Genomic DNA, 57,671 nt, shown 5'->3' with positions numbered 1-57,671 from the left:
GCAAGGATTACATAGATCAGCTGCATATGTTCTGCGTTATCCATGATCAGACCTCATGCTCAAGCGTCACCGGTTCTTCATGCCGTTTCGACAATGGCAGGCAGGCGGCAAGCAGGATGCCGGCGATGGCGCCGATGCTGACATGCCAGGGCGAGCCGACGAAATGCATCGCGGCAATCGAGGCCAGTGAACTGACCGCCACGACCGGCAGCCAGTTGTCGCGCTTGCGGAAGCCGAGAACCAGCCCCATAAAATAGATCGGCAGGAGGACATCGAGACCGATGGCCTTCGGGTCGCCGATCATCTGCCCGAAAATCGCTCCAAGCAGCGTCATCAGCTGCCATGGCAGATAGATGACCAGCCCGAAGCCGAGATACCACGCAAACGTCACCGGCTCGCCGCGCTCTGCCCGCTTTTCGGTCTCGGCATATTGCGGATCGACCAACAGGAAGAAGGCAAAGAATTTTTGCAGGCCGGAGAAATGGCGGATATGCCGGGCAATCGACGCCGAATACAGAATATGACGGAAATTGACGGCGAAAATCGACAGGATGATCAGCCAGGGCTGGACGTTGTGCCCAAAGAGCTCCAGACCAACCATCTGGCTGGCACCGGCATAGACCGTGGCACTCATGAACACCGCGTCGAAAACGGAAAACCCGTTATCGACCGCCAGCGCACCGAACAGCGCTCCGAAGGGCGCGGCGGACACCATGACGGGAAAACCGCCACGCACGCCCTGCCAGAAATCGTCTTTTGTCATTGAAGGAAACTTTCCGGAGCGACGGCGGCCATAGGCAAGGTCACACGTGCCGAGATGCGTTCGTGATGAAACGCACAGATAGGCCCGGCGGGCCTATCGAACAATTCAATAAGATTGATGCAGTGATCCAAAATTATGATCAGAAGGAAGCGGACAACGTCCGGCCCATTCAGCGGATCAGCGCTTGACCTGAAACGTGTGCTCGATACCCGGAAACGTTCGCGCCTTGACTTCGCTGGCATAGGCTTCGAACGCCGCCGACATCTGCGGTGCGAGCTCGACGAAATGCTTGACGAAACGCGGCTTGAAATCGCTGAAAATGCCGAGCATGTCGTCGGTGACGAGGATCTGGCCATCGCAGGCCGGCGATGCGCCGATGCCGATGGTCGGAGCCCGCAACGTTTCGGTGATCTCGCGTGCCAAAGGCTCGATCGTGCCTTCGACGACGATGGCAAACGCCCCGGCATCGTCGATGGCCTTGGCGTCGCGCCTGATCTTGGCTGCTTCCTTGTCGTTGCGGCCAAGCGAGCGGTAACCGCCCATCGTATTGACCAGTTGCGGCATCAGGCCGACATGGCCGAGCACCGGAATGCCGCGCTGGGTGAGGAAATCGACGGTTTCCGCCATCTCCGCACCGCCTTCGAGCTTGACCGCGCTGCAGCCGGTTTCCTTGAGGATGCGGGCGGCACTGTTGAAGGCCTGTTCCTTGGATTCCTGATAGGAACCGAACGGCAGATCGACGACGACGCAGGCCTTCTCCGAGCCGCGCATGACGGCCTGGCCGTGGGCGATCATCATGTCGAGCGTCACACTGACGGTCGAATCGAGACCGTAGAGCACCATGCCGAGGGAATCGCCGACCAGCATGAAATCCACATGCGGATCGAGCAGCCGGGCGATCGGCGTCGTATAGGCCGTCAGGCTGACGATCGGCCGTTCGCCCTTCAATGCCTCGATGCTGCCGGGGCTCAGGCGCCGCTTAATTGCCTGTACACTCATGCTCATGCCACCTTTGCAAATTTTGCGGTTTTTGGGCTGAAAACCCGGTTATCGAGCAGCTTCGTGCTCCCGAAGCGGATAAAAAGCAACAGAAGAACCGGCTTTTCGCCGATTTCCGTCAATTCATGCAGTGTTTCTGGATCGCGCAACGCGACCACTTCCGGCCTTGCCAAGGGCTCGGATGCGATGAAATCGATGACCGCCTTTTCAAGCGCTGCCACATCCGTCACTCCGCCGGCGATCAGTCTTTCGGCCTCATCAAGCGCCTTCGGCACGATTGCCGCGGCAGCACGCTCGGCCGGCGTCAGATAGACGTTGCGCGACGAACAGGCCAGCCCGTCGGCTTCGCGTACCGTCGCCACGCCGACCACCTCGACTGGTTGCGCCATATCCTCGACCATGCGGCGGATGATCTGCAGCTGCTGGAAATCCTTCTCGCCGAAATAGGCGCGGTCCGGCTGGACGATGTTGAACAGCTTGGTAACGACGGTAGCGACACCGGCGAAATGACCGGGGCGAGCCGAGCCTTCCAGCTCGCTGCCAAGCGTCGGCACATCAACCACGGTTTCCATTGGCCGCGGATACATATCTAAGACGCCTGGTGCAAAGAGGAAATCAGCGCCGCCCTCGACAAGCATTGCCTGATCGCGGGCAAGATCGCGCGGATACTTCGTCAGGTCCTCATTAGCGCCGAACTGCAGGGGATTGACAAACAGACTGACGACGACGATGTCGTTTGCCGCCCGCGCCCGGGCAACCAGTTCCATATGGCCGACATGCAGATACCCCATGGTCGGGACGAGACCAATGGTTTTTCCGGCGCGGCGATGATCGCTCAGGCGCGCGCGCAGTTCGGCAATGGTGGTGATTGTTTCCATCTCGGGACCCTCCAATCCGCAAGCATGCCGCCTTGTTCACGGCGGCTGACCTTGCCAGTTTTCGCTGCGAGCATCCGCACGAAACCCGGCGCGGTTTTCCTAACGTGTGCAGTGCAAAAAGACAATTCAAGAATTGAAGGCAAGAATTGTCAGGCGGAAAAACGGGTTCCGGGGTCCCCGGAACCCGATCCCGTCATTTGTTGCGCGTTTCGACCGTCTGCTCGATAGCGCCGAAGATGGAATGTCCCCTGCGGTCGTTCATCTCGACGCGAACCACGTCGCCCAAGGTCAGGGCCGAGGTGACAAGGCAGGAACCGGTGGCAACGATACTGCCCGCGACCAGCGAACGCTTCCCAGCCGCAGCCCCAACGGCAGCTGCGCACTCTTTGGCACTGCCCTTGCCACCATCGACCGGCTTGCCGTTTTGGCGAACAAGCAAGGAGAGATCCACCCCGTCGTCCAACTCGTCCGGGGTGACTGCAACCGGCGAAAACGACGAGGCGGCGCCCGCGCCATCGGCTGAAACATCGTTGGCGAGCAGAACGAGGAGGATGGCCTGCTTTGCTTCGTCAGCGCCCGCCTGCACGTCAATGTCATCGACGATCACGGCAAGTTGGGCCGTCGCCGACACACTCGAAGTGCCAGCCTTTACCGAGATAGGATCGCGTGGACCGGCAAAACCGCCGGATCCGCCGGCCCAGAAAAATGCGCGTGGCAGCGGCGAAGCGGCATCATGCTCGTGAAACCGCATGGTCGGCTGCGCTCCGGTCTCAAGGCCGATGGCAACCCGAGCCAGCCGGGGACCGGCATGGGCCCAGTCATCGAGTGCAGCCTGAAGGGTGCGGGCAATATGGCCGACTTCCGAGCAGCGGGTCAGATCCTTGGAGACGACGACGAGTTTGCCGTCGCGGGTACTGTCTTTCAGAGTGGCCAGTTTCATCGCTTGCGTGTTCCTCGGGTTCTGGTTGACACCGGCAGTTCTTTGACCGCCTGCCCCCATAGGATACTATTTGACGGCGGGTGTCGCGCCGAATTTACGGGCAGAGCCCGCAAGTATTGGTGCGCCAAAACGGGGCAATTTCCGTCCATCATGCCGGCTGCATACCACGTGAACGAATGCCGGAGCGCTCTGCAGACGGCGTTTACTGACTGCGCCGCATTGCTACCATACAATAATACACGCAAAAGTGATATTTAATACATACCACACTATTTGTTCAGTGGTTGCTAACGGGTTCTGATTACTTTGAAAAAATACCGGCCAGCGACAGTCGATAGCCGGCGGGGATACTGCCACTGCCATTGAGCCAAATCGGGATTTCGAATGGGCACTGAAACGGCTGACGCGGACACGAACGGCGATACCGAACTCCACCGTTTGGAGGCGCTGGCGAACTTGTGGATCGCCGGGACGGCGCCGGAACCGCGGTTCGACACGATCGCACAACTTGCCGCCCAGCTTTTCGAAGCACCGATGGCCTTTATCACGCTGGTTGAAAAGGATATGCAGCGCTTCAAGGCGATGCATGGGATCAATGTCCCCGACATTGCCCGTTCCATATCCGTCTGTACCCATACGATCGAGAGCGGCCAGGTCCTCGTTATTGATGATATGCTGGCAGATCCCCGCTTTGCCGGTAATCCTCTGGTTACGGGAGCGCCCTTCCTTCGTTTCTATGCGGGTACTCCTCTGACAACCGCCGAAGGCTTCCGCATCGGTGCGTTGTGCATTGCAGATACGGTGCCGCGCCTCGATTTCGGAGAACGGCAACGGACGACGCTGGAACTTCTCGGCACGCTGGTCATGGAACAGATGCGGCTGCGCCGGACGGAGATCATCCGCTCGACAGTGATGAATTTTTCCGGGGCAACGGAACTGGCCTTCTTTGCGATCGATGCGACTGGGCGGATCGAATTCGTCAATCGCGCCGCGCTGAACCTCTTCGGTTATCATCAGGACGAGATGATCGGCCAGCTGATCGACATCATCATTCCCGACCGGTTTCGTGGTGCGCATCATGCCGGCCTTGCGCGGGTTCTCGCGGGTGGCACGACGAAACTGATCGGCAAGACCGTTGAGGTAGTGGCCCGCAAGCGCGACCAGACCGAGGTGCCGATCGAAATTTCGCTGTCGCTCTGGAACGACGAACGCGGGGTCGGCATGGGGGCGGTTATCCGTGACATCACCGACCGGCGCGAGCGCGATGCCCGGCTGCTCAGAATGGCCAATCAGGACACGCTGACAGGGCTTAGCAACCGGCACAGCTTTGAAAATCTGCTGCAGGAAGTGCTGTCTGAAAAACGGACTGCAACCGTTGCCCTGCTCGACCTCGACGGCTTCAAGGATGTCAATGACAGTCTCGGCCATGCCGTCGGGGATGCCCTGCTGCAGGCTGTCGCCGTCCGGCTTCCATCGGTTCTTGCCGCAGATGTCACCGTGGCACGTTTCGGCGGTGACGAATTTGCGATCCTGTTGCCCGGTCACAGGCATGCCGATGAAGCGATGGTTGCGATCGAAGCAGCTCTTTCGGCCTTCGAAGCACCGTTTGATGTTGGCGGCAACGTTTTCCAGCTCGCGGCCACCATTGGCATTGCGCTTGCGCCGCAGCATGGCACTGATGCCGAGGAACTGCTTGCCAGCGCCGATTTCGCACTCTACCGGGCAAAGCAGGCCGGTGGTGGTACCATGCTGATGTTTGAGCCTGAGATGCGCAGCGATTCGCTCGCCCGGCGGGCTACCCAGGACGAACTCCTGCGCGCGCTGAAGAATAATGAACTGGTGTTGTACTATCAGCCGCAGGTCTCCCTGGAAGACGGGCATATCCTTGGGGTGGAAGCGCTGATCCGCTGGCAGCACCCCCAGCACGGCCTGCTCTATCCCGGCGATTTTCTGCCGGCAGTGGAATCAAGTTCGCTTGCTTTGCCGGTCGGCTGGTGGGTTCTGCGCGAAGCCTGCCGTCAGGCGGCGGACTGGCGGGCAAGCGGCCTGCCGCCCATCAAGGTCAGCGTCAATCTCTTCGCAGCCCAGTATCGTGCCGCCACCCTCGTCCAGCATGTCACAGACGCGCTTGCTGAACACAAACTTCCGCCGTCCGCCCTTGGCCTTGAGGTAACGGAGACGATCGCGCTCCTCAACGACGACAACGCTTTTGCCGCCGTGCGCCGCCTGCGCGATCTCGGCGTCGGCATCGCCTTTGACGATTTCGGCACCGGCTTTGCATCCCTGAGCTCGCTGCAGCGGTTTCCGCTGACGACACTGAAGATCGACCGGGCCTTCATCCGCGAGATGACGGAAAATCCGCATGATGTCGCGATCACCAGGGCAATGCTGATGATGAGCATCGAACTTGGGCTCGAAACGATCGCCGAAGGCATCGAGACCGAGGAACAGGAGCTGGCATTGCGGCTGCTCGGCTGCAAGGCCGGCCAAGGCTATCGCTACGGCAAGGCGCTTCCGCCAGACCAGACGGCTGTGCTTCTGGCCACCGGTATCAGGGGGCAGCCGGCAATGCGGACAAACTGAAGCGCGGCGCCATCTTTTCGATTGGCTATCCTCGCTTCGGATCTTTGATTGACGCTCGTCGCTCCATGGCGGCCTGCTCGCTTAAAGCAGTCCCGCAGCAAAATAGAACAGCGCGGAGATCAGCGCCGCCGCCGGCAGAGTGACGATCCAGGCAATCAGAATATTGCCCGCAAGCCCCCAGCGCACCGCCGAGACACGCCGTGCCGCTCCAACGCCGATAATGGCGCCAGTGATGGTGTGTGTGGTCGAGACAGGTATCCCCAGCCATGTTGCGGCAAAGAGCGTGATGGCGCCGCCCGTTTCGGCACAAAAACCCTGCATCGGATTGAGCTTGGTGATCTTCGAGCCCATCGTGTGCACGATTCGCCAGCCGCCGAACAGCGTGCCGAGCGCCATGGCCGACTGGCAGGTGATGACTACCCAGAACGGCACGTAGAACTTGTCGCCGAGATAGCCCTGGCTGAACAGCAGCACGGCGATAATCCCCATGGTCTTCTGCGCGTCGTTGCCGCCGTGGCCGAGCGAGTAAAGCGAGGCCGAGATGAACTGGAGACCGCGAAAGCTGCGATCGACGGCAAACGGCGTCCGGCGAAGGCAGATCCAGGAGACGATCAGCACGAGCAGTAGCGCCAGCATGAAACCGATCATCGGCGACATGAAGATGGCAGCCACGGTTTTCAGAAGGCCGGAGAGAACGATTGCATCGCCGCCGGTCTTGGCAAGGCCCGCGCCGACCAGTCCGCCGACCAGTGCATGCGATGAGCTCGACGGGATGCCGAAAATCCAGGTGACGATGTTCCAGATGATCGCCCCCATCAAAGCGGCAAAGATCACCTGTGGCGTGACGATGGACGGGTCGATGATGCCGGTTCCCAGCGTTTCGGCAACATGCAGGCCGAAAAACAGGAAGGCGATGAAATTGAAGAACGCCGCCCACATGACGGCGTATTGCGGCCGCAGAACCCGCGTCGAGACGATCGTGGCGATCGAATTGGCAGCGTCGTGCAGGCCGTTGAGAAAATCGAAGAACAACGCGACGCCGATCAGGGCGATGAGCAACGGCAGGGCGAGTGTCGCGTCCATCAGACGTTCTCGATCAGGATGCCGCTGATTTCATTGACGACGTCCTCGAAGCGGTCGACGACCTTTTCGAGTTCGCCATAGATCTCGCTGCCGATAATATAGGCCATCGAATTGGAGGCGCCGTGACGGCGGAACAAATCCTTGAGGCCTTCGTCGTGCAACTGGTCGGAGCGCTCTTCAAGCCGGTTGACCTCCTCGGCAATGGCCGTCAGGCGCGGAACATTGGCACCGATCCGGTCGAGCAACGGGATTGCTTCAGCAACCAGCTTGGCGGAATCGGCGATCAGAATACCCATTTCGCGCATGCCGGGATCGAAATTCGTCTGCTCGAACAGGCGGATGGTCTTGACCGTCTTGTGCATCATGTCGATGGCGTCATCCATCGACTGGATCAGGTCCTTGATATCACCGCGATCGAACGGCGTGATGAAACTCAGGCGGACCGCAAGCATGACATCGCCGGTAATCGCGTCGGCCTGGTCTTCAAGGGATACGATACGGTTGCAGTGTGCATCCAGGTCGCCCTCTCCGGCCAACAGCGCCTTCAGTGCGTCGGCCGCGCCAACGACCGTGCGCGAATGCGCCTCGAAAAGCTCAAAGAACTTGTCTTCGCGCGGCAAGAGCTTGCGAAACCAACCCAGCATTGTTCATCCACCTATCTTCGCGTTGTCACGAAACTGTCACAAATCTGGCAGCCGTCATAGAGAAGACAGGGGAACGGGGAAAGCTTTTAAGGCAAGGGAATGGGTATTACCCACCGATTAGGAGAAACCAGCCGTCCTCATCGGTGGTTTCAACGCCGAGTTCGCGGGCTTTTTCAAGTTTCGAGCCGGCACCGGGGCCTGCGACCAAAAGATCGGTCTTCTTCGACACGGAGCCAGCGACCTTCGCACCCAGCCGTTCGGCCATAGCCTTGGCTTCGTCGCGCGTCATTTTTTCCAGCGATCCGGTAAAGACGACGGTCTTGCCGGCGACTGGGCTTGAGCTTGCCACCGGCACTTCAGCATCCTGCGGCGTCACCTCGTCAAGCAGGCGCGACACCACATCCATGTTGCGCGGTTCCTTGAAGAACTCGACGATCGCGCGGGCTACGACATCGCCGATACCGTCGATCGTATTGAGGTCGCTCCAGGCTTCCGAGGTGACATCACTGGCGGCCTTCATCGCATCCGCAAACACCGCATAGCTGCCATAGGAGCGCGCCAAAAGCTTTGCCGTGGTTTCGCCGACATGGCGGATGCCGAGCGCATAGATCAGCCGGTGCAACGCCACTTGGCGCCGGTCGTTGATCGCGTCATAAAGCTTGCGGACACTGACCTTGCCGAACCCGTCGATATTTTCGAGCTTGGTCAGGGCCGAGGCATTCTGCCGCTTTTCCAGCGTGAAGATGTCGGGCGCGGTTTTGATCGACAGTGCCGGATCTTCGGCCTCGAAGAAGAAATCGATCTGCTTGGAGCCCAACCCTTCGATATCGAAGGCATTGCGCGAAACGAAGTGCTTCAGGTGCTCGACCGCCTGCGCACGGCAGACGAAGCCGCCGGTGCAGCGCGTGACGGAATCGAGCTTGCCGGTCTTTTCGTTTCTCTCGCGCACGGCATGGCTGCCGCAGACCGGACACACCTTCGGAAACTGATACCGCTCGGCCGTCACCGAGCGCTTCTCCATCACCACGTCGAGAACCTGCGGGATGACATCCCCTGCCCGCTGAACAATGACGGTATCGCCGATGCGGATGTCGTGATCCTCCTCGCGGATGCGCTCGCCGCCATTGCCGATGCCTTCGATATAATCGGCATTGTGCAGCGTCGCATTGGTGACGACGACGCCGCCGACCGTCACCGGCGTCAACCGCGCCACCGGCGTCAGGGCACCGGTACGGCCCACCTGAATGTCGATATTCTCTACGGTGGTGAACGCCTGTTCTGCCGGAAACTTGTGCGCCGTCGCCCAGCGCGGCGAGCGCGAACGAAAGCCGAGGCGCTGCTGCAGGTCGAGCCGGTCGACCTTGTAGACGACGCCGTCGATATCGTAATCGAGATCGGGGCGTTTGAGGCCGATGTCATTATAGTGTTCGAGAATAGCCTCGATCGAAGACAGGCGCTGCGTCAGCGGATTGACCGGGAAACCCCATCGTTTGAACACTGCGACCATGCCCGACTGGGTATCAGCCGGCATCTCCGAGATTTCACCCCAGGCATAGGCGAAGAACTTCAGCTTGCGGCTGGCAGTGATCGTTGGGTCGAGCTGGCGCAGCGACCCGGCCGCCGTGTTGCGCGGGTTGACATAGGTCTGCTTGCCCTCGGCCACCATCTGCTCGTTCAGCGCCAAAAAGTCGCTCTTGCCCATGTAGACCTCGCCACGAACCTCGACGATCGCAGGTGCATCGGCTGGCAGTGTCTGCGGGATTTCCTTGATGGTGCGGATATTGGCGGTAACGTTTTCACCCGTCGTGCCGTCGCCGCGCGTCGCGGCGTTGATCAGCCTGCCATTTTCGTAGCGTAGCGACATCGACAGGCCGTCGATCTTCGGCTCGGCGGTAAAGGCAATGGAATTGTCAGGCAACAGGCCAAGGAACCGATAGACGCTACCGATGAAGTCCCGCACGTCCTCGTCAGAAAACACGTTGTCGAGCGACAGCATCGGACGCGCATGAGTGATCTGCTGGAAGATGCCGGATGGGGCTGCACCGACCTTGCGCGACGGACTATCGGAACGGACAAGTTCTGGAAACCGCGCCTCGATCTCCTGGTTTCGCCGCTTCAGCGCATCGTAATCCGCGTCCGAAACCTCCGGCGCATCCCTGCCGTGATAGAGCGCGTCGTGGCGGGCCAGTTCGCCGGCCAGCCGTTCCAGCTCTATAACCGCATCTTCAAGCGTCAAATCTTCAACGGCAATGGATAAGGTCGACATGCTGAAACTCCTGATTTGGGAGTCGTTTTAGAGAATTTTAGAAGAATGGGAAGATGCCGGTTCTCCACCTCCCCTTGAGGGGGAGGGTAAGTTCATACGTTGCCGGCCAGCAAGCGCGCCGCAGCCGCCCTCGCTTCGTCGGTCACCGAGGCACCGGCGAGCATCCGGGCGATTTCTTCCGTTCGAGCCTTGTCGTCCATGCGGGCGACGCGGGTGGCTATCGTTTCGGACTTTTCCGCCGAAGGCCCCTTGGAAATCAAAAGATGTGTTGCAGCGCGGGCCGCCACCTGCGGCGCATGGGTGACGGACAGGACCTGAACGGTTTTCGACAGCCGCTTGAGCCGCTGGCCGATCGCATCCGCGACAGCGCCGCCGACGCCGGTGTCGATTTCGTCGAAGACGAGCGTCGGCGCCGAGCCGCGATCGGCGAGCGCCACCTTCAGTGCCAGAAGAAAGCGCGAAAGCTCGCCACCGGACGCCACCTTCATGATAGGCCCAGGCCGGGTGCCCGGATTGGTCTGGACGTGGAATTCGACCACGTCGATGCCCTCAGCCGCAGCCGCAGCCGAATCGGACGTGACCTCCGCCATGAACCGCGCGCGCTCAAGCTTCAGAGCCGGAAGCTCGGCCATGACAACTTCTGAGAGAGCCGTTGCGGTATTGTGGCGCTTGGTCGAGAGTGCCACTGCCGCCGCGTCAAAAGCGCCCTTGGTCAGGCCGAGCTGCGTTTCCAGCTGTTTCAGCTTTTCTTCGCCAGCGTCGAGATCGGCAAGATCAGAGATCATCCGGACGGCCAGCGCCGGCAGCGTCGTCACCGGAACGGAATATTTGCGGGCGGCGGCGCGCAGCGCAAACAACCGCTCCTCGACCCGCTCCAGTTCCTTCGGATCATATTCGGTTTTCCGCAGCGCCACCTCGACCGCCATCTGGGCGTCGGAAAGCTGGTTGAGCGCAGCGTCGAGCAGCTCGACGGTTTCTTCGAGAAGGCCCGGCGCTTCGTGGCTCTTGCGCTCCAGCCTGCGCACCATTGACGCAATCAGAGGAACAGGCGAGCCATTGCCATTGAGAAACTCGCTCGCCTCGTTGATATCGACAGCGATACGCTCGGCCTTCATCATCCGCGAACGGCGCTCAGCAAGGTCATCTTCCTCGCCGTCCTGCGGTGACAGAGTTTCCAGCTCCTCGACCGATGAACGCAGATAATCGGCCTCGCGGGCAGCTGCCTCGACCTTGTCACGATGCTTCTTCAGCGTCCGCTCGGCATCCTTCCAGATGCGGTAGAGGCCGGAGACGGCCTGCGCCTCGTCGGCAAGACCGCCGAAGGCATCGAGAAGTGTGCGATGGGCATGGGTATCGACAAGGGCACGATCGTCATGCTGGCCGTGGATCTCGACCAGCAGCTGGCCTGCCTGGCGCATCAGCTGCACGGAAACCGGCTGATCGTTGACATAGGCCTTGGTACGGCCATCGGCCGATTGCACCCGGCGAAAGATCAGGTCGCCATCGTCGTCGATGCCGTTTTCGCGGACGAGAAGCCGGGCCGGATGGCTCATGCCGACATCGAAGACCGCCGTCACCTGCCCCTTGTCGCCGCCATGGCGAACGAGAGAACCGTCGCCTCGCCCACCGAGCGCCAGCGACAGACTGTCGAGCAGAATGGATTTTCCAGCCCCGGTTTCGCCCGTAAGCACGGAGAGGCCAGCATCGAAAGACAGATCAAGCCGTTCGATCAGGACGATATCGCGGATCGAAATCTGTGAGAGCATCCAGGTTCAAATCTCTTCGCTGTCGGTCCCGGTCCTAGGCGCCCAGAAGCTGCTTGCCCGCACGCGAAATCCACGAATTGCCGTTTTCACGCGGCTCCAGCCCGCCGGACTGCAGGAGCTTGTAGCTATCGGCATACCACTGGCTGTCTGGATAGTTGTGCCCGAGAACAGCTGCTGCCGTCTGCGCCTCAGTGGTGATGCCCATGGCGAAATAGGTCTCGACCAGACGCGCCAGCGCCTCTTCGACCTGATTGGTATTCGGATATTGCTCGACGACGGAGCGGAAACGCGTGATCGCGGCCAGATATTCCTTGCGCTCGAGATAATAGCGCCCAACCTGCATTTCCTTGCCGGCCAGCTGGTCCTTGGCAAAGCGGAGCTTGGCCTGCGCGTCCTCGACATATTCGGAATCGGGATATTTGGTAATGACCGCCTGCATCGCTTCGATAGTCTTGAAGGCCGGCTTCTGGTCCTGCGTCACCGCCGGGATCTGCTTGGAGTAGGCAAGGCCGACGATGTACTGCGCGTACGCTGCATCTTCGGATTCGGGATAGAGGTTCAGGTAGCGGCTCGCCCCGTTGATGGCGTCCTGATACTGGCCGTTGCGGTAGTTGATAAACGAACGCATGACCAGCGCCTTGCGGGCATATTCGGAGAACGGATGCTGCTTGTCGATCGCGTCGAACTTGCGCGCCGCTTCCGTCGTCTTGCCCGCGTTCAGATTGGCCAGGCCCTGATTGTAGAGCACTTCCGGCGGATCCGTTTCCGCGGCCAGCTTGGTGATGTCGATATCGGGATCGTTCTGGCAGGCGGTGATCAACACGCTGGTCGCGGAAGCCGCAAGCGCAATGACAACAACACGTGCCATCTTCTTCAATTCAAACTGGCCTGCAATTACCATTCGTAAATCCCAACTCCCGCACCGGTAAGAATACCGCCGCCTATGAACCGCGTTTTAGATCAAGATGCAACAAGACCGCAATGTCATGATGATTGATTAACGCAATTTTGTGGCGGTCTTATCATGAAAAAGCCGGTCAAAAGACCGGCTCTCATCAAACTTCAGATCAGATATTCCCTTTCAGGAACAAATGGCTGCGCATTACGGTGCGTTGACCGCAATCACTTCGCGTGCCGCCTGGCGCTGACGCTGCGGGGCATTCTCGACGATTTCGTAGGCCGTCGGATCGCTCATCAGCGCCTTCAGCGCGTTGGCATTCATCTTGTGGCCACCGCGATAGGAACGGTAGCAGCCGATGAATGGTGCACCGGCCAAAGCCAGGTCGCCCACGGCGTCCAGCGTCTTGTGGCGAACGAACTCGTCCTTGTAGCGCAGGCCTTCCATGTTGATGACCGTGTTGTCATCGGCAATGACGACCGAATTTTCCAGCGACGAACCGAGGCCCCGGCCAGCGGCCCACATGCGCTCGACATCGCGCATGAAACCGAAGGTGCGGGCACGCGACAATTCCGTCTTGAACACCGAAGGCGTGATGTCACCCTTCCAGGCCTGACGGCCGATCAGCGGGCTATCGAAATCGATCTCCACTTCGAAGCGCATGCCGTCATAAGGCGTGAATTCCGACCAGGAAGCGCCTGATTCGATACGGACAGGCTTCAGGATGCGGATGTACCGGCGCTTGACCGAAAGCGCCTTGATGCCGGTCTGCTCGATAGCGTCGATGAACGGAGCCGAGCTGCCATCCATGATCGGCATTTCAGCGCCCTGCACTTCGATCAGAAGGTTGTCGAGACCGAGCGCATAGATCGCCGCCATCACATGCTCGATCGTGGCGATCGAAGTGGCAGGCGAAAAACCGAGGATGGTGCACAGATCCGTATTGCCGACCTGCGAGGAAACCGCCTTGAATTCGCTGATCGTCTGTTCGCCGACGACACGCTGGAAAACGATGCCGCTGTCTGATTCTGCCGGATGAAAGGTGATTGCTACTTCGGCGCCAGAATGTACGCCCGTGCCGCTCAGAGTTACAGAGTGTGCAATCGTTGTCTGAAATCCAAGCAGTCCAATTCCCAGTCCCATGCTTATCGCCTTCAAATGCTACGTGGCGTTGCCGCCGAATGTCTCGATGGGACAAGAGCCGCGCGTTTTCCAAAGCCGCAAGACACACAGTCGGAAAGCGACGCTTTGCCGTCACCATCCGGTCCAATATGCAAGCTTTCGCGTTTAGAATCGCAATGCTGCCCCATCAGTCCTGATTGTGAAGATAATTGCAGTGGGCCGTCATTCCAAATCACTGTTTCTTTCGCTTTGTTACGCGACGCACACACGGTGCTTAGATATTGGAAGAATTCAATAATTCATAAAAAATGCCCGGGCGCAAACCCGGGCATTTCGGCAAGGAGGAAGGTGGGCAAAAAAATCAGTTCGACTGGCGGCGCAGGAATGCCGGGATTTCGAGCTGATCGTCTTCATGTACACGCGGCTGCGAGGCAGCGCGGGCACGGTCATCGAGAGGAGCAGCCCGGCGTGGCGCATAAACGCTGGCTTCGGGCGACAGCGGACGGCGCTGCTGCGAGGCGGCGGCCGGTGCACCGGCTGTCATGTCCGACGCGACATCATGCGTTTCTTCTTCGCGGCGTGCGAGCGAATTGGTGATTCGCTTGAGCAGTCCCATCGGGCCGCGCTCTTCATGCTGAACCGGCTGTGCACGGTGCTCGGCTTCGGCTTTCACCATTGGCGGGAAGTCTTCGACCCGCGGCATGCGGACCTGTTCGGCCTGCTGGCGGATCACCGGAGCGATCGCCTCCTGGCGAACCGGAGCCTGGGCAACCGGCTGCTGGTAGACCGGCGTCTCGATAGCCCGCTGAACCGGAGCCGCCTGGAGGACAGGCTGCTGTTCTACCGGTGCGGCGCCGGCGAAAAGCTTGCTCTGGGGACGGAAATCGTCCTGAACCTGCTGAACCGGTGCGGCTGCACCACCGCGCGGCATGGACAGGAACAGTTCGCGTTCGAGTTCGGCTGCACGGATGGCTTCGGCGATCGAATCGCTGGTTTGCTGGACCGGCTGGGCGGCCTGCTGCAGAGCGACTGGCTGCTGGGCGGCCGGAGCCGGCTGCTGCGGAACCGCAACGGTCTGCTGGACCGGAGCTGCCGGTATAGCGATGGACGGGCGAATGATCGGCTTAGCTGCTACCGAACGAAAGTCAGCGGAACGGCCAGCCACCTCTGCGGCCGTCCGATCGATACCCGTTGCCACGACCGAAACGCGGATGAGGCCTTCGAGTTCTTCGTCGAATGTTGCGCCGAGAATGATGTTGGCGTCCGGATCCACTTCCTCGCGGATGCGGGTTGCAGCTTCATCGACTTCGAACAGGGTCAGGTCACGGCCGCCGGTGATCGAGATCAACAGGCCTTGAGCGCCCTTCATCGAGGTTTCGTCAAGTAGCGGGTTGGCAATCGCAGCTTCGGCTGCGGCCATTGCACGGCCTTCGCCGGATGCTTCGCCGGTCCCCATCATGGCGCGGCCCATCTCGCGCATCACGGAGCGAACGTCCGCAAAGTCGAGGTTGATCAGGCCTTCCTTGACCATCAGATCGGTGATGCAGGCAACGCCCGAGTAGAGAACCTGGTCGGCCATTGCGAACGCGTCGGCGAACGTTGTGCGGTCATTGGCGATCCGGAACAGGTTCTGGTTCGGAATGACGATCAGGGTATCGACGGACTTCTGCAGTTCCTGGATGCCCATGTCGGCGAGGCGCATGCGGCGCTGGCCTTCGAAGTGGAACGGCTTGGTGACGACGCCGACCGTCAGGATGCCCTTGTTGCGGGCAGCCTGGGCAACGACCGGAGCAGCACCGGTACCGGTACCACCACCCATGCCGGCGGTGACGAAGCACATATGCGTGCCATTCAGGTGATCGATGATCTCATCGATGCACTCTTCAGCCGCCGCACGGCCGACTTCCGGCTGCGAACCGGCGCCCAGACCCTCGGTCACGGCAACACCCATCTGGATGATGCGCGATGCCTTGGTCATGGTCAGCGCCTGGGCATCGGTATTGGCGACGACGAAATCGACGCCTTCGAGGCCTGCGGTGATCATGTTGTTGACAGCATTGCCGCCGCCGCCGCCGACACCGAAGACGGTGATGCGGGGCTTCAGCTCGGTGATATCCGGCTTTTGCAAGTTGATCGTCATTGTACCCGTTCCTTCCTGGTTTCTGGCCGCCTTGCCGAGCCGACCAAATCACTAAATGCCGTATTGCATCCCGTCAGCGTGAAGCTGAAGGGCTCAAAAGCTTTCCTTCAGCCATTGACCCATGCGGGCGATACGGCTGTTGTTTCCTGCAAGCGACGAGAGCAGACCGCCCTGCGCCGCATGTGTTTCCATATCCGCGACCTGCGGATAGATCATCAGACCGACGGCCGTCGAAAAGGCCGGGCCTTTTGCTGCTGCCGGCAGTCCGGAGACGCCGAGCGGACGGCCGATGCGGACGTTGCGGGCGAGAATGCGGCGCGCCGATTCCGGCAGACCGGTCAACTGCGCAGCACCACCCGTCAGAACGACGCGCTTGCCGACGATCGGCGAGAAGCCGGACCGCTGAATGCGGTCGCGGATGAGTTCCAGTGTTTCCTCGATGCGAGCCCGCACGATGCGCGAGACAAGTGCTCGCGGCACATGGGTCGGCTGATCGCGGTCGTCTTCGCCGATCGGCGGAACGGACACGATGTCGCGCTCGTCGCCGCTGTTGGGCAGTGCCGAACCGTGAACGACCTTCAGACGCTCGGCGTCCTCGATGCGGGTGGACAGGCCACGTGCAAGGTCTGTCGTGACGTGGTGACCGCCAAGGCTGATCGCATCGGCATGAACCAGCTTGCCCTCGGCAAATACCGAGATCGTCGTGGTGCCGCCGCCCATGTCGATGGCAGCACAGCCAAGTTCGACTTCGTCGTCGACCAATGCCGCAAGACCGCTTGCGTAAGGCGTCGCAACAATGCCCTCCACCGACAGATGAGCGCGGTTGATACAGAGTTCGAGATTCTTCAGCGCGGCGCGTTCCGCCGTCAGCACATGCATATCGACGCCGAGCGAATCGCCGAACATCGCCAGCGGATCGCGGATGCCACGCTCGCCGTCGAGCGAAAAGCCAGTCGGCAGCGAATGCAGGATGACGCGGTCCTGGCGCAGCGACTGCTGGCCGGCAGCAGCCAGAACCTTCTTCAGGTCGGCAGCATCAACTTCCTGGCCTCCGAGATCGATGGAAGCGGTGTAAATATCGCTCTGCAGGCGGCCTGCAGAAATGTTGACGATCAGGCTGTCGATGGTCAGCCCGGCCATACGCTCGGCGGCATCGACGGCGAGACGGACGACGCTTTCGGCGGCGTCGAGATCGGCGATCACACCGTTCTTCATGCCGCGCGACTTGTGATGGCCGATACCGATGATCTCGATCGAATGGGTGCGGCCCGGCAGGATGGCGCTTTCCGCCTTCGGCGTCAGACGGCCGATCATGCAGACGACCTTGGTAGAACCGATATCGAGCACGGAAACGACATGCGACCGCTTGGAAGAAAGCGGCTTCAGACGCGGCAGCCCAAAATTCGAGGAGCCGAAGATGCTCATGTACGGCCTTCCTTTTCCTGCTTCTTCAACATCTTCGTGCGGGCTTCCAGAACAGTCTGGCGGCGGGCAGCAGCTTCAGGGGTCAACTGGACCGTGGTGCGGTCCTCCAGCCGGAGATCAACCGCAGCGATGTCACGTTCGAGCAGTTGCTGCCCCTCTTCCATCGTCGACAGCACCTGCATGGCGCGGTCCAGATCGTGCTCGGGCAGCTTGATGTTAATGCCGTTGTCGAGGATCAGGTCCCAACGGCGGCCAGCGACGCGAACATAAGCTTTGACGCGCTTGCTGATTTCGGGCCACTGCTCGAACCGGGCATAGAAGGCGGCAGCGGTGGTCTCGGCATCACGGCCGACGAACAGCGGCAGCTCGGAGAATTTATTGTCACGCAGCGGCGCAATCACGCTGCCGCTTGCCTCGATCAGCGAAAGATCGGAACCGTGCTGCCAGATGCCGAACGCCTTGCGCTCCTTGAGATTGACCTCGATCGTGCCCGGATAGACCTTGCGCACGGCAACGGCCTCGACCCAGGGCATTTCGCTGATCAGCTTGCGCGCCACGCCGATATCGAGGGCAACCAGCGAGGTTGCACCATCAAGACCCAGTTGCTGCAGGATGTCGATTTCCGAGGTCTGGTCATTGCCGGACACCTTGACGTCCTCGATCGCGAAACCGACGGCCGTGGTGGTCGTCTGGGCGAAATCCTGGCTGTGGCCGCCGAGCGACATGCCGTAGAAACCAGTCGCAGCGAAGAATGCGACAGCGGATACAGTGCCGGTATACGGTACAAAGTGGATGCGGCCCGTTCCGAGACTGACGAGAAAACGCACGGCGCGGCGCAGCGGCCGTGGCAGAACGCGCTGACCATCAAGATCAGCCGCCTCCAGCGGAGCCCGTCCCCGACCTGCTTTCCTGCCTCTCAACGCAAACACGACGCGTCCTCCACGATCCACTTGAGGAATTCACCAAACGTATGGCCAGCATGAACAGCCATTTCAGGCACCAGAGAGGTGGGAGTCATTCCGGGCTGGGTATTGACCTCCAGCCAGATAAGCTCTCCTTCTGCAGAGAAACGGTCGTCGAAGCGGAAGTCGGAGCGGCTTACGCCGCGGCATCCAATCGCCTGATGCGCCATGACTGAGAGTGTTTGTATTTTTTGGTAAATATTCGGTAAAATATCCGCCGGGATGACGTGTTTTGAACCGCCTTTCACATACTTTGAATCGTAATCATAAAAGGCGTGTCCCTGGGGTATCACTTCCGTGACTCCAAGGGCGATGTCGCCCATGACGCCGCAGGTGAACTCGCGGCCGTACACATAGCGCTCGACCATGACCCGGTCGCCATAGCGCCACTCGCTCGAGGTGACGATCTGCGGCGGATGCGACTGATCCTCCTTGACCATCACCACACCGAAGCTGGAACCTTCGCGAACCGGCTTGACCACATAAGGCGGCTTCATTGGGTGATCGGAGCCAAAATCGTGGCGATCCATGACGCGCGCTTCGGCAACAGGGATGCCGGCGGCACTGGCAACGAGCTTTGCCTGCGCCTTGTCCATGGCGAGCGCCGAGGCAAGAACGCCGGAATGCGTATAGGGAATCTGCAGATATTCGAGGATGCCCTGGATCGTGCCGTCCTCGCCGAAAGGGCCATGCAGCGCGTTGAAGGCAACATCGGGATGCAGATCAGCAAGAACGGATGCAACGTTGCGGTCGACGTCGATTCGGGTGACGCGGTAGCCCTCGGCCTCCAGCGCATCGGCGCACGCAGTCCCGGAGGACAGGCTGACCGGCCGCTCCGAAGAAAATCCGCCCATCAGGACAGCTACGTGCTTTCCACTCATAAAAACCCCCGACATTACGCCAGCCTTACAAATCGCCGCTTGCGCCTGGCTTGTTCACGCAGACGAGTCGCGTCCTTCAGGCACAGCTCCACTAGAGCGGCATTATAGTTAATGAACCGTTTACTTTGGTTAACCCTATCCAAGACATGGGTAAAATATTTCGCGCCGACTCATCTCAGCGCTCCGATTCATCGCTTAGAATCAGAGTGTTAATTGCAGCGCAAGAGAAAGGCCGGTGACAGGGCTGATAAAATGGAAAGGCCCCGCGCTGTTTGCGCAGGGCCTTCGTAAAAAAAATGTAGCAGATGGCGGCGTCTCAATCGTCTTCGCCGACGACCTTCCAGATGACGGCGCCGATGGCAGCACCGACGATCGGGGCGAGCCAGAACAGCCACAATTGCTGCAACGCCCAACCGCCGACGAACAGGGCCTGACCGGTGGAACGGGCCGGATTGACCGATGTATTGGTGACCGGGATCGAGATCAGGTGAATCAGTGTCAGGGTAAGACCGATGGCAATCGGCGCAAAACCGACCGGCACGCGGCCGTGGGTGGCCCCCAGAATGATGAAGATGAAGAAGCCGGTCAAAAGCACCTCGATAACCAAAGCCGAGGTCAGCGAGTAACTGCCCGGCGAATGTTCGCCGTAACCATTGGCAGCAAAACCGCCGAGCTGGAAGTCAGCCTTGCCGCTTGCAACCAGATAAAGGGCTGCGGCTGCGACGATGCCGCCCGCCACCTGGGCAATGATATAGCCGGGAAGCGAAGAGGCCGGAAACTTGCCGGCAACCGTCAAGCCGACCGACACCGCAGGATTGAAATGGCCGCCCGAAATGCCGCCGACCGCATAGGCCATTGTCAGGACGGTGAGACCAAAGGCAAACGAGACACCGAGCAGGCCGATGCCGACTTCCGGAAAGGCCGCCGCCAGAACCGCGCTGCCGCACCCGCCAAACACAAGCCAGAATGTTCCTAAAAATTCCGCAGAAAGCTTCTTGAACATGGTTTCCCCTTCAAACGGAGCAAATGCCCCTAAAGCGCCCGATGCGCATCATCTGCGCCTCCATCAGACCCCCTGAAGGAAACGCATGCGCATCCCAGCATGTTTGCTACACCCGGTTACCGAGTGCACAACCCAAGATTTGCGACAATTCGATTCTGGTCAAGGATTGAGCACGCCAGGAGCGCATCAGGTGGCATTTTTAATCAACCTTGCGAAATGGAAGGCGATACGGCTGCGGCTTTGACGACACTTTTATGATCGGTTCACCCCTAAATCTTGCCGATAGTTGCGCTTGAAGGGTTTTATTGCCGGTTCGTCTGCGTTAAAGCCGGGCGGCTGCCTCCCAAGACGGCAATAACATTCCGAATACGGACACATAACAATGAGCGACACAGTATCCACGTTGTCGCCGGCGGCAGCGCCGTTGAACAAGGGCCCGCTCAATTCGCCAGCCCGCGTTCTTCTGGCAAGCCTGGTCGGCACAACCATCGAATTCTTTGACTTCTACGTTTACGCCACCGCCGCCGTGCTGGTATTCCCGGCCCTGTTCTTCCCGAACACCGACCCGACCACGGCACTGCTGGCGTCCTTCGCGACCTTCTCGATCGCCTTTTTCGCACGCCCGCTCGGTGCCGTCGTGTTCGGCCATTTCGGCGACCGCGTCGGCCGTAAGACCACATTGGTGGCGGCTCTTCTGACTATGGGTGTCTCTACCGTCATCATCGGCCTTTTGCCCACCTATGAGCAGATCGGCGTGATCGCACCGCTACTGCTCGCGCTGTGCCGCTTCGGTCAGGGCTTTGGCCTCGGTGGCGAATGGGGTGGCGCCGTCCTGCTGGCAACGGAAAATGCGCCGGAAGGCAAGCGCAGCTGGTACGGCATGTTCCCGCAGCTTGGCGCCCCTGTCGGCCTGTTCCTGTCCTCCGGCGCCTTCTGGCTGCTGCTGCACCTGATGACCCAGGAGCAGTTGCTCAGCTGGGGCTGGCGCATCCCGTTCATTGCCTCGATCATCCTGATTGCCGTCGGTCTGTGGGTACGCCTGTCGATCACCGAGACACCGGCGTTCCAGAAGGCCATCGACGAGCATAAGCGCGTCGATGTGCCGGTGGTGGAACTGTTCCGCAACCACAAGCGCAGCCTCTTCCTCGGCACTTTCGTGGCGCTGGCGACCTTCGTGCTGTTCTATATCGGCTCGGCCTATCTCCTCTCCTACAACGTCAAGGTCCTGAAGATCCCGTTCCTCGATGCGCTGGAAATCCAGATCGTCGGCTCGGTCATGTTCGGTATCTTCATCCCGATCGCCGGCAAGCTGGCCGAACGCTTCGGCCGCCGTGAGGTGCTGATCGCAACGACCGTCCTGATCGGCATCTTCTCGTTCTTCCTGAACGGCCTGATGACATCGGGCGAAGGCGCGATCTTCGTCTTTGCAATCATTGCCATGGCCCTGATGGGCCTGACCTACGGCCTGATCGGTACGGCGCTCGCAGCCCCCTTCCCGACCAATGTGCGCTACACCGGCTCGTCGATCACCTTCAACCTTGCCGGCATTTTCGGAGCCTCGCTTGCACCCTATGCCGCGACCTGGCTGCAGGTGAACTACGGCATGGCCTATGTTGGCTACTATCTTGCCGCCGCAGCCGTGATCACGCTGATCTGCATCCTGCTTTCGGGCAAGGACGAAGTCTGAGCGTCAACAAAACACCAAACACCAAAAAGCCGCCGCGGATCACTCCGCGGCGGCTTTTTTCATTTCAGAGTATTGGCAACTCAGGCCGTCAGTTCGCCCAAAAATTCCTTGACCTCGTAGCCCGGCATGAATGTGCCGATGCGCTTGATTTCCCATTCGAGCGAGATGCCCGAGGTTTCAAACACGCGCTGGCGTACGGTCTCGCCGAGATATTCGAGCTCGTAGCCGCTCGCCTGCCCGGTGTTGATCATGAAGTTGCAGTGCATCGGCGACATCTGCGCGCCACCAATCATCATGCCGCGGCAACCGGCTTCGTCGATCAGCTTCCAGGCGGAATGACCGTCCGGGTTCTTGAAGGTCGAACCGCCGGTCTTTTCACGGATCGGCTGCACGGTCTCGCGATGCTGGCGCACCGCATCCATGTCGGCACGGATCTTCGCCTTGTCTTCCGGATACCCTTCGAAAACGGCATGTGTGAAGATCAGGTCCTTGGGTGCCGACGAATGACGGTAGCTGTAGCCCATGTCGACATTGGAAAGCACATGTGTATTACCCTTGCGGTCGACCGCATGGACCTCGACGACGCGCTCGCGTGTCTCGCCGCCATTGGCGCCGGCATTCATGCGCAGCGCACCGCCGATCGTGCCGGGAATGCCGTAATAGAATGCGAAACCGCCGATACCGTGATCAAGCGTCATTGCCGCCAGATTCTTGTCCGGGCAGATCGCTCCGGCCTTGACCCGCGTCTCGGAGACGAGTTCGACATCGCCAAAGCCCTTGGCCGACAAGCGGATGACGATACCCGGGATGCCGCCGTCGCGGACCAGAAGGTTGGAGCCGACGCCTGAAGCCATGACAGGCACTTCAGCGGGCAGCATCTTCAGAAACGCGATGAGATCATCAGCGTCATGCGGCTGGAACATCAGCTCGGCAAGACCACCGGCACGAAACCAGGTGACGCGGTCCATCGGCGCATCCGGTGTCAGACGTCCGCGCAATTCCTTGACGCTGTCCCCCAGAGAGGCCAGCAACTTTTCTCCGTGTACCTGTTTCATGCGGAATGTCCTGAAATGCCTGCGAGTTCCTTCGGAAGCGCGGCTGCCCAATAGGTGATGCTGCCAGCCCCCAAGAGAACCACAAAGTCACCGGGTTGTGCAATGGCCGATACAATCGGCGCGATTGCTTCCGGACCTTCGATGAAGCGCGCGTCGCGATGACCCCCGGCCTTGATGCGGGACACGAGTTCCTGCGAATTGATGCCCTCCATCGGCTCTTCGCCAGCCGAGTAGACCGGCGCCAGAAGGATCGTGTCGGCCTCGTTGAAGCACGCGGAAAAATCCTCGAACAGGCTGTGAAGACGCGAGTACCGGTGCGGCTGGTGCACGGCGATGACGCGGCCCTGGCAGGCTTCGCGCGCGGCGCTCAGCACCGCCTTGATCTCGACGGGGTGATGTCCATAGTCGTCGTAGACGCGGACATTGTTCCATTCACCGGTAAAGGTGAAGCGGCGCTTGACGCCGGCAAAGGCGGCCAGTCCCTTGGCGATATCCTCCGGCGAAATGCCCAGGCGCTGGGCAACGGCAATCGCCGCAGTGGCATTGGAGACGTTGTGGCGGCCGGGCATCGGCAGGCGCAGATCCTTCAGCTGGATCACCTTGCCTGTGCGGCGGCGACGGATCTCGACATCGAATACCGAGGTGGCGCCGTCCATCCGGATATTGGAAAAGCGCACGTCGGCCTGCGGGTTTTCCCCATAGGTGATGACCTTGCGGTCTTCGATCTTCGACACCATCGTCTGAACTTCAGGATGATCGAGGCACATGACGGCGAAGCCATAGAACGGCACATTCTCGACAAACTGGCGGAAGGCTTCACGCACGGCATCGAAATTGCCGTAGTGATCGAGATGCTCCGGATCGATATTGGTGACGACAGCCACGTCGGCGGGCAGTTTCAGGAACGTGCCGTCGGATTCGTCGGCCTCGACCACCATCCACTCGCCCTCGCCCATGCGGGCATTGGTGCCGTAGGCATTGATGATGCCGCCATTGATCACGGTCGGATCGAGACCGCCAGCTTCGAGCAGCGTAGCAACCATCGAGGTCGTCGTGGTCTTGCCGTGGGTGCCGCCGATGGCAATCGCGTTGCGGAAGCGCATGAGTTCGGCAAGCATTTCGGCACGGCGCACCACCGGCAGCAGCTTTTCGCGCGCGGCGATCAGTTCCGGGTTGCTCTTCTTGATGGCAGTCGAAACGACAACGACTTCGGCCTCGCCGATATTCTCGGCTTTATGGCCAACGAAGACGTCGATGCCCTTGTCACGCAGCCGCTGGACATTGGCGCTGTCGGACTGGTCGGAGCCCTGGACCCTGTGGCCGAGATTATGCAGCACCTCGGCGATACCGCTCATGCCGATACCACCGATACCGATGAAATGGACCAGGCCGATTGTCTGCGGCATCTTCATGAGCGTGTTTCCTTGAACTGTGCAATCGTCGAACCGCTGGCAATAGCTTCAACCATGGCGGCAAGCAAGCGCGCGGCATCGGGTTTGCCAGCCTGTTTGGCGTTTGCCGCCATTGTGGCGAGCTTCTCCGGGTTGGTCATCGCCCCGCTCAGGATCTTGCTGAGTTTTTCCGGCGAAAGTTCGGCCTGGACGATCACCTTGGCACCACCGGTCGCAGCCAGTGCTGCGGCGTTGGCTGCCTGATCGTGGTCCAGTGCATAGGGGTAAGGCACCAGGATGGCCGGGCGTCCGATCACCGCGATCTCCGAAACCGTCGAGGCGCCCGAACGGCAAATGACCAGATGCGCCTTGGCGATCCGGTCGGCCATGTCGGTGAAGAAAGGAGCGATGTCGGCGTTCATCTCGAGCTTGGCGACACACCCCTCGACCATCGGCATATCTTCGGCACGCGCCTGCTGCGTTACCTTCAGCCGCCGTCTCAAATTGTCGTCGAGCAGGCTGATCGCGGTCGGCACGGTCTTGGAAAAATACTGTGCACCCTGGCTGCCACCGAACACGACAAGGCGAAACTCCTCGCCTTCGCCCGATGGCTGATAGGGAACCTTTGCCGCTTCCAGAATCGCCGGACGCACCGGGTTGCCGGTCGTCACCGTCTTTGCCGCATAGGGTCCATCGGTTTCAGGCAGGAAACCGCCAGCAATCGCCCGCACGCGGTTGGCAAGCGCCTTATTGGCGCGGCCCATGACGGCGTTCTGCTCGTGGATCATCGATGGTATGCCCATGCCGGTGGCAGCCAGCAACGGCGGGATTGTCGGATAGCCGCCGAAACCGACGACGACCTTCGGCCGCACCTTCGCCATCAGCCGGCGGGCGATGCGCATACCCGACCACAGCGTCCATAGCGACGACGCAACTTTCAGCGGGTTCTTCGATCCGATCGTTGCCGACGGTACGACATGGATTTCATCGGCCGGAAATTTGCCCGCAAACCGTTCGGCGCGGCTGTCAGTTACCAGATGAATGGAATAGCCGAGCGCCTTCAATTCGTGCGCCAGCGCTTCCGCCGGAAACAGATGGCCGCCGGTACCACCGGCGGCGAGCATGATAATGCCTTTGGTCATGTTCAGTCCTTATTTCACCGGCCTATTCGGCCGGAACGCCCATGCCGGAACGAAACAGGCTACGCTCGACAGCGCGCTTTTCCGGACGATGGCGGGTCAACGCCAGGATGAATCCCGCCGTCACGCAGATCGCCACCATGGACGAACCGCCGTAGGAGATCAACGGCAGGGTCATGCCCTTGGCCGGCAGCAACTGCAGATTGACGCCGATATTGATCATCGACTGGATGCCGATCTGCAGCACCAGGCCGGCAACGGCAAAACGGGTGAAATCATTGCGCTCGCGAAACGCATGGCTGAGGCCCCGCATGACGAGAAATGCAAAGATCAGCACGATCGCCATGCAGAAGACGATGCCGAATTCCTCGGCCGCGACCGAGAAGATGAAGTCGGTATGGCTGTCCGGGATGATCCGCTTGACAATGCCCTCGCCCGGCCCCTGACCGAACCAGTCACCGCGGATGATGGCCTGCAGTGCCGTGTCCACCTGGAACGTATCGCCCTCGCCGGTCATGAACCGGTCGATACGGCCGGCCACGTGCGGCAAAAGAGTATAGGCAACCACGAGACCGCCGACAGCAGAGCCGCCGAGCACGACGATCCACAGCCAGGGCATGCCGGCCATGAAGAACATGCCGCCCCAGACGGCAGTGGTCAGGATCGTCTGGCCAAGGTCGGGCTGGGCCACCAGAAGTGCCGCGACGATGCCGAACAATAGGATGGCAAACAGATTTCCGGGGATTTCAGGCTGGCGGGCATGTTCGGAAAACAGCCAGGCACAGACGACGACGAAAGCCGGCTTCATGAATTCCGATGGCTGCACCGACAACCCGGCAAGCGAGATCCAGCGGCGCGATCCCTTGACCTCAGCCCCGAAAAACAGCGCCAGAACCATCATGGCGAGCGACGCCACCAAAAGGATCATCGCGGTACGGCGCACTTGGCGCGGTGTCATGAAGGAGATGCCGATCATCACGGCCAGCGACGGCAAAAGGAAAGCCGCGTGGCGCTTGACGAAATGGAAGCTATCGAGATTGAGCCGCTCGGCCACCGCCGGGCTTGCCGCGAAGGACAACATGAAACCGATGCCCATCAATAGAATGAAGGTCGCCAGGAAGAACCTGTCGATCGTCCAGAACCAGTCGGCCACAGGGCCACGTTCGGCACGGCTTACCATTTCTTCGTCCCCTTCAACGGCGCGTCCGGCGCCAATATCTCAAAGTCAGGGTCGTCACCCTCAAATCAGCATCGTCACGCCGTCAATCGCAGCGACATGGCTGACGAAGGCATCGCCGCGCACTTCAAAGTTCTTGTACTGGTCGAAACTTGCGCAAGCCGGGGAGAGCATGACGGCCGATTGTGCCGCCTCATCCCGTGCGGCATCGGCTGCTGCATGGGCCACCGCCCATTCCAGCGTTCCGGAAATCTCGAAAGGAACCGTTTCCCCAAGCGCCGCCGCAAACGCGGGTGCGGCCTCACCGATCAAATAGGCCTTGGCGATCTTCGGAAAGAATGGCGACAGCGAAGTGATCCCCCCCTCCTTGGGCAGGCCACCGGCAATCCAGTAGATTCGCTCATAGCTCGACAGCGCAGGTGCTGCCGCATCGGCATTGGTCGCTTTGCTGTCGTTGACGAAGACAATCTTGCCCTTGCGGCCAACCGGCTGCATGCGGTGCTTCAGCCCCGGAAAAGAGGAAAGCCCGGCAAGGATTTGGTGCTCGGAAACGCCGACAGACAGGCAAGCAGCAATGGCCGCCGCCGCATTCTGGGCATTATGATTACCGCGTAGCGTTGCAATACCATCGAGATCGGCAACAACGGTCGCCAAACCACCTTCGGCGCGCTTGACGCGCGTTCCATCGGCATAAAGCCCTTCGCCAAGCGCGCGGTGGCGGGCGATGCGGATGACGCGGCGACCGGCAAGCGTAGCCCGGTCGGCGATTGCCTCTGTGTAGACGTCATCGACGCCGACGATCGCCGTGTCGCTGCCGGCAATCAACCGCTCCTTGATTTCGGCATAGTGTTCCATGCTGCCGTGCCGGTCGAGATGATCGGGTGTCAGGTTAAGCAGGATGCCGGCGGACGGGTTGATCGTCGGAGCCAGATCGATCTGGTAAGACGAGCATTCGACGACGTAGAACCGGTTCGGCGCCGGTGGATCGAGCGTCATCACCGCCGTGCCGATATTGCCGCCGAGTTGCGTATCGCGGCCGCTAAACTTGAGGATATGTGCGATCAGCGCCGTAGTCGTGGATTTGCCGTTGGTGCCAGTGATGGCGACGAACGGGCAATCCGGCGCATGGACCCGCCGCTCGCGCACGAACAGCTCGACATCGCCGATGATTTCGACACCGGCAGCATGGGCAAGATCGACCGTCCAATGCGGCTTTGGATGCGTCAGCGGAACGCCGGGCGATAGGACGAAGGCGGAGAAATCCGCCCAGTTCGCCTGATGGAGATCACCGGTGCCGATCCCTGCAGCGGATGCCTTGGCCACGCTTTCGGGATTGTCGTCCCAGGCCGTGACAACGGCGCCACCGGCAACCAGTGCCTGCGCCGTTGCCAGTCCCGAACCGCCGAGCCCGAACAGTGCGACCTTTTTGCCGCTGAATGTGGTGACCGGTATCATTGTCTCTTACCGCAGCTTCAGGGTCGAAAGGCCGACCATGGCGAGAATGACGGCGATGATCCAGAAGCGGATAACCACTTGGCTTTCGGTCCAGCCGAGTTTTTCGAAATGGTGATGGATCGGCGCCATCAGGAAGACACGCTTGCCGGTGCGCTTGAACCAGAAGACCTGAATGATCACCGACAGGGTTTCCATGACGAACAGGCCACCGATGATGACCATGACGATTTCGTGCTTGGTGGCGACGGCAACGGTGCCGATCAGGCCGCCCAGCGCCAGCGACCCGGTGTCGCCCATGAAGATCGCCGCCGGCGGGGCGTTGAACCAGAGGAAACCGAGCCCGGCGCCTATCACCGCACCAAGAATGACGGCAAGCTCACCCGTACCTGGCACGAAGTGGATCTGCAGATAGTTTGCAAACACCGCGTTACCGGCGAGATAGGCAATGACACCGAAGGAGGCTGCAGCAATCATCACCGGCACGATGGCGAGGCCATCAAGCCCGTCGGTCAGGTTGACGGCATTGCCGGCACCGACGATGACAAACCCACCGAAAAGAATGAAGAAATATCCGAGATTAAGGGTGAAATCCTTCAGGAACGGGAATGTCAGCGACGACCCGAAGGTCGAGCCGGCCACACCGGCCGAAAGCGCTGTCCGCATCATGAAGAAGACAGCGATACCGGCGACCAGGAATTCGATCCCGAGCCGCGCCTTGCCGGAAAAGCCCTTGTCGGACTGTTTCGTCACCTTCAGATAATCGTCGTAAAAGCCGATGGCGCCAAAACCCAGCGTCACCAGCAGCGTCGAGACGACGTAGACGCTGGAAAGATCGGCCCAGAGCAGCGAACTGCCGACGATACCCGCAAGGATCATCAATCCGCCCATGGTCGGCGTACCGGCCTTCTTGAAATGGGTCTGCGGGCCATCCGCGCGGATCGGCTGACCGCGTCCCTGCCGTACGCGCAGCGACGAAATCATCCGCGGCCCGAACAGGAATACGATCAATGCCGAGGTGAACAGGGCGGCGCCCGTCCGGAACGTAATGTACCGGAACAGGTTGAAGAATTGAAAATGGTCCGCCAGTTCGACAAGCCAGATGAGCATGAGGGACCTTTCCCCAAAGGTTCGTTGCAGATTCTTCCATCAGAATCACCTGATGGAAGGATAACTGCGTCCTATCAAAAGTGTCAGCATAGAACAGCGGCGAAGAATGCCTTGTCCTGTCTTTATTCAGCGCGGTCCGGACTTGCAGAGGCCGGATATGTCTCCAGAAGAGCTGAAACGATCCTGCCGCAGCCCGTGCCCTTCGACGATTTGATCATCACCACATCCCCGGGGGCGATAGAGCCGAGCGCAAATTCCTTCAGCTCATCGACCGACAGACGGTATTCGACATGCGTACCGTCAGGCAGTGCATCACGCAGATGTGCCATTTCTTCTCCGGCGAGCCAGATATCGGTGATCCCGGCCTCGACCAGCGGAGCGGCCAGTCCGGCATGGATTTCGCTAGTGGATTTGCCCATTTCCAGCATGTCGCCGAGAATGGCGATCCGGCGCGCACCCTCCGGCAGGACTGTATCCTTCAGCAGCGCGATCGCGGCTCGCATCGAAGCCGGATTGGCATTGTAGCTTTCGTCGATCAGCACGAACGCTCCTGACCCGATCGCCAGGCGATGGCGGGCGCCACGTCCTTTTTCGGGTTGCAGCGTTGCAAGCGCGGCAAGGGCTGCATCCATGTTCGCACCGACAAGGCTGACTGCCCCCAGCGCCGCCAGTGCATTCTCGGCGATGTGTCGTCCGGGCGCGCCCATCGGGATTTCCAGCGTCTTGCCGTCAAGCGCTGCCCACAGCACACCTCCCTCGGAGCCGCCTGTATATTCGACCATGCGGAAATCAGCCTTGGCGCTGCTGCCGAAGCTATGAACATGGGAAATGCCCAGCGCAATCGCGGTCTTCTCCAGCCCGTCGAACTGCTCGTTGTCGCGGTTGAGGATCACGTGGCCATCATCGACGAGGCCTTCCATGATCTCGGCCTTGGCGGCAGCGATCTCCTCCAGGTCCTTAAAATTGCCGAGATGGGCGGCGGCAATCGTGGTGATGATGGCCACATGTGGACGCACCATCCTGACCAGCGGCCGGATTTCGTCGGCATGGTTCATGCCGATTTCGAAAATACCGAAATCAGTGTTTTCGGGCATGCGCGACAGGGTCAGCGGCACGCCCCAGTGATTGTTAAACGACGCGACAGACGCATGCACCCTGCCCGATGGCTCAAGCATGTGCCGCAGCATCTCCTTGGTCGTGGTCTTGCCGACGGATCCGGTAACGGCGATGATCTTGGCGGCACTGCGATCACGCGCTGCACAACCAAGCCGTACCATCGCCTCCAGAACGTCATCAACGACGATCATCGGTCCATTCAGCCGCCCAAGTGCCGGAATTTTGGCTTCACTGACAACCAGAAGCGTTGCACCGTTGGCCAAAGCGATGCCAGCATAATCATGCCCATCGACGCGGTCGCCCTTGATGGCGAAAAAAGCCTCGCCCTTGCCCAGAGACCGGCTGTCGATCGAAATGCCGGTGATGCCCTCGGGCAGATTGCCCCGCGGGCGGCCGTGCATCGCCGCCATCAGGTCGCTTGTTGTCCAGAGAAAGCTCAAATCAATGCCCTCCCAATGCCTTGCGCAATTCGGCGTGATCGGAGAACGGCAAGGTAATGGAGCCGACGGTCTGCCCCTCCTCATGCCCCTTGCCGGCGACGATCAGCGTGTCGCCCGATTTCAACATATCAACTGCGGCCTTGATGGCCTCGGCACGGTCGCCGATCTCGGTGGCGCCCTTGGCCGCAGCCATGATCTCGCTGCGAATAACGGATGGCACTTCCGAGCGCGGATTGTCGTCGGTGACAATCACCACATCAGCCAGCCGCGTGGCGATCTCGCCCATGATCGGACGCTTGCCTTTGTCCCGGTCGCCGCCGCAGCCGAACACCACGATGATGCGGCCGGTGGTGAAAGGGCGAACCGAGGTCAGGACGTTTTCCAGCGCATCCGGCTTGTGGGCATAGTCCACGTAAGCAAGCGCGCCCTCCTTGGTATGGCCGACGAGTTCGAGACGGCCCGACGCGCCCTGCAGCTTTTCAAGTGCTGCCATCGTCGCCCTGGCGCTGACGCCGGTCGACATGGCAAGGCCGGCTGCGACCAGCGCGTTCGATATCTGGAAGTCGCCGGCGAGCGGCACATGCACTTCAAAAATCTCGTCGCCGACATGGATTTCGGCAATCTGCTTGTGACGGAAATGCTCGACGCGCTTGAGCGACAGATAGTCGCCCTTGCGGCCGACAGTCAAAACCTCATGTCCGCCTGCCTTGGCAGCAGCAATCGCCTGCGCCGACCAGGGATCGTCTGAGAAGATCACCGCCGGCGAACCCTTCGGCAACACACCGTCGAACAGCCGCATCTTGGCGGCCATGTAGTCCTCGACGGTCGGGTGGTAGTCCATATGATCACGGCCAAGATTGGTGAAACCGGCGGCTGCAAGCCGAACACCATCGAGCCGGTTCTGATCGAGCCCGTGGCTTGAGGCTTCCATCGCCGCATGGGTGACACCGGCGTCAGCCAGTTCGGCCAAAAGTTTGTGCAAGGAGACCGGATCCGGTGTCGTCAGCGAGCCGTAGTCGTTGCGGCCAGGCGCAATCACGCCGGTCGTGCCGATCATCGCAGCGGCAAACCCAGCATGCGCCCAGATCTGCCGGGCAAAGGAGGCAACAGAGGTCTTGCCGGCCGTGCCGGTGACGGCAACCATCGTATCGGGCTGACGGCCGTAGAAATTGGCTGCGGCAATCGCCAGCACGCGGCGTGGCGTGAAGGCCGACAGAACCGGAACAGGTGTATCACTTGCAGGCTTGATCCCGGTGACAATGGCTGCCGCACCGCGAGCGATTGCCTCATCGATAAAGGCCTTGCCGTCGGCCTTGCTTCCCGAGAGAGCCACGAACAACGACCCCGGAGCAACCTGCCGGCTGTCGGCAGTAATGGCGGCGATATCGATATCACCGGCCGCATTGTCCAGCTGTGACGCAATTTCCGGGAAATCCTTCCCGATCAGGTCTTTGATCTTCATGGATGCACTTTTCAATTATACCGACGCGCCGGGCGGCGAATCCTCCAGATTGTCATTCCATGGTCAATAAGACACAAGCAAGGCAGAACCGTCTTCGCCGAACTTCGGCTCGACGCCGAGAAGCGGCGCCGAACGGCTGATGATATCGCGCACCATCGGTGCAGCGGTATTGCCAGCCAGTGCCGCGCCATTGCCCTTGTCGGTTTTGGGCTCGTCGATGAAGGTCAGAACCACATAGCGCGGATCATCGATCGGGAAACCGGCCAAGAAGGCGTTGAAGTTAGCATCGTTCGAATAGCGGCCGTTCACGACCTTGTCGGCCGTACCGGTCTTGCCGCCGACATTGAAACCCGGCACGCGCGCATTGCGGCCCGAGCCGTTGACGCCGTTCCAGCGGAACAGGAAGCGCATGTCGTCGCTGGTCGATTTCTTGATGACCTTCGTCGAGGCAGCCTGCGCCTGTTCCACCGTGCGCGGCAGGAAGGTCGGCTCGATCAGGTTGCCACCGTTCAAAAGGGCTGCACCGGCCACCGCGGTCTGCAACGGCGTGGTCGAGACGCCATGGCCGAAGGAGATGGTGATCGAGTTGATCTTTTTCCATTCGCGCGGCTGGCTCGGCGTCTTCACTTCCGGCAGTTCCGTCGGCATTTTGGTCAGCAACCCAATGCGGGTGAGGAATTCTTTATGACCTTCGATGCCGACGATGTCGGCCATTTTGGCAGTACCGATATTGGACGAATACTGGAAGATTTCCGGCACGGTCAGGACGCGGCGCTTGCCGTGGAAGTCCTTGATGGTGAAGCCGCCAATGCGGATCGGGTTGGTCGCATCAAAACTGTCGGTGAGCTTCACCTTGCCTGAATCGAGTGCCATCGCTGTCGTAAAGGACTTGAATGTCGATCCCATCTCGAACGTACCGTTCGACATGCGGTTCATCCAGCCTTCCTTGGCGCCATCGGCTGGCTTGTTGGGATCGTAGTCGGGATAGGAGACCATGGCGAGAATTTCGCCGGTCCTCACATCCATCACCACGCCGCCTGCGGCGAGCGAGCGGAACTTCGTCATTGCATCGACGACGACATCGCGCAGGATATTCTGAACGCGCAGATCGATCGACAGCTTGACAGGCTCGAGCTTGGCGTCGCTGGTCATGCCGATGGCGGCGAGATCGGCGAGCCCTTGGTTGTCGATCCAGCGCTCCATGCCGGCGATGCCGCGGTTGTCGACATTGACGTGGCCGACAATATGCGAGGCGGTGGCGCCGCCCGGATAGAAACGGCGCTTTTCCGGCCGGAAGCCGATGCCGGGAATACCGAGCGCCAGGATTTCGCTCTGCTGCTTCGGGGTCAACTGACGGCGCAGCCACTGGAAGCGCGATGGCGATTTAAGCTTGTTGTAGATGTCGGCGACATTCAGACTGGGCAGTACCGTCGAAAGCTGCTCGACGGCTTCGTCGGCATCGACGATCTTGTGTGGTTCCGCATAGAGCGAAACCGTACGGATATCAGTCGCCAGAATTTCGCCGTTGCGATCGAGAATGTCGGGGCGCGACGCCATCAGATTGTCGGCGCGGCCAATGCTGGAGACGGTCTCCGGCTGGGCCAGACCATATTGGACCAGACGGCCACCGATGATGCAGTAAACCGCCGTAAAGCTGGCGATGACGATGGCAACCCGGCTCTTCGCCTGGTTGCTGGTCCGCTTGCGCGTTCCCTCGAACGGCCTGCCGAGGTCGCCGGGATGATTGTTGCCGCCGGCGGAGAAATGCGCCTTGCTCTTGACGACCATGATGCGGGAGAGAAAAGACATCAGCGATCCACCGAACCCGTTGCGATATCGTCCGTGTCGACCACCGGCTTCTTTGGCTTGCCATTGCCCTTGGCCAGCCCCATCGCCTCCAGAACATCCGCCGGCGGCGGCAGATCGGCCTTCAGCATCGGCAATTCTTCCGGACGGGCAAGCTGGGTCGGGTCGGTGGGCGAAAGTTGCAGATCCTGCTGATAGACGCCGACGAGTTTCTCCAGCCTGTTCGGTTGGGTCAGCAGCGCCCAGTCGGCGCGAAGCAGATCGATCGTGTCTTCCTCAAGCTTGATGCCGGCTTCCAGCTTGCGAACTTCTTCGAGCTTGTTTTCAGCCTGATGCTTGATCGTGTAGGTGACCGTGGCAGCCGCGGTCATGACGACGATCAGGACGATGTCAAAACTACGCAACATGACTTAGCCCCCCAACTTTCCAAGGCTTGCAAGGTTCGGCAGATCGAAAATGGACAGATCATCTGCCTCAGGCGGAGCATCGGTGCGGGCACCAACCCGCATTTTGGCGGACCGGGCGCGTGGATTGCGGGACGCTTCTTCTTCGCTTGCCGCTACCATAGATTTCCCAACTGGTGCGAAAGTTGCGGCACGTTCGTGGGCGATCGGCAGATGGCGGGAGCCTGACGCCTTGCCGGCGCGGTCCTGGAAGAACTTTTTGACGATCCGATCTTCCAGCGAATGGAAAGTGACCACGGTCAGCCGCCCGCCGGGCTTGAGGGCACGCTCAGCCGCAAACAGCGCCCGGGCCAGTTCCCCGAGTTCGTCATTGACGAAAATGCGCAGCGCCTGAAACACACGGGTGGCGGGATGGATCTTGTCCTTGGCCTTGCGCGGCGTCACAACCTCGATCAAACCGGCAAGATCGCGGGTCGTCACGAACGGCTCTTCAAGCCGGCGCTTTTCGATGGCGCGGGCGATGCGGCCTGACTGCGGCTCTTCGCCGAGAAAGCCGAAAATGCGGGTAAGATCGGTTACCTTGGCGCGATTGACCACATCGGCCGCAGAAACGCCATACGACGACATGCGCATGTCGAGCGGCCCCTTGCGCTGAAAGGAAAAGCCGCGATCTGCTTCGTCGATCTGCATCGAGGAAACACCGATATCGAGCACGACGCCATCCAGACCACCATCAGGAGCATGCTGTGCGAGATCGGAAAACTGCGAATGCACGAGAGTGAGATGACCGGCGCTCGCCTCTACCAACGGCTGACCGCCGAGAATAGCCGCCGGATCGCGATCAAGCGCGATGACATCGGCACCCGCAGCGAGGATCGCCGCAGTATAACCGCCCGCACCAAATGTCCCATCAAGAATGATTTTGCCTGGAGCAAGATCCAGACTGGCGAGAACCTCGGGGAGAAGAACCGGAATGTGACGGACCGGTCCGCCTTCGGCATCGGTAAAACCTGTGCCTTGATCCGTCATCGTTCCGCCTCTCCACTCTAGCCCGAACGCAGACCTCGCAATCTGTGCTCTTCTCTTGCCGCTGCCTGCGTTTCCGCAAACACGTGCGGCGCCCACAACTGAAAATGATCCGCTCGCCCCACGAAAGTAACTTCCGTGTCGATGCCCGTGAAATCGCGGATGAAATCCGTGACCATCAACCGGCCTTCCTGGTCGAGCTTCATGAAGACCCCGCCCCCATGAACGAGGAGCGACATCTGATTGGCCTGCAGCGAGAATGGATCCTCGCCACTGATTTGCCTTTCGAAACGGCCCAGCAATTCTGGACCGCCGGCGCTGATAGCCGGAAAGACGAAATCCTGAAAGCAATAAAGCTCCCGAATATCGAGCGCCGACAAGACAGACCGAAACATCGAGGGAACGGAAACCCGCCCCTTGGAATCGATCCGGTTTGTCGCATGCGAAAGGAAGCGGTTCATGACGCGATACAGCCGTTCCCGGTGGACATGCCAGCCCCAACAGCCCACACACACCATCAAAAGGACGCACAGCACCCCGCAGCCGGGCGACATGCCCGATCGAAAACCCCTTACGGAGCGACCCCGAAACTTGCGGTGAGTAGGCTTGAATCAGCCCGTGTGCAGTACATGAATGGGATAACATGGGACCATATGGGCGTCAATGGGATTTGCTCTATTTCAGCACGCGTCGTTAGCAAATATTGATAGTCCGTTAAGTTTAACAAATGGTTACAAAGACGCAGTCAAGACTTTGGATTCACCGTCGAATCGCTCTTCGCGGATTCCGTGTATTATATTTTAGTAATTCCTAATTAAAATAGCTATTTAGACAGATGCGCGATTTTGAAAGCCGCCGTCTGCAACATTTAAAAATAAGGGAAATTTGCCAGTTGGCCTGTAAGCCGGGTTCTGTATGGCTCCGGCCCGAAAGCCGGAACGTGGCAGCCATTCATCTGGGACAACGCTTGCGCGCTGCCTCCTGCAACCCACCCGGATGACTGACCCGGAAAAGGCCGGAACGCTTGCGCGAACCACGTCATCCCTATTCGGTTTTGCTCCCGGTGGGGTTTGCCTTGCCACCCATGTTGCCATGCGTGCGGTGGGCTCTTACCCCACCCTTTCACCCTTACCTGCGTAAACGCAGGCGGTATCCTCTCTGTGGCACTTTCCCTGGGGTCGCCCCCGCCGGACGTTATCCGGCACCGTTTTTCCGTGGAGCCCGGACTTTCCTCCCCCCGCAACCTTTCGGTCCTAGCGGAGCGCGGCTGCCCGGCCAACTGGCAGGCGGTGCATAGCCGAGGTCTCCGCCAATTGCCAGTGACAAAAGCAAAAAGTGTGTGATCCGCTGCCCCTACCGGAAGCAGACCGCAAAATCCGTATCGTATTCGGGCGCATCGAGCACGCCGTTCAGAAGCAGTGACGCCCCGAGCCGGCCGATCTCGTCCGAACTCTTGGCCGCAGCGCCATTGCCGCCGGTCAAAACGGCGATACGATCCGTATCAACAAAGCCGATATAGGGATAGCCGTGCCGGGTGAAGGTGGTGACACAGGGGCTCCACCGGAGCGAAGCGGGCGTAAAGGACGGCATGGCGCGCGACAGAAGACCTGACATATGATCCGCTGCAGACCGGTTGGCTTCGCCCCGGAACCAGGCGCGGACCTCGGGCTCGGAGCCGATATTGATATCGCTCGGATCGCCGCCGATCTTGACGTAGAATTTGCCGTCGGGATAACGGATCGGCGGCAAGAGATAATAGCTCTCGTCCTGCTGAAGTGCCGAGCCAATCAGCGACGGCATCCCGGCAAACCTCTCCAGATCAGCCTGCGCCACCTCGGCAAACAGCACGGTGCGCGCCTTGACGGTGAGATCGAGCGGCCGGGCGAGCAACTGCCCGGAAATCGAAAATCCGCCAGCGGCGATGACTGCACGGCCGGCCCTGAAGATGGCTCCGTCAACCGTTCGAACATTCACACTGCTTCCGACACGGGCAACGGCCGAAACCTCCGAGCGGACGATCGTAACGCCGGCTTGTTCGGCAAGAATGACCTGCGCCTTGACCAAGGCACGCGGATCGATGTGGCCCGCATTGCGCGGCTCGAACACACCACCATATCCGGGCGGAAACCGGAACCAGGGAAATCGATCGGCAAGATCTTGTTCACTGACAAAAGGTGCCTCGACACCAAGACGGTTACGGGCCGCAATCACATTGTCGAGCGTGCTTTCCTCGCCGCCTGGCAGGGGCGCTGCGATCAGGCAGCCGGCTTCGCTGTAGAATTCGACGCCGCTGCCCGTTTCGATAGCGGCATAGCGTTCGATCGAGCGCTGCGCCAGAAGCGTCCAGACCGGGTCGGGATCGATCGTGCGGGTGATGCGGCCATTGTCGTAGTGGCTGCTGAAGACCCCACCATGGTTTGCCCAGTTTTCCGGCTCGTCCGGCCCGATCAGCGCGACCTTTGCGCCGCTCTTTGCCAGGTGCCGGGCCGCCGCTGCGCCCATCATGCCTTTGCCAACAATGATGAAATCGAATGTGCCTGCCATGCTACACCCTCAGGAAACGATCCTTGGGGAATATCATGGCATTGGCCGGCTGACATCTGCGAACTTGAAAAATACCAGTGCGGGAAATGCTCTCCGGCACTCCTACCGCATCAATTAATGATCGCCTGAACCTTGCCACAATAACGGCGCGACACCGGGTTCATCTTCTTGGCACCGTGACCGGCGTTGTAGCGCAGGATCGTGCCGCAGGTGAAACCGCCGGACAGTTCGTGCGCCACGGCGAGATATTTCATGCCGAATTTGATGTTGGTCTCGGGATCGAACAGGCCACGCTTGGCGCCGGAATAGCCCATCATCCGCGCCGTCGCGGGCTTGATCTGCATGAGGCCAACTTCACCGGCGCTGCCGCGGGCCTTGGGGTTGAAATTGCTCTCGACTTTGATCACCGCATGGGCAAGATCGACCGGCACGCCATATTGCTTGGCATAAGTCTGGATCAGGCCGCTATATACGGAAGATTTAAGCGAGGTGACGCCCGGCGCAGCATAACCGGTCGTTCTAGTCACTGGCGTGATGGAGGATGTGATGGTCTTGTCGGTGCCCCCGGCATACGACGTTTCAACCCCGGAAAACAGCATGCAGAAGCATGCCGCCGCCGCAGCAAGATGCGATATTCTCATTTAGTTTGAAGTCTCCACTTTCGGGCGCCGCGGCCGTGTGGGCGCACCCCGCCCTGCCGTCTCACATCACGATTTTCGTCATCAACAGGAAGGGCTGGAGGCCTGAATTACCTGCGGTTTGGTATGGCCGCAAAAGACCCCGGCATCATGGTGATGATGTGGCAGTGCACAAAATTTGTCAGGAGACGGCCGGAAACAACCTCTCGAATTGCCGGCCCGGCACCTGTTCAGCGGCGGAAATTCGGCAGGCCAGAAAGCAGTCTGTGGAGCGTGTCAAGCGTCGAAATATCGGCGATACCATCCACCTGCGCCGGGCGGAAATGGCGCTGGAACGCAGCCACGGCACCTTCCGTCTTCTCGCAGAAAACACCTGTCACTTCAATTCCGTAGCCATAGAGCGACAGCATTGTTTGCACTGCCTCGACCGGCTGGCCCTGGTCGCCCCGCTGGAAAAACCGTCCGCCACCGATCGGGGCCGGTGGAACCCAATGCCCGACGCCCCCGGCATGCAGCCGTTCCCATGGAAATTTTTCTCCCGGATCAACCTTGCGAATAGGAGCGATATCGCTGTGTGCCAGCACCCGTTCGGGGGCGATTGACCACCGTTCACCACAGTTTTGACACAGTTCGACGACCGCATCGATCTGCACAGGAGGGAAATCCGGCAGTCCGCCGGGATGGCCGGCATTGGCAATTTCGATGCCGATCGAGCGCGAATTGATGTCGGTCTCGCCCTTCCAGTTGCTCTTGCCCGCATGCCAGGCGCGCCTGTCCTCGGCGACCAGCTGATCGACCCGGCCATCCTCATGGACGAAATAGTGACTGGAAACCTGGCTTTCCTCGCGGCAGAGCCAATCAAGCGCAGCGGCTGCCGTTTCCATGCCGGTATAATGCAGGATGATCATGTCGGGCTTCAGCCCACCTGCCCTTTCGCCATGATTGGGCGACGGCACCCTGTGTGCAGCAGGGTAGTCACAAGCGAAGTCCGTCATGCGGCGCGACGTTCTTTCTCGATCGCCTCATAGGCGGCATTGAGTTCGGCCATGCGATCGTTGGCGATCGCATGCTGTTCTTGCGGGACGCCACGCGCAACCAGGATGTCCGGATGGTTCTCCGACACCAGCACGCGGTAACGCTTGCGGATGATCGAAAAATCGTCCTTTGGCGAGACACCGAGGATCTTGTAGGGATCGGCGCCGGCGCTGCGCACGTGGCGGGCCATGATCTCCTGAAAACGCTCTTCCTTCATATGGAAGATCTCGGCCACCCGCGTGAGGAAGTTCAGTTCCTTCTCGTGAACGGCACCGTCGGACTTGGCGATATGAAAGAGCCCGTCGATGATATCTTCTAGCACCGGGCAGTTCTGATCGCAGGAGACGCAGAGCGATGCCAGCTTCTCGGCATAGGATTCATAGCCGGCGACGTCCTGGCGGGCCAGATTGTAGAGCCGGGCGACGTTCTGTGCCTGGTCGTCGGGAAACTTGAAGATATCGCGAAACGCCGACACTTCGGCCTCGGTGACGATGCCGTCGGCTTTTGCCATCTTGGCGGACAATGCAATCATGGCAACGGAGAAAGCCACTTTGCGGCGCGTCTCCGGATCGCCTTCAAACAGCGTCCGCACAGCCTCGATAACACCGGCGAGCGCATTGCCCGTCGCGGTGACGATGCTGAGGATGCTATCCCAGAATGACATAGGCACGTTCTTTCCCATAGTAGGCTGATCCACGTCGTTGAGGTGGGGATGGCACGGGCAAAACGTCCATGCACAAATGCAAGGTGGCTCGCACGGCTGTGCCGCCACGACAATCATGCAGCTCACCAAACAGCATGACCAGATGTTGGAACGGATTGCAAGACGCCAGAGCCGCGCATTCGGCTCAAATGACGAATTTGTGATGGCACCTCACTATTATGGCATTCGTTGCCGTGATCATCCAATCATGCAAATGAATTTGACTTCAAACCGGCCAAGGTGCGACCGGACAATCAACTTTCCGTTGGAGTTCCGATGCGCATTTCCACCCACCCGCAGGCCATGGGCATGGCACTCGGCTTGATCGGCGTCACCATTTTCGGCGTCACCCTGCCGATGACGCATATCGCGCTTGGCGGTTTTTCTCCCTTCTTCATCACCTTCGGCCGCGCCGTGATCGCCTCGATCGCTGCCGGACTGACACTGCTGCTGATGCGAAAAAGGTGGCCAAAGGGACAAGGGGCGATGCTGCTCGGCGCCGGCATCTGCGTCGTCTATGGTTTTCCGATCTTCTCCACCACGGCGATGCAGACCATCCCAGCCAGCCATGGCGGCGTCATTCTCGGTATCCTGCCGCTGTTGACCTCGATCTTCGCTGCCCTCGTCGACGGCGAGCGGCCGGGTCCGGCCTTCTGGGCCTATGGTCTTGCGGGTGCGGCACTCGTGGTGTTTTTCTCCGTTCGCGATAGCGGCTTTCACCTGCAGGCCGGCGACGTCTGGCTGTTTCTCGCCGCCGTCACCGCCTCGCTCGGCTATGTATTGTCGGCCAAGGTCTCGCGCATCATCCTGGGCTGGGAAGTGATTTCCTGGGCATTGATTATCACCGCACCGCTCTCCATCGTCGCCACGCTTTTGGTCATGAAGGGCGGAATTCAAACCCCGACACCCGCGGAACTTGGCGCCCTCTCCTATCTCGGCCTGATGTCGATGTTCTCCGGCTTCATCTTCTGGAATGCCGGGCTGGCGCTCGGCGGCATCGCCCGCGTGGCACAAGTGCAATTGCTGCAGACGTTCGTCACGCTTGCCGTCTCCGCCGTGCTGCTCGCGAAGTCATCAGCCCATCGACAATTGGCTTTGCTGTGGCTGTAGCCCTGATCGTCTGGCTCGGACGAAAAGCGCGCATTGCCTGAACCGTCCACCACCATACCTGAAGCATGTCATTTAACTTCCGTGGGAATTGCGCTAGAGAGACCGCGAACGATCTTGCCGCAATCCCCGAGGAGGACACCATGGCCAAAAAGAAAGTTGCAATGCTGACTGCAGGCGGGCTCGCGCCATGTCTGTCTTCTGCCGTGGGTGGCCTGATCGAGCGCTATACCGATATCGCGCCCGATATCGAACTGGTTGCATACCGTTCCGGCTACCAGGGCCTGCTGCTGGCCGACCGCATCGAAATTACCCGCGACATGCGGGAAAAAGCCCATATCCTCCATCGTCATGGCGGTTCGCCGATCGGCAACAGCCGCGTCAAGCTGACCAACACGGCCGACTGCATCAAGCGCGGCCTGGTCAAGGAAGGCCAGAACCCGCTGCGGGTTGCGGCTGAACGGCTGGCTGCCGACGGCATTACCATCCTGCACACGATCGGCGGTGACGACACCAACATCACGGCTGCCGACCTTGCCGCCTATCTCGGCGCCAATGGTTACGACCTCACCGTCGTTGGCCTGCCGAAGACCGTCGACAACGACGTCGTGCCGATCCGCCAGTCGCTCGGCGCTTGGACTGCTGCCGAATACGGCGCAAAGTTCTTCGACAATGTCAGCAACGAACAGAGTGCTGCCCCACGCACGCTCGTCGTCCACGAAGTCATGGGCCGCCATTGCGGCTGGCTGACAGCTGCGACGGCACGATCCTACATCCAGCATATCGACGACCGGGAATTCGTCGACGGTTTCATGATGAACCGGCAGATGAAGAATATCGACGGCCTCTATCTGCCCGAGACCGCGTTCAATCTGGAAACGGAAGCCGAACGGCTGCGCGCCGTCATGGACAAGACCGGCTTCGTCACGCTGTTCGTCTCGGAAGGCGCCTGCCTCGATGCCGTCGTTGCCGAACGCGAAGCAGCCGGTGAAGCCGTCAAGCGCGATGCCTTCGGCCACGTCAAGATCGACACGATCAATGTTGGCGGCTGGTTCACCAAGCAGTTCGCTGCCCTTCTCGGCGCCGAGCGCTCGATGGTGCAGAAGTCCGGCTACTACGCCCGCTCCGCACCGGCCAACGCCGACGACCTGCGCCTCATCCAGGGCATGGTCGATCTCGCCGTCGAAAGCGCGCTCAACAAGGTCTCCGGCGTCACCGGCCACGACGAGGACCAGGGCGGCAAGCTACGCACGATCGAATTCCCGCGCATCCGTGGCGGCAAGCACTTCGATACCTCGGTGAAATGGTTCGGCGAAGTCATGGACGCAATCGGCCAGAAGTGGTCGCCAGCCAACTGATATCCGGCTCATAAATGCCTATTGACGGCTCCGTTTGCGCATGGCTTCCTCGATCGAACGCCACACCCAAACGGAGCCGTTTCCATGTCGATCGAACACTGGCTGGCCTTTGTCGCCGCATCCTCCATCCTGCTCGCCATTCCCGGCCCGACCATCCTGCTCGTCATCTCCTATGCGCTCGGGCATGGACGCAAGGTCGCAAGCGCTACGGTCGCCGGTGTGGCGCTGGGTGATTTTACTGCGATGACCGCTTCGATGCTCGGCCTTGGCGCACTGCTTGCAACATCGGCGGCGATTTTCACCGTTCTGAAATGGGTTGGTGCCGCCTATCTGATCTGGCTCGGCATCAAGCTTTGGCGCGCACCAATTGCTGTCGAGGCCGCCGATGGCACCATGTCGGTGCCGGCAGAAAAACCGCTGCGGATATTCCTGCACACTTATGTCGTTACCGCGCTCAACCCGAAAAGCATCGTCTTCTTCGTGGCCTTCCTGCCGCAGTTTCTCGATCTCAGCCGTCCGTTGTTCAACCAGATGCTGATCTTTGAAACCACATTCCTGGTGCTCGCAACCCTCAACGCGACGCTCTATGCGCTGATGGCATCGGCTGCGCGCCAGACGATTCGAAAGCCCAAAGTTCAGGCCATCGTCAACCGCACGGGCGGGTCGCTTTTGATCGGCGCAGGCCTTCTGACAGCGGGCTTGCGGCGTGCCGGTGCCTGAAAAGGCGCCCGGCGCTTGCGGTTCACCGTCTCATAGGTTAATGACATCACGCGCATGGTGGCCTCTGGCTGCTGATTTGCACAGGGCTTTGGGGCCTGACAGCACGAAAGTGACAGCATGGCGAATTTCCGTTTTTCCGTTTCAAAACCGGCTGTTACGGCCTGTGCTCTGATCTCGGCATCGCTTGTCAGCGGGTGTTCGAGTGTCGAGCGAACGCCGATGGAACAGTTGATGGCGTTGCAGACGGTAACGCCGCTGCCAAAGCCCGGAACGGAAATGACGGCTTACGCTCTCCCGACGCCTGACGGTGTAGCTGCAACGACCGCAGCACTCGCAGCCGAGACGGCGATGATGAAGCCCGGCGAAACGGCAGCGACCCACGTCGCCGCTGCCAATCAGGCGACAATGCCGGCGACTGCCGCCAACGCACTCGTAGCACCCCAGACATCTGCAGCGGCGCAGGCGGCAACGGCTGCCGTGCTGCCCGAAACGGCGAACACGCTGCCATCCGCAAAGTCCGATAGCGTACCCCAGATTCCCGAAGGCATGATGATGGCCGCGATGGAATCGGATTTCGATACCGGCGAACCCGTCGGCCTGGAAACGCTGGTTGCCAGGCGTATGATCGTCCCGATGGCCAAGCCGTCGATCGGTGCCAGCGCTTATGCGATGGCGAAGTCAATACCCGCGTCGTTGGGCATCACGGAAAAGCCGACCAGCTCGCGGCCGGAACTCGATCGCCTGATCGCCTACTACGCCAAACTCAACAACATCCCCGAGGCGCTGGTTCATCGCGTCGTCAAGCGCGAAAGCACCTACAATCCGCGCGCCTACCATTCCGGCAATTACGGCCTGATGCAGATCCGTTACAACACCGCCAAGGGCCTTGGCTACGAAGGCCCCGCCGAAGGCCTGTTCGATGCCGAGACCAACTTGAAATATGCGACGAAGTATCTGGCCGGCGCTTGGATGGTGGCCGACAACCAGAACGACGGTGCGGTCAAGCTCTACGCCAGCGGCTACTATTACCACGCCAAGCGCAAGGGCCTGCTCGAAACACTGGGTATGAAGTAAGGCCGTTCGGCTTTTGCCGGAACGTTTCCATTTGAGAGGCGGTCAATTCAGTTGACCACCTCTATTATTTTGGCCTCCAGCACGCGGACATCGTAACCGCTGCGCGACGGCGTCAATCCGAGCCGCACCACAGCCAGGCCGAGCGATGGCACCAGCATCACCGTCTGTCCGTCATGCCCCTGCAGCCAATAGGCGTCATCCGGCAATGGCGGGCCATCATCACTTCCGAACTTCGTCCAGACCTGCCCCGCCCCATAACGGCCGCCGGATGCCTGGGTCGGCGTGCGCATATAGCTGACAAAGTCCTGTGGCAACAATTGCTCGCCGTTCCAGCTGCCGTTCTGCAGCAGGAACAGGCCGAACCGTGCCCAATCCCGTGCTGTCGCATACATGTAGGAAGAGCCGACAAAGGTGCCATGAGCGTCCGGCTCAAGAACGGCACTGGTCATGCCCAGGGGCCGGAACAGGGCCTCGCGTGGAAACGTCAGCGCCTCACGGGCGCTGCCGAACGTGTCCATCCAGAGCCGCGACAGGATTGTCGAGGTGCCGCTGGAATAGCTGAACCGTTCGCCCGGCTTTGCCTCAAGCGGCTTCGTCGCCGAGAAACTGGCCATGTCACCTTCCAGATAGAGCATGCGCGTGACGTCGGTCACATCGCCGTAGTCCTCGTTGAACTGAAGCCCGCTCTGCATCGCCATGAGATCGGCAAGCTTGATCTGGCTGCGCGGATCATTGCGCCATTGCGGCAAGAGTTCTGTCCGGTCGAGTGCCATCTGGCCATCGCGGATCCTCAAGCCGATCAGGGCGGCCGTCACCGATTTGGTCATCGACCAGCCGAGCATTGGCGTCGCGTTGTTGAACCCCTCGCCATAGTTCTCCGCGACGATCCTGCCATCCTTGACGACGACGATGGCGCGCATGCCCGGCCCGGCGAGCTGTGAATCAGTCAATAGGGCCTGGACTGCGGGATTGACAGCCGTGCCACTACCATCGGGCCAAGGCTTACCATCATCCATCTGCGGCGCGCGGCGGCGTAACTGCCTGTTGCCGGGAAAGGCTGCGAACTCGCCCTGGGTAACATTGGTGCATCCCAACCCCTCGCGATAAATGGCGTGGCCTGGCGCTGCAAAACCGAACATGCGGGCGGTCACCGTCTTGCGAGTTTCGTCCACGGAGATACGAATGAGACGCAGGAGAGGATGCCCGGGCGCCTGCACGTCCTGAGTGAGAACCGCATTGGCGTCCCTGCCCGCGACGAAAACATTGGAGCAGACGATCTTGGCGGCATATCCATCGCCGACCTCGAGCAGGTCGGGTGGCGCAATGACCAGCCAGCCAGCAACAGCCGCAATGGCGGCTGAGACCGAGCCCGCAAGCCATAATAGTTTTCTGCGCATCCGCACTGCCCCTGCTTCGTTGCCGCCACAAGAACAGGATTCCACGCATTTAGGAAGGCTTTATGGCAATCACTTTGGTGCGAGAAATGTTTCTAACTTATTGATCGCAACACGAGCTTTTCAGGTTCACGCTGGAGGATCGCGATCGCACCTTCTGCCGAAACCGGTCTGGAGATCAGAAAACCCTGCGCTTCGGAGGCTCCCAGTGCTCGCACGAACTCCATCTGCCCCTCCGTTTCGATCCCCTCTATGGTCGTTGAAACCTGGAATGTGTTTCCGAGCTGCAGGATGATATCGACGATTTCCGCGTCACGCTGATTGCCAAGCATCGACTTCGTGAAGGAGCGATCGACCTTGAGTTGATCGAGCGGAAAACGCCTCAAATTGTTGATCGACGAAAACCCGATGCCGAAATCATCCAGCGCGATGCGCACGCCATGGGCTCGGAGCTCGCTGAGACTGGCACTGATGATATCCGCATCAACATAGAAGATCGATTCCGTCACCTCGATGGTCAGGCGCCCGGGCGCCAGCCCGGCTTCTGCCAGGCATGCCCTGACGTAAGGTACGAAGGCCCGGTCCTTGAACTGATCACCGGCGACATTGACGGCGACGCCGGTCGGCGCCGGCCAGCGCACGGCTTCGAGGCAAGCGGTTCTCAACACCCAGTTTCCAATCGGCAGGATTAGTCCCGTCTTCTCGGCGGCACCGATGAAATGATCCGGCGGTATGATGCCTTTTTCCGGGTGGCGCCAGCGAATCAGCGCTTCAAAGGAGCGCACAACCCGGCTTTCGATACCGACGATCGGCTGGTATTCGAGAAAAAACTCGCCGGCAGCCAGGGCGCGGGAGAGGTCGTATTCGATCTCGCCTTGACGCGTTGCCTCTTCAGCCATCTCCGTCTCGTAGACGACATGGCTGTTTCCGGCAATGTCCTTGGCCTTGTAGAGAGCAAGGTCGGCCCGCTTGAGAACGGCCGATATCGAGGCATCCTCGGGCTCGAGATAGGCCACGCCAATGCTGCCGCCGGTCCAGAACTGCCCGGCGGAAAGCTGGAAGGAGTCGGCAAAGATGCTCTTGATGGTCAGGCAGATGTCATCAACCTTGCCGTCAGAAGGCGTACCGGCAACGAGGATGACAAATTCGTCGCCGCCCAGGCGGTAGACGGTCCCGACGCCTGACATCGCCTGCGCAAGCCTTTGACCAAGCGCAACCAGCAATTCGTCGCCGGCATCATGCCCCATCGAATCGTTGACGAACTTGAAACGGTCGAGATCAAGCATCAGGAGCGCCGTGCGTCCGGCAGACAGCTTGCCCGCCGACAGGCGTTCCCGAAGGTCGCGCTCGAGGGCTACACGGTTGGGAATACCGGTCAGTTGATCGGTGTGCACGACGCACGACAGATCTTCCTCGGTTTTCCGCCGCAGTTCCAATTCCCGCACCAGACGGCTGCGAGCGCGTGCCCCCTGGAAAAAAAGAGCCCCGCAGATAAGCGGCACGAGAACGGCAGCAGCGGCCGTAGCTGTCGACATACCGGCAACCCCGGCGGCGTCACTATTCAATCGGTCATAAACAATACAAATCGCGGGGAACAATGCCCCGATCACCGTGCCGGCGGCAGCATACCGCTGCTCCGACTTCGGCAGAAAAGCCTTCAACATCATGTCAGCGCCCCGAAAAATATGACCTTATCTAACACTTACAAACTTAATCAATTCTTATAGATGAGAAATCATATAAATCATGCGTCATCAAAGTGTAGCGGACTCGTCTTAGAAGCACCTCCAACTTTAACGGATGGCAGGATGACATGACCGATCTCGCACCCGATGCAGGCTACGGCAAAAGAAACCGCAAGCTGAAGACCGCTCTGATCCAGCATAAGGCGCTGAGTTTGGAGGGCCTGTCGGAGCGTCTTTTCGGCCTGCTCTTCACCGGCCTCGTATACCCGCAGATATGGGAGGATCCGGCCGTCGATATGGCTGCGATGCAGATCCGTCCCGAACATCATATCGTTACCATCGGTTCCGGCGGCTGCAACATGCTGGCCTATCTCTCGGCGGCGCCCGAGCGCATCGATGTCGTTGACCTCAACCGGCATCACGTGGCGCTGAACCGGCTGAAGCTCGCCGCCTTTCGCCACCTGCCCGGTCATGCCGATATCGTCCGCTTCCTGGCTCGCCACGACCTTCCCAGCAATGTCCAGGCCTATGATCTCTTCATTGCGCCAAAGCTGGACAACGCGACCCGGGAATACTGGAGCAGCCGCGGCCTGACCGGCCAGCGCCGCATCAAGGTCTTCGGCAAGAACATCTACCGCACCGGGCTGCTCGGCCGCTTCATCGGCCTTGGCCATCTCTTGGCGCGCCTGCATGGCGTCGACCCCAGCGAGCTTGCCAATGCCCGTTCGATGCGTGAGCAGCGCCAGTTCTTCGACGAGCGCCTTGCTCCGCTATTCGACCGTCCGGTGATCCGCTGGATTACCAGCCGCAAGAGCTCGCTGTTCGGTCTCGGCATTCCGCCGCAGCAGTTCGACGAGCTGGCGAGCCTCAGCGCGGAAAAATCGTTGGCAGGCGTTCTGCGCCACCGGCTGGAAAAGCTCTGCTGCCATTTCCCGCTGAAGGAAAACTATTTTGCCTGGCAGGCTTTCGCCCGCCGCTATCCGATGCCGCATGAGGGCGACCTGCCGGACTATCTGCAGGCCGGCCGCCACGAAACGATCCGCAACAATGCCGAGCGCGTGCATGTGCATCACGCCAGCTTTACCGAGCTTCTGGCCAAGAAGGCTGCCGGTTCCGTCGATCGCTACGTCCTGCTCGATGCCCAGGACTGGATGAACGACCGCCAGCTCAATGACGTGTGGAGCGAAATCACCCGTACATCCGCAGAGGGTGCCATGGTGATCTTCCGCACCGCCGCCGAAGCCAGCATTCTGGAAGGCCGCGTCTCCGAAAACGTGCTCGGTCAGTGGCAGTACGATGCCGATCAGTCGCAGGCGCTCAATCTGAAAGACCGCTCGGCAATCTATGGCGGCTTCCACATTTACAGGAAAGCGGCATGACGGCGATCGAGACCGGTGCGGGCAGCAGCCATGCCGACCGCATGGACCGGATGTATCGCACCCAGCGGCATTTCTACGATCTGACCCGCAAATACTATCTGTTCGGGCGCGACACGCTGATCAACGAGCTGAACGTTCCGGCCGGTGGCAGCGTGCTTGAAGTCGGCTGCGGCACCGGCCGCAATCTGGCGCTGATCGGCCAGCGCTTCCCACATGCAAGGCTCTTCGGGTTTGATATTTCCGCAGAAATGCTCGTCTCCGCCGAGGCAAAACTCGGCAAACCCGGCCGCACCAGGACGGTGCTGCGCGTCGCCGACGCGACCGACTTTCAGGCTTCCGAATTCGGCGAAACCGGTTTCGACCGGATCGTCATTTCCTATGCCCTGTCGATGATCCCGGACTGGGAAAAGGCAATCGGCGCGGCAATCGCGGCGCTCAATCCAGGCGGATCGCTGCACATTGCCGATTTCGGCCAGCAGGAACGCCTGCCGGGGCTGTTCCGGCGCGGCCTGCAGGCTTGGCTGCACCGTTTCCACGTCACCCCGCGCAAGACGATGGAGACGGTGCTCAGATGCAATGCCGGCAAGTTCGGCGACACCCTGGAATTCCGGCCGATCGGACGCGGCTACGCCTGGCTCTTCACCTACCGGCGCGCGGCACAATAAGCCGGCGCAAGCCCCACGACATCATCGCGTTCTACTGTCGAACCGTCGGCAAATGCGTGCCGTTGGCGTTTTGCTGCGCCGCTTTCGCAATTGCCGCTTGAAACTAACGCAATTTTTACGATGATATGGTGAAAATGAGGTTCATGCCTCCTGGGGGATTCACATCAGCGGATATCATCGTGTGAGGCAGCAACGTCGATCGTTTCAGAACGGAAACCTCATGCGCCGGCTATTCCTGGCTCTTCTGCCTATTGTCTCGCTGCTTTCCGCCTGCACATCGACAGACTACGATCTCGTCTCCACCGCATCGATCCCGCCGAAATTCCAGGACAAGGATCCGCAGAATTTTGGCGTGCGCACGCCGCAGCATCACAATATCCACGGCATCGACGTGTCGAAATGGCAGGGTGATATCGACTGGGCCAAAGTCAAAGGCTCGGGCGTCTCCTTCGCCTTCATCAAGGCGACGGAAGGCAAGGACCGGATCGACGCCAAGTTCGGCGAATATTGGCAGCAGGCCCGCGCCGCTGGCCTGCCCTATGCGCCCTATCATTTCTACTATTTCTGCTCGACGGCCGACCAGCAGGCCGATTGGTTCATCGCCAATGTGCCGAAGAGCGCCGTCTACCTGCCGCCGGTTCTCGATGTCGAATGGAACGGCGAATCCAAGACCTGCCGCTACCGGCCATCACCGCTGACCGTCCAGAGCGAAATGAAGCGCTTCATGGACCGGCTGGAAGCCTATTACGGCAAACGCCCGATCATCTATACGTCGGTCGATTTCCACCGCGATAACCTGGTCGGCCAGTTCAAGGACTATCATTTCTGGGTTCGCTCAGTCGCAGCACACCCGACGGAAATCTACACCGAGCGCCGCTGGGCCTTCTGGCAATATACCAGCACCGGCGTCATCCCCGGCATCGACGGCAATGCCGACATCAACGTTTTTGCGGGCTCCCAGAAGAACTGGAAGAGCTGGGTAGCGGCCGTTTCCAAACCCCGCGCACTGGCGCAAAACTGAGACAAACGCGGCGGCATTTCTTCTTTCCGCCCCATTGCCGTGCGACAGCCGCTGCCATATTTTCAGCGAAACAAAAGCAGCCATTTTCCCGCTGCTTTCGGCCGGTTCCGGCCTTACAACAAGGACTTGCGATGACACGCAGCACTCTGCGCTCCGTTCTTTCGATCGGTTTTCTCACCCTCTTGACCTCATCGGCGCTGGCGCAGCAGGCAGCAAAGCCTGCCACACCGGCAGCCCCCTGCGGCGGCGATCTCGCCACCTTCCTGCAGGGCGTCAAGGCTGAAGCGGTCGCCAAGGGCATTCCGGCCGACGTGGTCGATCGTGCGCTGGCCGGTTCTGTCATTTCCGAAAAAGTGCTGAGCCGCGATCGCGCGCAGGGTGTGTTCAAGCAGAGCTTCACCGAATTCTCGCAACGTACCGTCAGCAAGGCGCGGCTGGATATCGGCGCCAAGAAGATGAAGGAATATGCCGCAGTCTTCGAACGGGCGGAAAAGGAATTCGGCGTTCCAGCTCCGGTGATCACCGCCTTCTGGGCAATGGAAACCGATTTTGGCGCAGTCCAGGGCGATTTCAACACCCGCAACGCTCTGGTAACGCTGGCGCATGATTGCCGCCGCCCGGAAATGTTCCGTCCGCAGTTGATCTCGGCCATCGAGATGGTCCAGCACGGTGATCTTGATCCGGAAACCACGACGGGTGCCTGGGCCGGTGAAATCGGCCAGGTCCAGATGCTGCCGGAAGACATTATCGCGCAGGGCATGGACGGCGATGGCGACGGTCATGTGAACCTCAAGCAGAGCTCGCCGGATGCGATCCTGACCGCCGCCAAATTCATCAAGAGCCTCGGCTTCACCGCCGGCCAGCCCTGGATCCAGGAAGTCAACCTGCCGGAAAACCTGCCCTGGGAGAAAACCGGGCTGCAGACCGGCATGACGGCGGGCGACTGGTTCAAGCTCGGCGTCAAGCCGCGCGACGGCAACACAGCATTCCCGCAGCTCGCCTCGTCGCTGGTGATTCCGCAGGGCCGCCATGGCGTCGCCTTCCTGACCTATCCGAACTTCAATGTCTATCTCGAATGGAACCAGTCGTTCATCTACACGACCTCGGCCGCCTATTTCGCCACCCGGCTTGCAGGCGCTCCGGCTTACGACACCCACACCCCGGAACCGGGATTGACTGACGAAGGCATGAAGGCGCTACAGACGAAACTGCAGGCCATGGGTCATGACGTCGGCAAGATCGACGGCATCCTTGGCTCCGGCACCCGTGCGGCGCTTCAGAAGGAACAGCAGCGCCTTGGCATCCCAGCCGATGGCTGGGCCACGCAAGCGGTTCTCAGCGCTCTGTAGTATCCGTTTCAGGCTTGTTTTCAGATTTTGCCCGCCGCCGATGGTGGCGGGCAAGCCGCAGCGCACGGTAGCGCAGCTTCAGCGACCAGCGGGCACCGGCAAGCGCCGCCCCCCGTTTCGACACTTCGCTCAGTTCGCGCGCATAGGCGACGGCAAAGGCCTTGCGATAGGTCAAGAGATGCTCTGAAGCGATGTTTTCCAACCGGTGCATCATGCTGACCCAGAGCGGCGAGACCAGCAGCGACACGGCAGTCACGGCAATCGCCACCTTGTAGGTATCGAACTGCAGGACGCCAGCGCCAAGGCCCGCGGCGGCAAGCACGAAGGAAAACTCGCCGATCTGCGCCATCGACAGGCCGGCGACCAGGGCGATCTGCGGCGATGAGCCGGTCTTGCGCAGCAGGAAAATGTTCAGCACGGTCTTGGCCGCAATCACAATCAGCGCAGCGCTCAGCACCGACCAGAAATTCTCGCCGATGAAGGTCAGGTCGATCAGCAACCCGATCGACAGGAAGAACACCACCAAAAGCACGCTCTGGATCGGCTCGATCACCGGTATCACCCGGCTGCGCAGCGTCGAATTGCCGATCACGATGCCGGACAGAAACGCGCCATAGGCGGGTGACATGCCGGCAAGACCGGAGATCGCTGCCGCGCCGAAGCAGACAGCAAGCGCACCGAGCGCCAAGATCTCAACCTTGTCCTCGACAGCCTCGCTATAGGGAACACGCAACTTGCCATGGCGGCCGAACCACCAGAGCAGAGCCGCCAGAATGGCGATGGCGATGACCATTTTGATCGCGATGATGCCGATATGCAGTTCCCCGCCGCCAAGGCTTGAGACCAGGATCAGCATCGGGACCACAGCAATGTCCTGCGCGATCAGCACGCCGACGGCGATCCGGCCGGTCTCGCTGCGCAACTCGCCCATGTCCTCCAGCATCTTCATGGCAACGACGGTGGAGGACATCGCGATGACGAAACCGAGGATCAGCCCTTCGGCCGCACTTGCGCCTGTGATCAGCGCGATCAGCCCTGCCGCCGCGATGGCTGCGATCACCTGCCCGCCGGCCACCAGCAAAGCTTGACGCAGGCTGAGCACGAAGGCTTTGATCGACAGTTCCATGCCGATGAAGAACAGGAGTACGACGACGCCCATTTCGGCAAGCAGCGTGACATTGGCGCTGTTGGAAATGAAACCGAACCCCGTCGGCCCCAATGCAACGCCGGCCAGAATGAAGCCGACCAGCGGCGGCTGGCGCAGGCGCAGGAACCCCAGCCCCAGAATGGCTGCGACCGCCACCACGATGGCGATGGAGATGAGCCCTTGGCTGTCATGCGCCACGGCAGCGATCGATTGTGTCGTCAGGGGCTCCAGCAGTTCGTCCTTCATATATGTTGCACGGCACATCTGTGGCACGGCTCAAGAATCGGGTGGATAAATCCCGGCTTACGCCTTAACCGTCGGTATGTTCCGAATGAGGCAGGGGAAGGTCAAGTCACATGCATGCGAAAACGGACGGTTTGCAGAATCGCATGACGCTTGCCACCTGGGGTCTTCTGGCTCTGCTCGGGCTGATCTGGGGTGGTTCGTTCTTTTTCGCGCGCATCGCCATCCAGCATGTGCCGGCGTTTACGCTGGTTCTGCTGCGCGTGGCGCTGGCAGCCCTTGCACTGCATATCTACATCTTCGGCCGCTATGACATCTACCGCGAACTGAAGGCCCGCTGGCCGCAATTCCTGCTGCTCGGGCTGATCAACAATGCCATTCCGCACACATTCATCTTTCTCGGCCAGACGCAGATCGGCGCTGGTCTCGCGGCCATCCTCAACGCCACCACGCCGGTCTGGACCGTGCTGATCGCCAATGCGCTGACGCAGGATGAGAAGCTGAGCCTTGTCAAGATCATCGGCTGCCTGCTCGGCCTCGCCGGCACAGCGGTGCTGATCGGTCCGAGCGCCCTGCCCGGCCTGACGCAGGCGGGCAGCAACATTCCACTCTGGGCGCTGCTCTTTCCGGTGGCCGCTGCAATCAGCTATGGTTTCGCAGCGACCTATGGCAAGCGCTTTCGGGGACTGGCAGCACCCGTCACTGCGGCTGGACAGCTCACTGCATCGACGCTGATCATGCTGCCGCTCTCTATGGTCGTCGATCAGCCATGGCAACTGGCCTTTCCGCCGATGACCTCGGTGCTGGCGATCCTGGCCTTGGCGCTTCTGTCGACGGCCTACGGCTATATCCTGTTCTTTCGCATCATGAGCCGCGCCGGCGCCACCAATACGTCGCTGGTCACGCTTGTGGTACCACCGAGCGCCATTTTCCTCGGCGTCCTGTTTCTTGGGGAAACGCTGGAAAAAACCGACATTGCCGGCATGCTGCTGATCGCCGCCGGCCTCGTGGTGCTCGATGGCCGCCTGCTGCCGGGCCGCCGGACCTGACCACCGATCATGGAATCAACAGACGACCCGGCAGTACCGATGCTGTGTCCAATCGGCCACTCACAGCGCATTTCAGCGCGTTACATTAACCAGAGTTAAGACATTGTGAAAAAATTGTGGCAACGGACAAAACCTTTTCCGATCATACCCTTAACCCTGTGAATAAGCCTTTTGCACAGTCCCGTTGCCGCAGCGCAGCATAACTTTTCCTTTCATGCGTGACATTTTCCCCCTATCTTTCGGATGTCAACGCAAGGAGGGCCGGTTATGGGAATGACACATTCGTTGAATGTCCTCATGATAAGTGCAGCGTTCGTATTCGTTGCAACCATGCTTTTTATCTAAAAGCATCAGCATATAGTCCAGTCGATACAGAAGGACTTTAAAACCGCAATCCATTGCAGCAATATCCAGCAAGGCAAAGTGCTCCAGGAAGGACCGCAAAGCTGAAGCTGCCAAGCACAAAAAGCCCTTGAAACCATCCGGTCTCAAGGGCTTCTTTCTGTTTGCAGCAGTGCCTCGCTCGCCCGTTTCAGGCAGCGGCACCCGCCGAACGCGATTGAACAGCAGCGGGTCCCACCCGTTCAAACCCAACCAGATCGCACACGGCCGCCACCAGGGGCGAACGGTTCATCGTATAGAGATGGAAATCGCGAAGGCCACGGCGCGCCAGATCGACGATCTGCTCGGCGGCGATATGGGTCGCTTCCTTGAAGCGCTCTTCCGGGCTTTCATCGAGATGGACCAGCCGGGTGACGATGGCCTCGGGAACCTTTGCACCACAGAGTCCGGCAAACTTGGTGATCCCAGCCAGATTGTTGATCGGCATTATACCTGGGACGACCGGAATATTGATGCCCGCTCTCCGGACGCGCTCAAGATAGCGCTCGAAATCATTGTTATCGAAGAAGAACTGGGTGAGCGCCCGCGTCGCGCCATTGTCGACCTTGCGCTTCAGCATATCGATATCGGCATCGACATCCGGGCTTTCGGGATGCTTTTCCGGATAGGCGGACACGGAGATCTCGAAATCCCCCTTGGCCCGAATGGCTGCCGCCAGCGCAGCAGCATTCTCGTAGCCGCCCGGAAATGGCTCGTAGCGTGCACCAATACCGCCCTGCGGATCGCCGCGCAAAGCCACGAAATGGCGCACGCCATTGTCGATGAACTCGTCGACGACGGCATCCACCTCCGCCTTCGGCGCCCCAACGCAGGTCAGGTGAGCCGCAGTACTGGCGATCCCTTCATCGTGGATCATCCGCTGCACGGCGGTCAGCGACCGCGCCTTGGTGGAGCCGCCAGCGCCATAGGTCATCGTCACGAAGGCCGGATCAAAGGCGGATAGCTCTGTAACTGTCTGGAACAGCTGGGTTTCCATGTCGTCGTTTTTCGGCGGGAAATACTCGAAGGAAAGCCGCAGGTTTCCGCGTTCGGCCGGGTAAAGGGTGTGTATCGGCATGTCATGTCCTCCCGGCATAGGCGAGAGCGCGCTTGCCCTCGGGTGTATCGATTGTAGCAGTCTGCCGCTGATCGCGGGCAAGCCAGATGGTCACCGTTAGCTGCCGGTCCCGATCCGTCTCCGGGGTCAGGTCCACCGTCTCCTCGACGGAAAGCCCGGCCTTCTCCAGCCAGTCAGCCATCGTCTGGCGCGAAAAGCCCAGACGCATATGCGCATGCTCATCACGCAGATATTCCAGCGTATGCGGAGCAAGATCGATGATCGCCAGCCGGCCGCCGGGCACAAGCATGCGGGCAGCCTCGGCAATCGCCGCTTGCGGTTGCGGCAGGAAGTGCAGGACCTGGTGGATGGTGACGAGATCGAACTGACGGCCGTCGAGCGGCAGGTTGAAGATATCGCCATGACGGATCGAGGCCTTGGTGATGCCGGCGCGATCAAGATTGGCGCGGGCCACGGCCAGCATGTCACGGCTGGCATCGACGCCGACACCACGGCGATACAGTCCTTCGAGAAGCTGGAGGATGCGGCCGGTGCCTGTTCCGAGATCGAGCAGGCCATCGACCGGCTCCGTACCGACAACCTTTTTCAAGGCCGCCTCGACATCCGCTTCGCTGACATGCAGACGGCGCAGCTCGTCCCATTCGGATGCATTGCGGCTGAAATAGTCCTGAGCCTTCTCGGAGCGCGCCTGTTTCAGCGCCGCCAACCGCTCGCCGTCACGCGTCAGAACCGCGTCGGCAATATCGGAAGCCGAGAGCAGGTCGCGTACCAGCGCAACGCCCGCCCCCTCGCCCCTCAGGCGAAAATAGGCCCAGGCGCCTTCCTGATAGCGATCGATCAGCGCGACTTCGGCAAGCAGCTTCAGATGGCGGGAAATTCGGGGCTGCGACTGACCGAGAATTTCGGTAAGATCGGTGACGGTCAGGTCGCCGGCAGCTAGAAGCGCCAGAAGACGCATGCGCGTCGGCTCGCCCGCTGCCTTCAGCACGTCGACCAACTCGTCCAGCCCCAGCCCGTGTTCTCGCGCCATCATCAACCCCATCAACACATAAAGATATGTTTATGTGATTTTCGGATTTTCTGCAAGTTGAAATGTCGCATTGGCCACAGGCAGCAGGACAGACAAAAGGCGGCCCGAGCGGACCGCCTTGATCTGTTTTAGCAGGCGAAACAATTGGCTGCTTCACAACGATGGCGCAGCCAATGAAGCCCGATTTTGCCTATCGCGTCAGGCGCTTGTAGCTGACGCGACTTGGGTTGACCGATTCCGGGCCGAGGCGGCGGATCTTGTCCTTCTCGTAGTCCTCGAAGTTGCCTTCGAACCACTCCACATGGCTGTCGCCTTCGAAGGCGAGGATATGCGTGGCCAGCCGGTCGAGAAACATCCGATCGTGGCTGATGATCACAGCGCAGCCGGCAAAGTTTTCCAGCGCGATTTCAAGCGCCGCCAGTGTTTCCGTATCGAGGTCGTTGGTGGGTTCGT

The 57,671-nt window shown here is 60.2% G+C and carries 49 protein-coding genes and 1 other RNA gene (2 of these 50 only partly in view); 11 read left to right on the top strand and 39 right to left on the bottom strand.

Annotation, left to right across the window (positions count from 1 at the left end; genetic code table 11):
- The 5 genes from ACP7E0_RS02440 to ACP7E0_RS02420 form a co-directional block, all read right to left on the bottom strand.
- Nucleotides 1-44, bottom strand: the start of a protein-coding gene (locus ACP7E0_RS02440; RefSeq protein WP_426122727.1) for an AzlD family protein. The gene continues 268 nt to the left of window position 1, outside the view; only the first 44 of its 312 coding nucleotides appear in the window; it begins with the start codon at nt 42-44; its stop codon lies off the left edge, out of view.
- A 2-nt stretch (nt 45-46) separates the two neighbouring features.
- A complete protein-coding gene (locus tag ACP7E0_RS02435) occupies nt 47-763 on the bottom strand; it encodes an AzlC family ABC transporter permease (protein WP_426122726.1) in 717 nt (238 codons plus the stop codon).
- A gap of 177 nt (nt 764-940) precedes the next feature.
- Nucleotides 941-1,762 carry a 3-methyl-2-oxobutanoate hydroxymethyltransferase gene (gene panB, locus ACP7E0_RS02430; RefSeq protein ID WP_426122725.1) on the bottom strand — a complete coding sequence of 274 codons (822 nt, stop codon included), beginning with the start codon at nt 1,760-1,762 and terminating at the stop codon, nt 941-943.
- Nucleotides 1,763-1,764: 2 nt separating this feature from the next.
- Nucleotides 1,765-2,640 carry a pantoate--beta-alanine ligase gene (panC, locus tag ACP7E0_RS02425; protein ID WP_426122723.1) on the bottom strand — a complete coding sequence of 292 codons (876 nt, stop codon included), beginning with the start codon at nt 2,638-2,640 and terminating at the stop codon, nt 1,765-1,767.
- Nucleotides 2,641-2,833: 193 nt separating this feature from the next.
- Nucleotides 2,834-3,580 carry a fumarylacetoacetate hydrolase family protein gene (locus ACP7E0_RS02420; protein ID WP_426122722.1) on the bottom strand — a complete coding sequence of 249 codons (747 nt, stop codon included), beginning with the start codon at nt 3,578-3,580 and terminating at the stop codon, nt 2,834-2,836.
- Nucleotides 3,581-3,964: 384 nt separating this feature from the next.
- Here ACP7E0_RS02420 and ACP7E0_RS02415 point away from each other — a divergent pair, with 384 nt between their 5' ends.
- The gene (locus ACP7E0_RS02415) at nt 3,965-6,163 is read left to right on the top strand and encodes a putative bifunctional diguanylate cyclase/phosphodiesterase (RefSeq protein ID WP_426122721.1); all 2,199 of its coding nucleotides are present in this window, start codon (nt 3,965-3,967) and stop codon (nt 6,161-6,163) included.
- Nucleotides 6,164-6,244: 81 nt separating this feature from the next.
- Here ACP7E0_RS02415 and ACP7E0_RS02410 read toward each other — a convergent pair whose 3' ends face one another.
- The 11 genes from ACP7E0_RS02410 to aqpZ form a co-directional block, all read right to left on the bottom strand.
- Nucleotides 6,245-7,246: an anion permease gene (locus tag ACP7E0_RS02410; protein ID WP_426122720.1), complete on the bottom strand. Its 1,002-nt coding sequence runs from the start codon at nt 7,244-7,246 to the stop codon at nt 6,245-6,247.
- Entirely contained in the window at nt 7,246-7,890 is a 645-nt protein-coding gene (locus ACP7E0_RS02405) for a DUF47 family protein (RefSeq protein WP_426122719.1), read from the bottom strand. Before ACP7E0_RS02405 ends, ACP7E0_RS02410 begins: the two co-directional genes overlap by 1 nt.
- A 106-nt stretch (nt 7,891-7,996) precedes the next feature.
- Nucleotides 7,997-10,156: an NAD-dependent DNA ligase LigA gene (gene ligA, locus ACP7E0_RS02400; RefSeq protein ID WP_426122718.1), complete on the bottom strand. Its 2,160-nt coding sequence runs from the start codon at nt 10,154-10,156 to the stop codon at nt 7,997-7,999.
- Nucleotides 10,157-10,248: 92 nt separating this feature from the next.
- A complete protein-coding gene (gene recN / locus ACP7E0_RS02395; protein ID WP_426122716.1) occupies nt 10,249-11,922 on the bottom strand; it encodes a DNA repair protein RecN in 1,674 nt (557 codons plus the stop codon).
- Nucleotides 11,923-11,956: 34 nt separating this feature from the next.
- Nucleotides 11,957-12,790, bottom strand: a complete 834-nt coding sequence (locus ACP7E0_RS02390; protein WP_426123035.1) for an outer membrane protein assembly factor BamD — start codon at nt 12,788-12,790, stop codon at nt 11,957-11,959.
- Nucleotides 12,791-13,024: 234 nt separating this feature from the next.
- The gene (gene lpxC, locus ACP7E0_RS02385) at nt 13,025-13,957 is read right to left on the bottom strand and encodes a UDP-3-O-acyl-N-acetylglucosamine deacetylase (RefSeq protein ID WP_426123034.1); all 933 of its coding nucleotides are present in this window, start codon (nt 13,955-13,957) and stop codon (nt 13,025-13,027) included.
- A gap of 346 nt (nt 13,958-14,303) precedes the next feature.
- The gene (ftsZ, locus tag ACP7E0_RS02380; RefSeq protein WP_426122714.1) at nt 14,304-16,082 is read right to left on the bottom strand and encodes a cell division protein FtsZ; all 1,779 of its coding nucleotides are present in this window, start codon (nt 16,080-16,082) and stop codon (nt 14,304-14,306) included.
- Between the two features lie 93 nt (nt 16,083-16,175).
- Nucleotides 16,176-17,507 (bottom strand): cell division protein FtsA, encoded by a 1,332-nt coding sequence (ftsA, locus tag ACP7E0_RS02375; RefSeq protein WP_113315522.1) that lies wholly within the window; start codon nt 17,505-17,507, stop codon nt 16,176-16,178.
- Nucleotides 17,504-18,436 (bottom strand): cell division protein FtsQ/DivIB, encoded by a 933-nt coding sequence (locus tag ACP7E0_RS02370; RefSeq protein WP_426122713.1) that lies wholly within the window; start codon nt 18,434-18,436, stop codon nt 17,504-17,506. Before ACP7E0_RS02370 ends, ftsA begins: the two co-directional genes overlap by 4 nt.
- On the bottom strand, nt 18,424-19,350 hold the full coding sequence (locus ACP7E0_RS02365) for a D-alanine--D-alanine ligase (RefSeq protein ID WP_426123032.1): 927 nt from the start codon (nt 19,348-19,350) through the stop codon (nt 18,424-18,426). Before ACP7E0_RS02365 ends, ACP7E0_RS02370 begins: the two co-directional genes overlap by 13 nt.
- Before the next feature lie 316 nt (nt 19,351-19,666).
- Nucleotides 19,667-20,353 (bottom strand): aquaporin Z, encoded by a 687-nt coding sequence (gene aqpZ, locus ACP7E0_RS02360; RefSeq protein ID WP_426122711.1) that lies wholly within the window; start codon nt 20,351-20,353, stop codon nt 19,667-19,669.
- Nucleotides 20,354-20,735: 382 nt separating this feature from the next.
- Here aqpZ and ACP7E0_RS02355 point away from each other — a divergent pair, with 382 nt between their 5' ends.
- A complete protein-coding gene (locus ACP7E0_RS02355) occupies nt 20,736-22,040 on the top strand; it encodes an MFS transporter (RefSeq protein WP_426122710.1) in 1,305 nt (434 codons plus the stop codon).
- Nucleotides 22,041-22,120: 80 nt separating this feature from the next.
- On the opposite strand, the gene murB is transcribed toward ACP7E0_RS02355, so the two are convergent.
- From murB to ACP7E0_RS02270, 17 genes are all read right to left on the bottom strand, one after another.
- Nucleotides 22,121-23,095 carry a UDP-N-acetylmuramate dehydrogenase gene (gene murB, locus ACP7E0_RS02350; RefSeq protein WP_426122709.1) on the bottom strand — a complete coding sequence of 325 codons (975 nt, stop codon included), beginning with the start codon at nt 23,093-23,095 and terminating at the stop codon, nt 22,121-22,123.
- The gene (gene murC, locus ACP7E0_RS02345) at nt 23,092-24,507 is read right to left on the bottom strand and encodes a UDP-N-acetylmuramate--L-alanine ligase (protein WP_426122707.1); all 1,416 of its coding nucleotides are present in this window, start codon (nt 24,505-24,507) and stop codon (nt 23,092-23,094) included. The genes murB and murC overlap by 4 nt, the downstream gene beginning before the upstream one ends.
- Complete coding sequence (gene murG / locus ACP7E0_RS02340) at nt 24,504-25,628, bottom strand: undecaprenyldiphospho-muramoylpentapeptide beta-N-acetylglucosaminyltransferase (RefSeq protein ID WP_426122705.1); 1,125 nt, start codon at nt 25,626-25,628, stop codon at nt 24,504-24,506. The genes murC and murG overlap by 4 nt, the downstream gene beginning before the upstream one ends.
- Nucleotides 25,629-25,650: 22 nt before the next feature.
- On the bottom strand, nt 25,651-26,805 hold the full coding sequence (ftsW, locus tag ACP7E0_RS02335; RefSeq protein WP_426122703.1) for a putative lipid II flippase FtsW: 1,155 nt from the start codon (nt 26,803-26,805) through the stop codon (nt 25,651-25,653).
- A gap of 60 nt (nt 26,806-26,865) precedes the next feature.
- The gene (gene murD, locus ACP7E0_RS02330; RefSeq protein ID WP_426122701.1) at nt 26,866-28,257 is read right to left on the bottom strand and encodes a UDP-N-acetylmuramoyl-L-alanine--D-glutamate ligase; all 1,392 of its coding nucleotides are present in this window, start codon (nt 28,255-28,257) and stop codon (nt 26,866-26,868) included.
- A gap of 6 nt (nt 28,258-28,263) precedes the next feature.
- Nucleotides 28,264-29,364, bottom strand: coding sequence for a phospho-N-acetylmuramoyl-pentapeptide-transferase (mraY, locus tag ACP7E0_RS02325; RefSeq protein WP_068957048.1), 1,101 nt, complete (start codon nt 29,362-29,364; stop codon nt 28,264-28,266).
- Nucleotides 29,365-29,486: 122 nt separating this feature from the next.
- Nucleotides 29,487-30,920, bottom strand: coding sequence for a UDP-N-acetylmuramoylalanyl-D-glutamyl-2,6-diaminopimelate--D-alanyl-D-alanine ligase (locus ACP7E0_RS02320; protein WP_426122698.1), 1,434 nt, complete (start codon nt 30,918-30,920; stop codon nt 29,487-29,489).
- 1 nt (nt 30,921) lies between these two features.
- Nucleotides 30,922-32,382, bottom strand: a complete 1,461-nt coding sequence (locus tag ACP7E0_RS02315; RefSeq protein WP_426122696.1) for a UDP-N-acetylmuramoyl-L-alanyl-D-glutamate--2,6-diaminopimelate ligase — start codon at nt 32,380-32,382, stop codon at nt 30,922-30,924.
- Nucleotides 32,383-32,445: 63 nt separating this feature from the next.
- Nucleotides 32,446-34,191 carry a peptidoglycan D,D-transpeptidase FtsI family protein gene (locus ACP7E0_RS02310; protein ID WP_426122695.1) on the bottom strand — a complete coding sequence of 582 codons (1,746 nt, stop codon included), beginning with the start codon at nt 34,189-34,191 and terminating at the stop codon, nt 32,446-32,448.
- Nucleotides 34,191-34,595, bottom strand: coding sequence for a cell division protein FtsL (gene ftsL, locus ACP7E0_RS02305; protein WP_426122694.1), 405 nt, complete (start codon nt 34,593-34,595; stop codon nt 34,191-34,193). Before ftsL ends, ACP7E0_RS02310 begins: the two co-directional genes overlap by 1 nt.
- A gap of 3 nt (nt 34,596-34,598) precedes the next feature.
- Nucleotides 34,599-35,621, bottom strand: coding sequence for a 16S rRNA (cytosine(1402)-N(4))-methyltransferase RsmH (gene rsmH, locus ACP7E0_RS02300; RefSeq protein WP_426122693.1), 1,023 nt, complete (start codon nt 35,619-35,621; stop codon nt 34,599-34,601).
- 17 nt (nt 35,622-35,638) lie between these two features.
- Nucleotides 35,639-36,079 (bottom strand): division/cell wall cluster transcriptional repressor MraZ, encoded by a 441-nt coding sequence (gene mraZ / locus ACP7E0_RS02295; protein WP_426122692.1) that lies wholly within the window; start codon nt 36,077-36,079, stop codon nt 35,639-35,641.
- Nucleotides 36,080-36,502: 423 nt separating this feature from the next.
- Nucleotides 36,503-36,901: RNase P RNA component class A (gene rnpB / locus ACP7E0_RS02290), an RNA gene on the bottom strand.
- Between the two features lie 70 nt (nt 36,902-36,971).
- On the bottom strand, nt 36,972-38,162 hold the full coding sequence (locus tag ACP7E0_RS02285) for an NAD(P)/FAD-dependent oxidoreductase (protein ID WP_426122691.1): 1,191 nt from the start codon (nt 38,160-38,162) through the stop codon (nt 36,972-36,974).
- A 110-nt stretch (nt 38,163-38,272) separates the two neighbouring features.
- Nucleotides 38,273-38,803 carry a lytic transglycosylase domain-containing protein gene (locus tag ACP7E0_RS02280; protein ID WP_426122690.1) on the bottom strand — a complete coding sequence of 177 codons (531 nt, stop codon included), beginning with the start codon at nt 38,801-38,803 and terminating at the stop codon, nt 38,273-38,275.
- A gap of 227 nt (nt 38,804-39,030) precedes the next feature.
- The gene (locus ACP7E0_RS02275) at nt 39,031-39,795 is read right to left on the bottom strand and encodes an N-acetylmuramoyl-L-alanine amidase (protein WP_426122689.1); all 765 of its coding nucleotides are present in this window, start codon (nt 39,793-39,795) and stop codon (nt 39,031-39,033) included.
- Complete coding sequence (locus ACP7E0_RS02270) at nt 39,792-40,499, bottom strand: TerB family tellurite resistance protein (protein ID WP_426123030.1); 708 nt, start codon at nt 40,497-40,499, stop codon at nt 39,792-39,794. Before ACP7E0_RS02270 ends, ACP7E0_RS02275 begins: the two co-directional genes overlap by 4 nt.
- A 315-nt stretch (nt 40,500-40,814) precedes the next feature.
- Here ACP7E0_RS02270 and ACP7E0_RS02265 point away from each other — a divergent pair, with 315 nt between their 5' ends.
- From ACP7E0_RS02265 to ACP7E0_RS02250, 4 genes are all read left to right on the top strand, one after another.
- Nucleotides 40,815-41,648: a DMT family transporter gene (locus ACP7E0_RS02265; protein ID WP_426122688.1), complete on the top strand. Its 834-nt coding sequence runs from the start codon at nt 40,815-40,817 to the stop codon at nt 41,646-41,648.
- A 140-nt stretch (nt 41,649-41,788) separates the two neighbouring features.
- Entirely contained in the window at nt 41,789-43,003 is a 1,215-nt protein-coding gene (locus ACP7E0_RS02260) for a pyrophosphate--fructose-6-phosphate 1-phosphotransferase (protein WP_426122687.1), read from the top strand.
- Nucleotides 43,004-43,087: 84 nt separating this feature from the next.
- Nucleotides 43,088-43,723 (top strand): LysE family translocator, encoded by a 636-nt coding sequence (locus tag ACP7E0_RS02255; protein WP_426122686.1) that lies wholly within the window; start codon nt 43,088-43,090, stop codon nt 43,721-43,723.
- 117 nt (nt 43,724-43,840) lie between these two features.
- Nucleotides 43,841-44,797: a transglycosylase SLT domain-containing protein gene (locus ACP7E0_RS02250; RefSeq protein WP_426122684.1), complete on the top strand. Its 957-nt coding sequence runs from the start codon at nt 43,841-43,843 to the stop codon at nt 44,795-44,797.
- 47 nt (nt 44,798-44,844) lie between these two features.
- Here ACP7E0_RS02250 and ACP7E0_RS02245 read toward each other — a convergent pair whose 3' ends face one another.
- Nucleotides 44,845-46,194 carry a serine hydrolase domain-containing protein gene (locus tag ACP7E0_RS02245; protein ID WP_426122683.1) on the bottom strand — a complete coding sequence of 450 codons (1,350 nt, stop codon included), beginning with the start codon at nt 46,192-46,194 and terminating at the stop codon, nt 44,845-44,847.
- A 92-nt stretch (nt 46,195-46,286) separates the two neighbouring features.
- Nucleotides 46,287-47,858 carry a putative bifunctional diguanylate cyclase/phosphodiesterase gene (locus ACP7E0_RS02240; RefSeq protein ID WP_426122682.1) on the bottom strand — a complete coding sequence of 524 codons (1,572 nt, stop codon included), beginning with the start codon at nt 47,856-47,858 and terminating at the stop codon, nt 46,287-46,289.
- Nucleotides 47,859-48,004: 146 nt separating this feature from the next.
- On the opposite strand from ACP7E0_RS02240, the gene ACP7E0_RS02235 reads away from it, so the two are divergent.
- The 4 genes from ACP7E0_RS02235 (at nt 48,005) to ACP7E0_RS02220 (ending at nt 52,290) form a co-directional block, all read left to right on the top strand.
- On the top strand, nt 48,005-49,255 hold the full coding sequence (locus tag ACP7E0_RS02235) for a DUF3419 family protein (RefSeq protein ID WP_426122681.1): 1,251 nt from the start codon (nt 48,005-48,007) through the stop codon (nt 49,253-49,255).
- Nucleotides 49,252-49,920: a class I SAM-dependent methyltransferase gene (locus tag ACP7E0_RS02230; RefSeq protein ID WP_426122680.1), complete on the top strand. Its 669-nt coding sequence runs from the start codon at nt 49,252-49,254 to the stop codon at nt 49,918-49,920. The genes ACP7E0_RS02235 and ACP7E0_RS02230 overlap by 4 nt, the downstream gene beginning before the upstream one ends.
- Nucleotides 49,921-50,140: 220 nt before the next feature.
- Complete coding sequence (locus ACP7E0_RS02225) at nt 50,141-50,941, top strand: glycoside hydrolase family 25 protein (RefSeq protein ID WP_426122679.1); 801 nt, start codon at nt 50,141-50,143, stop codon at nt 50,939-50,941.
- Between the two features lie 131 nt (nt 50,942-51,072).
- Nucleotides 51,073-52,290 (top strand): lytic murein transglycosylase, encoded by a 1,218-nt coding sequence (locus tag ACP7E0_RS02220; RefSeq protein ID WP_426122677.1) that lies wholly within the window; start codon nt 51,073-51,075, stop codon nt 52,288-52,290.
- Here the strand turns inward: ACP7E0_RS02220 and ACP7E0_RS02215 are convergent.
- Complete coding sequence (locus tag ACP7E0_RS02215; protein ID WP_426122675.1) at nt 52,277-53,683, bottom strand: cation:proton antiporter; 1,407 nt, start codon at nt 53,681-53,683, stop codon at nt 52,277-52,279. The genes ACP7E0_RS02220 and ACP7E0_RS02215 overlap by 14 nt on opposite strands.
- 110 nt (nt 53,684-53,793) lie before the next feature.
- Between ACP7E0_RS02215 and ACP7E0_RS02210 the strand changes: the two genes are divergently transcribed.
- The gene (locus ACP7E0_RS02210) at nt 53,794-54,729 is read left to right on the top strand and encodes a DMT family transporter (RefSeq protein WP_426122674.1); all 936 of its coding nucleotides are present in this window, start codon (nt 53,794-53,796) and stop codon (nt 54,727-54,729) included.
- Nucleotides 54,730-55,261: 532 nt separating this feature from the next.
- Here the strand turns inward: ACP7E0_RS02210 and metF are convergent.
- The 3 genes from metF to ettA all read right to left on the bottom strand — a co-directional run.
- Nucleotides 55,262-56,188: a methylenetetrahydrofolate reductase [NAD(P)H] gene (metF, locus tag ACP7E0_RS02205; protein WP_426122673.1), complete on the bottom strand. Its 927-nt coding sequence runs from the start codon at nt 56,186-56,188 to the stop codon at nt 55,262-55,264.
- Nucleotide 56,189: 1 nt separating this feature from the next.
- Nucleotides 56,190-57,218 (bottom strand): ArsR/SmtB family transcription factor, encoded by a 1,029-nt coding sequence (locus ACP7E0_RS02200; protein ID WP_426123029.1) that lies wholly within the window; start codon nt 57,216-57,218, stop codon nt 56,190-56,192.
- A gap of 190 nt (nt 57,219-57,408) precedes the next feature.
- Nucleotides 57,409-57,671: the 3' portion of an energy-dependent translational throttle protein EttA gene (gene ettA, locus ACP7E0_RS02195; protein ID WP_426122670.1), read on the bottom strand. It continues 1,387 nt past the right edge of the window; 263 of the gene's 1,650 nt are visible here — the last part of the coding sequence; its start codon lies beyond the right edge, outside the window; the stop codon is at nt 57,409-57,411.

It is taken from the genome of Pararhizobium sp. PWRC1-1 (assembly GCF_049897905.1).
Lineage (GTDB): Bacteria > Pseudomonadota > Alphaproteobacteria > Rhizobiales > Rhizobiaceae > Pararhizobium.
This window is presented reverse-complemented; position numbering and strand designations above follow the sequence as displayed.

What these genes read in the sequence shown, in the direction of transcription:
- ACP7E0_RS02260 (WP_426122687.1), top strand. Translation starts at nt 41,789, where the DNA reads ATGGCCAAAAAGAAAGTTGCAATGCTGACTGCAGGCGGGCTCGCGCCA.
- ACP7E0_RS02200 (WP_426123029.1), bottom strand. Translation starts at nt 57,218, where the DNA reads ATGGCGCGAGAACACGGGCTGGGGCTGGACGAGTTGGTCGACGTGCTG.
- ACP7E0_RS02315 (WP_426122696.1), bottom strand. Translation starts at nt 32,382, where the DNA reads ATGAAGATCAAAGACCTGATCGGGAAGGATTTCCCGGAAATTGCGTCA.
- ligA (WP_426122718.1), bottom strand. Translation starts at nt 10,156, where the DNA reads ATGTCGACCTTATCCATTGCCGTTGAAGATTTGACGCTTGAAGATGCG.
- murB (WP_426122709.1), bottom strand. Translation starts at nt 23,095, where the DNA reads ATGAAACAGGTACACGGAGAAAAGTTGCTGGCCTCTCTGGGGGACAGC.
- ACP7E0_RS02225 (WP_426122679.1), top strand. Translation starts at nt 50,141, where the DNA reads ATGCGCCGGCTATTCCTGGCTCTTCTGCCTATTGTCTCGCTGCTTTCC.
- ACP7E0_RS02390 (WP_426123035.1), bottom strand. Translation starts at nt 12,790, where the DNA reads ATGGCACGTGTTGTTGTCATTGCGCTTGCGGCTTCCGCGACCAGCGTG.
- ACP7E0_RS02365 (WP_426123032.1), bottom strand. Translation starts at nt 19,350, where the DNA reads ATGAGTGGAAAGCACGTAGCTGTCCTGATGGGCGGATTTTCTTCGGAG.
- ACP7E0_RS02410 (WP_426122720.1), bottom strand. Translation starts at nt 7,246, where the DNA reads ATGGACGCGACACTCGCCCTGCCGTTGCTCATCGCCCTGATCGGCGTC.
- ACP7E0_RS02310 (WP_426122695.1), bottom strand. Translation starts at nt 34,191, where the DNA reads ATGTCTTTTCTCTCCCGCATCATGGTCGTCAAGAGCAAGGCGCATTTC.
- ACP7E0_RS02435 (WP_426122726.1), bottom strand. Translation starts at nt 763, where the DNA reads ATGACAAAAGACGATTTCTGGCAGGGCGTGCGTGGCGGTTTTCCCGTC.
- murG (WP_426122705.1), bottom strand. Translation starts at nt 25,628, where the DNA reads ATGACCAAAGGCATTATCATGCTCGCCGCCGGTGGTACCGGCGGCCAT.
- ftsW (WP_426122703.1), bottom strand. Translation starts at nt 26,805, where the DNA reads ATGGTAAGCCGTGCCGAACGTGGCCCTGTGGCCGACTGGTTCTGGACG.
- ACP7E0_RS02240 (WP_426122682.1), bottom strand. Translation starts at nt 47,858, where the DNA reads ATGATGTTGAAGGCTTTTCTGCCGAAGTCGGAGCAGCGGTATGCTGCC.
- ACP7E0_RS02280 (WP_426122690.1), bottom strand. Translation starts at nt 38,803, where the DNA reads ATGAGAATATCGCATCTTGCTGCGGCGGCGGCATGCTTCTGCATGCTG.
- ACP7E0_RS02270 (WP_426123030.1), bottom strand. Translation starts at nt 40,499, where the DNA reads ATGTCATTCTGGGATAGCATCCTCAGCATCGTCACCGCGACGGGCAAT.
- ACP7E0_RS02245 (WP_426122683.1), bottom strand. Translation starts at nt 46,194, where the DNA reads ATGCGCAGAAAACTATTATGGCTTGCGGGCTCGGTCTCAGCCGCCATT.
- ACP7E0_RS02420 (WP_426122722.1), bottom strand. Translation starts at nt 3,580, where the DNA reads ATGAAACTGGCCACTCTGAAAGACAGTACCCGCGACGGCAAACTCGTC.
- ftsZ (WP_426122714.1), bottom strand. Translation starts at nt 16,082, where the DNA reads ATGACGATCAACTTGCAAAAGCCGGATATCACCGAGCTGAAGCCCCGC.
- ftsA (WP_113315522.1), bottom strand. Translation starts at nt 17,507, where the DNA reads ATGAGCATCTTCGGCTCCTCGAATTTTGGGCTGCCGCGTCTGAAGCCG.
- ACP7E0_RS02255 (WP_426122686.1), top strand. Translation starts at nt 43,088, where the DNA reads ATGTCGATCGAACACTGGCTGGCCTTTGTCGCCGCATCCTCCATCCTG.
- ACP7E0_RS02405 (WP_426122719.1), bottom strand. Translation starts at nt 7,890, where the DNA reads ATGCTGGGTTGGTTTCGCAAGCTCTTGCCGCGCGAAGACAAGTTCTTT.
- ACP7E0_RS02355 (WP_426122710.1), top strand. Translation starts at nt 20,736, where the DNA reads ATGAGCGACACAGTATCCACGTTGTCGCCGGCGGCAGCGCCGTTGAAC.
- ACP7E0_RS02265 (WP_426122688.1), top strand. Translation starts at nt 40,815, where the DNA reads ATGCGCATTTCCACCCACCCGCAGGCCATGGGCATGGCACTCGGCTTG.
- panC (WP_426122723.1), bottom strand. Translation starts at nt 2,640, where the DNA reads ATGGAAACAATCACCACCATTGCCGAACTGCGCGCGCGCCTGAGCGAT.
- mraZ (WP_426122692.1), bottom strand. Translation starts at nt 36,079, where the DNA reads ATGAACCGCTTCCTTTCGCATGCGACAAACCGGATCGATTCCAAGGGG.
- panB (WP_426122725.1), bottom strand. Translation starts at nt 1,762, where the DNA reads ATGAGTGTACAGGCAATTAAGCGGCGCCTGAGCCCCGGCAGCATCGAG.
- ACP7E0_RS02215 (WP_426122675.1), bottom strand. Translation starts at nt 53,683, where the DNA reads ATGAAGGACGAACTGCTGGAGCCCCTGACGACACAATCGATCGCTGCC.
- aqpZ (WP_426122711.1), bottom strand. Translation starts at nt 20,353, where the DNA reads ATGTTCAAGAAGCTTTCTGCGGAATTTTTAGGAACATTCTGGCTTGTG.
- ACP7E0_RS02220 (WP_426122677.1), top strand. Translation starts at nt 51,073, where the DNA reads ATGACACGCAGCACTCTGCGCTCCGTTCTTTCGATCGGTTTTCTCACC.
- metF (WP_426122673.1), bottom strand. Translation starts at nt 56,188, where the DNA reads ATGCCGATACACACCCTTTACCCGGCCGAACGCGGAAACCTGCGGCTT.
- ftsL (WP_426122694.1), bottom strand. Translation starts at nt 34,595, where the DNA reads ATGTTGCGTAGTTTTGACATCGTCCTGATCGTCGTCATGACCGCGGCT.
- ACP7E0_RS02285 (WP_426122691.1), bottom strand. Translation starts at nt 38,162, where the DNA reads ATGGCAGGCACATTCGATTTCATCATTGTTGGCAAAGGCATGATGGGC.
- ACP7E0_RS02235 (WP_426122681.1), top strand. Translation starts at nt 48,005, where the DNA reads ATGACCGATCTCGCACCCGATGCAGGCTACGGCAAAAGAAACCGCAAG.
- ACP7E0_RS02230 (WP_426122680.1), top strand. Translation starts at nt 49,252, where the DNA reads ATGACGGCGATCGAGACCGGTGCGGGCAGCAGCCATGCCGACCGCATG.
- ACP7E0_RS02415 (WP_426122721.1), top strand. Translation starts at nt 3,965, where the DNA reads ATGGGCACTGAAACGGCTGACGCGGACACGAACGGCGATACCGAACTC.
- recN (WP_426122716.1), bottom strand. Translation starts at nt 11,922, where the DNA reads ATGCTCTCACAGATTTCGATCCGCGATATCGTCCTGATCGAACGGCTT.
- ACP7E0_RS02275 (WP_426122689.1), bottom strand. Translation starts at nt 39,795, where the DNA reads ATGACGGACTTCGCTTGTGACTACCCTGCTGCACACAGGGTGCCGTCG.
- murD (WP_426122701.1), bottom strand. Translation starts at nt 28,257, where the DNA reads ATGATACCGGTCACCACATTCAGCGGCAAAAAGGTCGCACTGTTCGGG.
- ACP7E0_RS02250 (WP_426122684.1), top strand. Translation starts at nt 43,841, where the DNA reads ATGGCGAATTTCCGTTTTTCCGTTTCAAAACCGGCTGTTACGGCCTGT.
- murC (WP_426122707.1), bottom strand. Translation starts at nt 24,507, where the DNA reads ATGAAGATGCCGCAGACAATCGGCCTGGTCCATTTCATCGGTATCGGT.
- rsmH (WP_426122693.1), bottom strand. Translation starts at nt 35,621, where the DNA reads ATGACGGATCAAGGCACAGGTTTTACCGATGCCGAAGGCGGACCGGTC.
- mraY (WP_068957048.1), bottom strand. Translation starts at nt 29,364, where the DNA reads ATGCTCATCTGGCTTGTCGAACTGGCGGACCATTTTCAATTCTTCAAC.
- ACP7E0_RS02210 (WP_426122674.1), top strand. Translation starts at nt 53,794, where the DNA reads ATGCATGCGAAAACGGACGGTTTGCAGAATCGCATGACGCTTGCCACC.